Origin of the sequence: Mycobacterium sp. Root135, assembly GCF_001426545.1 — a bacterium.
In the GTDB taxonomy this organism is placed as follows: domain Bacteria; phylum Actinomycetota; class Actinomycetes; order Mycobacteriales; family Mycobacteriaceae; genus Mycobacterium.
In genome coordinates this window covers 57,672-115,342 of record NZ_LMEZ01000011.1, presented here as the reverse complement: position 1 = coordinate 115,342, position 57,671 = coordinate 57,672, and the positions used below count along the sequence as shown (strand labels likewise).

General features: G+C 65.2%; 46 protein-coding genes and 3 pseudogenes (2 of these 49 cut by a window edge). 21 read left to right on the top strand and 28 right to left on the bottom strand.

What is annotated here, in order from left to right:
* From eccD to ASD37_RS30615, 13 genes and pseudogenes are all read right to left on the bottom strand, one after another.
* Positions 1 to 97: the 5' portion of a type VII secretion integral membrane protein EccD gene (eccD, locus tag ASD37_RS30670; protein ID WP_056561094.1), read on the bottom strand. 1,313 nt of this gene lie to the left of the window's left edge; 97 of the gene's 1,410 nt are visible here — the first part of the coding sequence; the start codon lies at positions 95 to 97; its stop codon lies beyond the left edge, outside the window.
* Positions 79 to 966, bottom strand: coding sequence for an ESX secretion-associated protein EspG (locus ASD37_RS30665; protein ID WP_056561089.1), 888 nt, complete (start codon positions 964 to 966; stop codon positions 79 to 81). The genes eccD and ASD37_RS30665 overlap by 19 nt, the downstream gene beginning before the upstream one ends.
* Positions 967 to 1,254, bottom strand: a complete 288-nt coding sequence (locus ASD37_RS30660; protein ID WP_056561086.1) for a WXG100 family type VII secretion target — start codon at positions 1,252 to 1,254, stop codon at positions 967 to 969. It lies immediately after the preceding gene.
* A gap of 26 nt (positions 1,255 to 1,280) precedes the next feature.
* Positions 1,281 to 1,574 (bottom strand): hypothetical protein, encoded by a 294-nt coding sequence (locus ASD37_RS30655; protein ID WP_056561084.1) that lies wholly within the window; start codon positions 1,572 to 1,574, stop codon positions 1,281 to 1,283.
* Between the two features lie 61 nt (positions 1,575 to 1,635).
* Positions 1,636 to 3,183, bottom strand: a complete 1,548-nt coding sequence (locus tag ASD37_RS30650) for a PPE family protein (RefSeq protein WP_056561082.1) — start codon at positions 3,181 to 3,183, stop codon at positions 1,636 to 1,638.
* 1 nt (position 3,184) lies between these two features.
* A complete protein-coding gene (locus ASD37_RS30645) occupies positions 3,185 to 3,496 on the bottom strand; it encodes a PE family protein (RefSeq protein ID WP_056561080.1) in 312 nt (103 codons plus the stop codon).
* Positions 3,496 to 7,491 carry a type VII secretion protein EccCa gene (gene eccCa / locus ASD37_RS30640; protein ID WP_056561076.1) on the bottom strand — a complete coding sequence of 1,332 codons (3,996 nt, stop codon included), beginning with the start codon at positions 7,489 to 7,491 and terminating at the stop codon, positions 3,496 to 3,498. The genes ASD37_RS30645 and eccCa overlap by 1 nt, the downstream gene beginning before the upstream one ends.
* On the bottom strand, positions 7,488 to 9,038 hold the full coding sequence (gene eccB, locus ASD37_RS30635; protein WP_056561073.1) for a type VII secretion protein EccB: 1,551 nt from the start codon (positions 9,036 to 9,038) through the stop codon (positions 7,488 to 7,490). Before eccB ends, eccCa begins: the two co-directional genes overlap by 4 nt.
* On the bottom strand, positions 9,035 to 10,873 hold the full coding sequence (eccA, locus tag ASD37_RS30630) for a type VII secretion AAA-ATPase EccA (protein WP_056561070.1): 1,839 nt from the start codon (positions 10,871 to 10,873) through the stop codon (positions 9,035 to 9,037). The genes eccB and eccA overlap by 4 nt, the downstream gene beginning before the upstream one ends.
* Before the next feature lie 976 nt (positions 10,874 to 11,849).
* Positions 11,850 to 12,947 (bottom strand): annotated as a pseudogene (locus ASD37_RS30625) (acetyl-CoA C-acetyltransferase); the annotation flags it as partial.
* Between the two features lies 1 nt (position 12,948).
* A pseudogene (locus ASD37_RS32480) lies at positions 12,949 to 13,137 on the bottom strand (acetyl-CoA C-acyltransferase); the annotation flags it as partial.
* Positions 13,137 to 13,793 (bottom strand): 3-oxoacid CoA-transferase subunit B, encoded by a 657-nt coding sequence (locus tag ASD37_RS30620; protein WP_056561163.1) that lies wholly within the window; start codon positions 13,791 to 13,793, stop codon positions 13,137 to 13,139. The gene ASD37_RS30620 and the pseudogene ASD37_RS32480, both read right to left, overlap by 1 nt.
* Entirely contained in the window at positions 13,793 to 14,557 is a 765-nt protein-coding gene (locus ASD37_RS30615; RefSeq protein WP_056561067.1) for a CoA transferase subunit A, read from the bottom strand. The genes ASD37_RS30620 and ASD37_RS30615 overlap by 1 nt, the downstream gene beginning before the upstream one ends.
* A gap of 143 nt (positions 14,558 to 14,700) precedes the next feature.
* Between ASD37_RS30615 and ASD37_RS30610 the strand changes: the two genes are divergently transcribed.
* Complete coding sequence (locus tag ASD37_RS30610; protein WP_370073108.1) at positions 14,701 to 15,468, top strand: IclR family transcriptional regulator; 768 nt, start codon at positions 14,701 to 14,703, stop codon at positions 15,466 to 15,468.
* 81 nt (positions 15,469 to 15,549) lie between these two features.
* Here ASD37_RS30610 and ASD37_RS30605 read toward each other — a convergent pair whose 3' ends face one another.
* Positions 15,550 to 16,053 (bottom strand): Lrp/AsnC family transcriptional regulator, encoded by a 504-nt coding sequence (locus ASD37_RS30605; protein ID WP_056561064.1) that lies wholly within the window; start codon positions 16,051 to 16,053, stop codon positions 15,550 to 15,552.
* Positions 16,054 to 16,202: 149 nt separating this feature from the next.
* Here ASD37_RS30605 and ASD37_RS30600 point away from each other — a divergent pair, with 149 nt between their 5' ends.
* A complete protein-coding gene (locus ASD37_RS30600) occupies positions 16,203 to 19,676 on the top strand; it encodes an indolepyruvate ferredoxin oxidoreductase family protein (RefSeq protein ID WP_082570506.1) in 3,474 nt (1,157 codons plus the stop codon).
* Positions 19,677 to 19,868: 192 nt separating this feature from the next.
* Entirely contained in the window at positions 19,869 to 20,258 is a 390-nt protein-coding gene (locus ASD37_RS30595) for a limonene-1,2-epoxide hydrolase family protein (RefSeq protein ID WP_056561058.1), read from the top strand.
* A 527-nt stretch (positions 20,259 to 20,785) separates the two neighbouring features.
* Here the strand turns inward: ASD37_RS30595 and ASD37_RS30590 are convergent.
* From ASD37_RS30590 to ASD37_RS30575, 4 genes are read right to left on the bottom strand one after another with little or no spacing between them, the layout of a single operon-like run.
* Positions 20,786 to 21,460, bottom strand: coding sequence for a TetR/AcrR family transcriptional regulator (locus ASD37_RS30590; protein WP_056561055.1), 675 nt, complete (start codon positions 21,458 to 21,460; stop codon positions 20,786 to 20,788).
* A gap of 10 nt (positions 21,461 to 21,470) precedes the next feature.
* Complete coding sequence (locus ASD37_RS30585) at positions 21,471 to 23,330, bottom strand: NAD(P)/FAD-dependent oxidoreductase (RefSeq protein WP_056561052.1); 1,860 nt, start codon at positions 23,328 to 23,330, stop codon at positions 21,471 to 21,473.
* 47 nt (positions 23,331 to 23,377) lie between these two features.
* Positions 23,378 to 24,343, bottom strand: coding sequence for a zinc-binding dehydrogenase (locus ASD37_RS30580; RefSeq protein WP_056561048.1), 966 nt, complete (start codon positions 24,341 to 24,343; stop codon positions 23,378 to 23,380).
* A gap of 51 nt (positions 24,344 to 24,394) precedes the next feature.
* Positions 24,395 to 26,056 (bottom strand): AMP-binding protein, encoded by a 1,662-nt coding sequence (locus ASD37_RS30575; RefSeq protein ID WP_200960041.1) that lies wholly within the window; start codon positions 26,054 to 26,056, stop codon positions 24,395 to 24,397.
* 403 nt (positions 26,057 to 26,459) lie between these two features.
* Here ASD37_RS30575 and ASD37_RS30570 point away from each other — a divergent pair, with 403 nt between their 5' ends.
* Positions 26,460 to 27,449 (top strand): helix-turn-helix transcriptional regulator, encoded by a 990-nt coding sequence (locus ASD37_RS30570; protein ID WP_082570505.1) that lies wholly within the window; start codon positions 26,460 to 26,462, stop codon positions 27,447 to 27,449.
* Here the strand turns inward: ASD37_RS30570 and ASD37_RS30565 are convergent.
* Genes ASD37_RS30565 through ASD37_RS30555 form a run of 3 tightly spaced genes read right to left on the bottom strand, consistent with a single transcriptional unit; the run spans position 27,434 to position 31,584 of the window.
* Positions 27,434 to 29,749: a N,N-dimethylformamidase beta subunit family domain-containing protein gene (locus tag ASD37_RS30565; protein WP_056561044.1), complete on the bottom strand. Its 2,316-nt coding sequence runs from the start codon at positions 29,747 to 29,749 to the stop codon at positions 27,434 to 27,436. The two genes, ASD37_RS30570 and ASD37_RS30565, sit on opposite strands and share 16 nt — an antisense overlap.
* A gap of 16 nt (positions 29,750 to 29,765) precedes the next feature.
* Positions 29,766 to 30,131 (bottom strand): hypothetical protein, encoded by a 366-nt coding sequence (locus ASD37_RS30560; RefSeq protein WP_056561040.1) that lies wholly within the window; start codon positions 30,129 to 30,131, stop codon positions 29,766 to 29,768.
* Position 30,132: 1 nt separating this feature from the next.
* A complete protein-coding gene (locus ASD37_RS30555; protein WP_235568604.1) occupies positions 30,133 to 31,584 on the bottom strand; it encodes an APC family permease in 1,452 nt (483 codons plus the stop codon).
* A gap of 551 nt (positions 31,585 to 32,135) precedes the next feature.
* Between ASD37_RS30555 and ASD37_RS30550 the strand changes: the two genes are divergently transcribed.
* Complete coding sequence (locus tag ASD37_RS30550; protein ID WP_056561037.1) at positions 32,136 to 33,329, top strand: acyl-CoA dehydrogenase family protein; 1,194 nt, start codon at positions 32,136 to 32,138, stop codon at positions 33,327 to 33,329.
* A gap of 59 nt (positions 33,330 to 33,388) precedes the next feature.
* Positions 33,389 to 34,507 (top strand): CaiB/BaiF CoA-transferase family protein, encoded by a 1,119-nt coding sequence (locus tag ASD37_RS30545; RefSeq protein WP_056561034.1) that lies wholly within the window; start codon positions 33,389 to 33,391, stop codon positions 34,505 to 34,507.
* 803 nt (positions 34,508 to 35,310) lie between these two features.
* Here the strand turns inward: ASD37_RS30545 and ASD37_RS30540 are convergent.
* The 4 genes from ASD37_RS30540 to ASD37_RS30525 are packed head-to-tail and all read right to left on the bottom strand — an operon-like array spanning position 35,311 to position 40,865.
* Positions 35,311 to 37,281, bottom strand: coding sequence for an acetoacetate--CoA ligase (locus ASD37_RS30540; protein WP_056561031.1), 1,971 nt, complete (start codon positions 37,279 to 37,281; stop codon positions 35,311 to 35,313).
* Positions 37,271 to 38,194: a VOC family protein gene (locus tag ASD37_RS30535; RefSeq protein ID WP_056561028.1), complete on the bottom strand. Its 924-nt coding sequence runs from the start codon at positions 38,192 to 38,194 to the stop codon at positions 37,271 to 37,273. Before ASD37_RS30535 ends, ASD37_RS30540 begins: the two co-directional genes overlap by 11 nt.
* An 11-nt stretch (positions 38,195 to 38,205) precedes the next feature.
* A complete protein-coding gene (locus ASD37_RS30530; RefSeq protein ID WP_056561025.1) occupies positions 38,206 to 39,072 on the bottom strand; it encodes a fumarylacetoacetate hydrolase family protein in 867 nt (288 codons plus the stop codon).
* Positions 39,069 to 40,865 carry an FAD-dependent monooxygenase gene (locus tag ASD37_RS30525; protein WP_056561022.1) on the bottom strand — a complete coding sequence of 599 codons (1,797 nt, stop codon included), beginning with the start codon at positions 40,863 to 40,865 and terminating at the stop codon, positions 39,069 to 39,071. The genes ASD37_RS30530 and ASD37_RS30525 overlap by 4 nt, the downstream gene beginning before the upstream one ends.
* A gap of 155 nt (positions 40,866 to 41,020) precedes the next feature.
* Here ASD37_RS30525 and ASD37_RS30520 point away from each other — a divergent pair, with 155 nt between their 5' ends.
* The 3 genes from ASD37_RS30520 (at position 41,021) to ASD37_RS30510 (ending at position 44,025) form a co-directional block, all read left to right on the top strand.
* Positions 41,021 to 41,692 (top strand): GntR family transcriptional regulator, encoded by a 672-nt coding sequence (locus ASD37_RS30520; protein ID WP_056561154.1) that lies wholly within the window; start codon positions 41,021 to 41,023, stop codon positions 41,690 to 41,692.
* Positions 41,693 to 42,105: 413 nt separating this feature from the next.
* On the top strand, positions 42,106 to 43,269 hold the full coding sequence (locus ASD37_RS30515) for an FAD-dependent monooxygenase (RefSeq protein ID WP_056561020.1): 1,164 nt from the start codon (positions 42,106 to 42,108) through the stop codon (positions 43,267 to 43,269).
* Between the two features lie 33 nt (positions 43,270 to 43,302).
* A complete protein-coding gene (locus tag ASD37_RS30510) occupies positions 43,303 to 44,025 on the top strand; it encodes an alpha/beta fold hydrolase (RefSeq protein WP_056561017.1) in 723 nt (240 codons plus the stop codon).
* A gap of 305 nt (positions 44,026 to 44,330) precedes the next feature.
* Here the strand turns inward: ASD37_RS30510 and ASD37_RS31780 are convergent, their stop codons facing one another.
* On the bottom strand, positions 44,331 to 44,483 hold the full coding sequence (locus ASD37_RS31780) for a hypothetical protein (RefSeq protein WP_156721186.1): 153 nt from the start codon (positions 44,481 to 44,483) through the stop codon (positions 44,331 to 44,333).
* Between the two features lie 204 nt (positions 44,484 to 44,687).
* Here ASD37_RS31780 and ASD37_RS30505 point away from each other — a divergent pair, with 204 nt between their 5' ends.
* A complete protein-coding gene (locus ASD37_RS30505) occupies positions 44,688 to 45,362 on the top strand; it encodes a TetR/AcrR family transcriptional regulator (RefSeq protein ID WP_056561014.1) in 675 nt (224 codons plus the stop codon).
* A gap of 71 nt (positions 45,363 to 45,433) precedes the next feature.
* Here ASD37_RS30505 and ASD37_RS30500 read toward each other — a convergent pair whose 3' ends face one another.
* On the bottom strand, positions 45,434 to 46,153 hold the full coding sequence (locus tag ASD37_RS30500) for an alpha/beta hydrolase (RefSeq protein WP_056561011.1): 720 nt from the start codon (positions 46,151 to 46,153) through the stop codon (positions 45,434 to 45,436).
* 326 nt (positions 46,154 to 46,479) lie between these two features.
* Between ASD37_RS30500 and ASD37_RS30495 the strand changes: the two genes are divergently transcribed.
* The 11 genes and pseudogenes from ASD37_RS30495 (at position 46,480) to ASD37_RS32590 (ending at position 56,765) form a co-directional block, all read left to right on the top strand.
* Complete coding sequence (locus tag ASD37_RS30495) at positions 46,480 to 48,072, top strand: long-chain fatty acid--CoA ligase (RefSeq protein ID WP_235568603.1); 1,593 nt, start codon at positions 46,480 to 46,482, stop codon at positions 48,070 to 48,072.
* The gene (locus ASD37_RS30490; RefSeq protein ID WP_162253336.1) at positions 48,069 to 49,820 is read left to right on the top strand and encodes an FAD-dependent monooxygenase; all 1,752 of its coding nucleotides are present in this window, start codon (positions 48,069 to 48,071) and stop codon (positions 49,818 to 49,820) included. The genes ASD37_RS30495 and ASD37_RS30490 overlap by 4 nt, the downstream gene beginning before the upstream one ends.
* A gap of 39 nt (positions 49,821 to 49,859) precedes the next feature.
* Positions 49,860 to 50,996 (top strand): VOC family protein, encoded by a 1,137-nt coding sequence (locus ASD37_RS30485; RefSeq protein ID WP_056561005.1) that lies wholly within the window; start codon positions 49,860 to 49,862, stop codon positions 50,994 to 50,996.
* Positions 50,993 to 51,193, top strand: coding sequence for a hypothetical protein (locus tag ASD37_RS30480; protein ID WP_056561001.1), 201 nt, complete (start codon positions 50,993 to 50,995; stop codon positions 51,191 to 51,193). The genes ASD37_RS30485 and ASD37_RS30480 overlap by 4 nt, the downstream gene beginning before the upstream one ends.
* Complete coding sequence (locus tag ASD37_RS30475) at positions 51,190 to 52,368, top strand: FAD-dependent monooxygenase (RefSeq protein WP_056560998.1); 1,179 nt, start codon at positions 51,190 to 51,192, stop codon at positions 52,366 to 52,368. The genes ASD37_RS30480 and ASD37_RS30475 overlap by 4 nt, the downstream gene beginning before the upstream one ends.
* A gap of 112 nt (positions 52,369 to 52,480) precedes the next feature.
* Positions 52,481 to 52,615, top strand: a pseudogene (locus tag ASD37_RS32815) (IS3 family transposase); the annotation flags it as partial.
* Between the two features lie 84 nt (positions 52,616 to 52,699).
* Entirely contained in the window at positions 52,700 to 53,341 is a 642-nt protein-coding gene (locus tag ASD37_RS30470) for a TetR family transcriptional regulator (RefSeq protein ID WP_056560995.1), read from the top strand.
* Between the two features lie 92 nt (positions 53,342 to 53,433).
* The gene (locus ASD37_RS30465; RefSeq protein WP_056560992.1) at positions 53,434 to 53,934 is read left to right on the top strand and encodes a nuclear transport factor 2 family protein; all 501 of its coding nucleotides are present in this window, start codon (positions 53,434 to 53,436) and stop codon (positions 53,932 to 53,934) included.
* 339 nt (positions 53,935 to 54,273) lie between these two features.
* A complete protein-coding gene (locus ASD37_RS30455) occupies positions 54,274 to 55,197 on the top strand; it encodes an alpha/beta fold hydrolase (protein WP_056560986.1) in 924 nt (307 codons plus the stop codon).
* Between the two features lie 98 nt (positions 55,198 to 55,295).
* A complete protein-coding gene (locus tag ASD37_RS30450) occupies positions 55,296 to 56,273 on the top strand; it encodes a nitronate monooxygenase family protein (protein ID WP_235568602.1) in 978 nt (325 codons plus the stop codon).
* A 363-nt stretch (positions 56,274 to 56,636) separates the two neighbouring features.
* Positions 56,637 to 56,765, top strand: coding sequence for a hypothetical protein (locus tag ASD37_RS32590; RefSeq protein WP_255354959.1), 129 nt, complete (start codon positions 56,637 to 56,639; stop codon positions 56,763 to 56,765).
* Between the two features lie 101 nt (positions 56,766 to 56,866).
* Here ASD37_RS32590 and ASD37_RS30445 read toward each other — a convergent pair whose 3' ends face one another.
* Positions 56,867 to 57,671, bottom strand: the 3' portion of a protein-coding gene (locus ASD37_RS30445) for a prolyl oligopeptidase family serine peptidase (RefSeq protein ID WP_235568608.1). The gene runs 116 nt beyond the window's last position; 805 of the gene's 921 nt are visible here — the last part of the coding sequence; the start codon falls outside the window, past its right edge — the gene reads right to left on this strand; it ends in the stop codon at positions 56,867 to 56,869.

Below are 57,671 nucleotides of genomic sequence, written 5' to 3'. Positions count from 1 at the left end.
GCAGCGCCATCTCGGTGAGCCGCCCGGCGCCGTCGGAGTGGCCCACGGCGGCCAGCACGGCCACCCGCACGATCGGCATCAGAGTCTTGTCGGGCATCGATCTTCCGTTCTCTGGTCGAAATCTAGGTTGTGGTGCAATGAGGATTTCTTGCTCTTCGCCCCCGCAGTGGTAAACCACGATCCGTGCGGCAGTGTTGCGACAAGCCTGTCGAGCGCGGCGACAATCGCGGCCGTGGTTCCTGGTGCGAACGTCGACACCCATTCACCGTCAAAGGCTTTCGAGGGGCTTACCAGGATGCGGCCGGCCTCGGAGTCGACAACGCTGACGCCTACCTCGGTACTGATCCGGTGACCGTCTCGGTGTTCGCCGGCGACGATCTCCACGTAGCTTCGCCTGCCCGTGAAGACCGCCTCCACCACTGTTCGCGCAGAAGCCGGAATACCCAGGTATTCAAGCACTTCGGTCAGGTCAGCCCCGTCACGCAACCTCTCGTCGGCGCGAGCTCCAGCTCGCAGGGGTACGGCGAAATCGTCGAAAATCGCTGCCCGCCGCCCGTCCAGACCGGCCACCAGCACCGGCACCAGGTCGTCGAGATGCAGCAGACCCATCGCGGTGAAGGTCACCAGTCCCCCGCTGCGCAGCGCGACCACCGAGGTCTCGTCGTGTCGCGCGACGAGCCCACGGAGCATGTCGCCGTGCGCTCCCACAATCCGCAACTCGAGCCACTGACGCGCCCGGCAAATCTGCTGAACCCATTGGGTGACAGCGGAGTTGATGACTCCACTGTCGGACATCACGCCCAGCCCGGTCAGCTCGGCGGCCCGATCGGCCGCGAACTGTCCGGCGGCTAACTGGTCGCTGTAGGGCGGTGTGATCGCCAGCACCCACGGGAACGAGCCGCAGCCGGTCTCCTCGGCAACGAACCAGGCCTGCTCGACGGTCAGCTCGACTGCATTAGCAGCCATCTATCCCCATTTGGCACCTTCTGCCTGGTCCCGGGCATTCATCGACATGGTGTTGGTCTCGTGAGTGCTCGCCATCGCATGGTAAGCACGCACCAATTCGGCCATGCTGGCGTTCCACTGAGCCTGCCAAGCCTGGTAGGTCATTCCGGTGTCGCCCTGCCAGGCCCCCGACAGCGCGGCCTGCTCGGCGGCGATATCGGCGCCGACAGTATTGAGCGCGCCCGCGAAACCGTTCATCTCGGCTGACAGCGCGAGCATGGCCGGGTAGTTGTACATGATCTGCGACATTTCAGTCTCCCAGTCGGCTTGCGTTGTCAGATCGAGGTGTAGCTACTTGCAGCCGCCGCGTCCTGCGCGACGTAGGTGCCTGCGGCGTCGGCCAGGTTCGCCTGGGCGATGTCGAGCAGCGTGTTCACTCGGGCCGAGACCTCGATGAACCGGGCGTGCGCGGCCTGGAAGGCCGCCGAGGACTCGCCCATGTGGAAGGCCTGCGACGCCTGGGCGGCCTGCTCGGCCTGGGCGATGGTGCTGCGCATCAGCGCGGCCTTGGTGCCGAACGCCGACTCGGAGGCGACCAGCTGAGGGATGTGCGCGTCGAGCATGCTCATGGCATTTCCTTTCGAGTGAATCTTTGGTCAATCGCTGTGATCTGGAAATTCCGGGATGCGCTCATTTCCCTCCCTGTGCCGACGGATCGTGGGGACTCCAGGAACCCGGCAGCATGGGATTGACGGGCCCGGTTCTGAAGGAGTCCCCCGTCAGCTCGGTCATCCCCGCGGCGTCGCCACCGCGCTTGCTGACGGCTCCGGTGAACCCCATTGGGCCGGCCCCCTTTTCGGATGCAGTGACCCTCGGCTCTGACCGCGGGTCGGGCTGCGCCGGATCGTCGTCGTAATCCATGTATTCGTCGGCGTAGGCGCGGTCCGTGATCTCACCGCACTTCTTGCGCCGACGTTTTCGACGTTCGGCCGCCGACAGTGCCGCCGCCGATGCGACGTTCGCCGAGAAGCCCGACGCGGGCACCTTGGCCGAGGCGCTGTCCCGCACGGTAGGGCTGAAACCGCCCCCCGGGTGCCCGCCGTAGACCGCGTAGGCCATCGCCGGCGCGGCCGCCGCCGGTGCCGCCGCAGGTGCGCTCGCGGGCACTGACGTGGGGGTGCCTGCGGCAGCAGACGATGGGGCCGGCGTGCCTGCCGGGGCGACGCTCGTCACCGGCAACGTGGGTTCGCGTTGAGCGGCGGCCGGAGGTTCACCGAGATCCAGCATCGGCAGATCGGTGACCTTCGGCAGCAGCTTGTCGATGATGAGAATGAGGCCGACGATGCCGAGGGTCGCCATCGCAGGCAGCAGGAACGGCGCCGCGAACACCATTGCCCAGGTTGGCCAGCCGACCAGGTTGAAGAACACCTGATAGGCCACCGCGAAGAGGAACGGGCCCCATGTCGTCAGTGCGGCAGCGGGATTGGTAAGGAAGTCGGTGAGCAGCGCCTGCAGGTTGCCGATCGGGTTCTGGATGAACTCGATGATGAGCTGTCCGCCCGGCACGTTGTTGAGATACTGCTCGAGAAGGTGCAGGATGAAGTTCGAATCATTCAGCGCAGCGGCTGAATTGACAGCCTGAGCCCGCGCAAGCAGCTGCGTGGATGCCGCACCGGTGGCGCCCGCCTCGCCGACGCCCGGAGTCAACAGCATCGGCGCCGGTTGCAGGGCCGGGGTCGCGGCGATGGTGGCCGCAGACACCGCCTGATAGGTGCTCATCGTGCTGGCTGCCTGGACCCACATTCGGATGTAGTCGGCCTCGGTGAGCGAAATAGGAATGGTGTTGACACCAAGGAAGTTCGTCGCCAACAGCGCGCCGCGCAGGGCATGGTTGGCGGCCAGTTCGACGAGGCTGGGCATGGTGACCAGGGCGGTGGAATAGGCGGCTGCCGCGGTTTCGTGCTGAGCCGCGGCGACCGCGCTCTTGGCGCCGGCCTGTGCCAGCCAGGCCAGGTAGGGCTGGTGGGCGGCGGCGTACTGCTCTGAGCTCGGCCCCTCCCAGGCGCCGGCGGCCGCCGCACCCAGCGTGGTTACCAATTCAGCTGCCACAGATGCATATTCGCCACTCAGCGATTGCCAGGCTCCCGCGGCGGCCAAGAGCGGCCCGGGGCCTGGGCCGCTGTTGAGCAGCGCCGAATGAACCTCGGGTGGGAATGCCATCCAGACGGGAGCGGTCATATCAGCCGCCGCGGGCGATCAGGTAGGTCGACGCGGCCAGTGCGTCACCGGCGGCGTAGCTGGCACCGGACTGGGTCACACCCATCCCGGCACGGCCCAGCTCCTCCACGGCCAGCGCGGCGACCGCACTGTGCTCGTTGCCGGCGGCACTAAAGCTGGCGGCCGTTTGCAGCGACACCGGGTCAGCGGCCGGCGGCACCACGACGTTCACCAGCGGCGCCGCCGCGGCGTGCGCGGCAGCGAGCCGCGCGGTCAGTGCTTCGACCGCCGCACCGGCGGCGGCCAATCCTTCGGGAACCACGCGCAGAGTCATCAGCTGAATTCCTTTCCGTTCGTACTGGCAGGCGAAACTCCCTCAGACACGAGGGGGTTCACCAATTGGACATAGGTCGCCTCTTCGCCGTCGCCGAGCAGCATGGCCCGGCCGGCAGGCAGCCTGCCGAAGCGCGCGCCGCGCAATTTGCCACCGTCGGCCGGGCTGCCCGACAACATCACGGCAGTCGCCTGGAGATCGTTGAGTCGGCGCAACAACGGCGCGGTCATCACCGCGTGGGCCGACCCGCTGGCCCTGGCGGTGACGATGACCCGCAGGCCGAGGTCGCCCGCCTCGGCTAGCAGTCCCAGCACCGGGCTCCACGGCCGCTGGCCTGCATACGGACCGCTCACCGCGGGTCCATCCGGGATCTGGTCGACGTCATCGATGATGAGGTAGTGGGTCTGGCCTTCCCTATCGGCACGGTAGCTCCAGCCCTTCAGCTGATCCGACGACAGACCGGCCGGCGGGCGGCGCTTCTCGATGAGCGCAGACAGGCCCAACATCGCCGGGGTGATCCGGTCCATGTTCGGCGTGTACTCGTTATCGGGGAACAGCGGTTCCTCGACAAGATGCAGCCGTCGATCGATGACTGTGAAGGCGACCTGGTCTTCGGTCGAGTTGTCCCGGATGCTGCGGATCAGGTGCCGCAGCAGCGTCGTCTTACCGGATCTGCTGTCGCCGAACACCATCATCAGCGGATTGCGCGCGAAGTCGATCGCCACCGGGCGCAGGTCCTCCTCGCGCTGCCCGATGACCACCTGCTCCGGACCGACGTAGACCCGGCCGACCGCGGCCGGCGTGAGCTGGGTCGGCAGCAGCCGTATCGCCGGGGCGTACACGCCGGGATGACGGGCGTTGACGACCGCGATGTCGCGTACGTCCGGGGCTGCGAACAGGAAGTGTTCGGCAGCCATGGTCAGGCCGCGTCCCGGCTGATCGGTAGGCACCCCGTCGGCGGGCCGACGTAGGGCACTGGGGCCGGCGGCCCCGTTGAGCGCGCCGACGACCCGGACATTGCTGTCGTGGGAGTCGTTGAGCTTCAGCTCCAGACGCAGCCCGAGGCCGTCCCGCATGGCCAGCGGCACCTCGAGCCAGTTCGGGGTGGTGATCACGACGTGGATGCCATAGGACAGCCCGGCGTTGACCAGCTCGGTGACCCGGGACAGCAGCGGGTTACGAGTGTTGAAGGTGTCGACGTTGTCGCGGCTGAACGCGTACAGGTTGTCGATCATCAGGAAGACCTCGCCGTAGCCGTCCTGGTAGCCACCCGAGCCGGACCGTGCCCCGGTCTCCTGGCGGGTACGCAGCAGCTGCTCCAGCTCGGCGAAGGTGCGCCGGATGAGTTCGGGTTCCAGCGGCGTCGCGACCGCACCGACGTGGGCAAGCTCGGCGACCGCGCGCAGCTGACCGCCGCCGTAGTCCAGGCAGTAGAAGCTCACCTCACCGGGTGCGTGCAGCGCGGCGGCCGACAGCATGAACGTCTGCAGCGCCGTGGACTTGCCCGATTTCGGCCCGCCGTGGATCAGCAGGTTGCCCGCCGCGGTGCCGGCGTCGAACACCAGCGCATCGCGGCGCATCTCGAAGGGCTTGTCGATCTCGCCGAGCGGCCAGCGCCATTGACGTTCCCCGATCTCGGTGCGCGCCAGCAGGTCGACGAGCGGGATGGCCTCCTCCAGCGGGGGCAGCCACAGCTGCGGTGCCCGCGGCCCGTAGTTGGCCAGCTGGTCGCCGATGGTGGCGATCAGCTTGCGCGGCGGCGGGACGTCCTCGACCTCACCGGTGACGATGACGGTGTCCGGTGCCGGTTCCACCCAGCCCGCGGTGAACAGCTGCGGCTCAGGCACGGAGTGCACGATCACGGAGTGGCCACTGCGTGGCGGGTCGTAGATGCCGTCGACGTAGGTGCTGCGGAACTTGATCGGGTTCGCGCCGGGTGCGGGCACCAGGAAACCCTCGCCCTTGTGCTCGCGGCCCGATTCGATGTGGAAGGCATCCTCGGTCCCGATGATCTGACGGCTGATCGACGGGCTGGCCACCTTCAGGCCGATGCGGTACGAGGTGTTCTTGTCGATGTCCTTGATGCGGCCCACATCCAGCGTCTGGGACGCGAAGAGGATGTGGATGCGGAACGAGCGCCCCTTGCGGGCCACGTAGTCGAACAGCTCCGCGTACTCGGGATGCTCGGCCAGCATCAGGGTGAACTCGTCGGCCACGACGAACAGCGTCGGGATGGGCGCGAGGTCATGGCCTGCGGCGATCGCGGCTTCGTATTCGGTGACCGAGTTGAAGGCGCTGCCCTGCACGATCCGGCCGGCCGCTTTGAGCAGCTGCTCACGACGGGCCACCTCACCGCGCAGGGTGTCCGCGAAACGGTCTGCCAGCGAACGCTTCTCAGCCATATTCGAGATGACGGCCACAACCTGCGGGAAGTGTCGGAAGATGTCGGCGCCGGCCTCACCCTTGAAATCCGCGTAGATGACGATGAGTCGTTCCGCGGAATGCGTGGTGAGCAGCGACAGCAGGATCGACATCAGGGTCTGGGACTTGCCGGAGCCGGTCATACCAATCATCAAGCCGTGCGGGCCCATGCCGCCTTCGGCCTCGTCCTTGAGATCGAAGATGAGCGGTTCGCCGGTCGCGGTGATCCCGATGGGCACCCGCAATTCCTCGTCTCGGTGCCGCGGCACCCACAACGCTGCCACATCGAGCGCAGAAGCATCTGGGATACCGAACAGCGTGGTGAACGTCGAGACTCCCGTCCCAGCCGTCCTCGATTGCTCAGGATTGGTGTCCCAGCGGGCCAGTCGGCGGGCAAGGTGCGCAGCCTGTGCGCTAGAGAACGTGTCCGCTGTATCGACGTAGTGCTGCCAGCCCCCGCTCTGCCACCGCTCGACGCCGCCGTTGCTGATCTTCAGGATCGGACGCTCGGGATCCGAATACTGCTCGCGGTGCGGTTCTTTGGTGGACCGGTGAATAAGCGTGGCACCCGCAGCGCCGGCGCGCGCGACCACCGCGTCGGGGTCGGCGTCGGGATCGTCCAGCAGCACCAGCAAATGCTTGCCCGAGGCCAATGCAGCGCCATTGAAGGCGTCGCGCTCGTCCAGCACCGGGGCCAGCAAGCCGTGCAGACCGTCGGCAGTGGCCGACAGGTAGCGGGCGGGGCCCACACCGTCCGCCGTGCCGGGGACGTCGGTGTGCGGCAGCCACTTCAGCCAGGACCAGTCCGCGGACTCCAGGTCCGGGGCGGCCAGCGCCACCCCGAGCACGGCCGGGTCATGCCAAGTCACGGCCTGGGCGACCCAGGCGCGCAGGGCATCGCGGACCTCGTCGGGCTCACCAAGCACGGTGATGCGGGAGACCTTTGCCAAATCGATGCCGGCTGGCGCGTTGCGTACCGTGCGGTGCACATCGAGCAGTCCGCGAAGGGTGGTGTGCGCCACCGGTTCCAGGTCGATCTCGTCGGCGGCGTCCTTGACCCGCAACGCGGTGTTGAGCGGGACATCGGTCAGACCGGTCCGCACCACCAGGAAGTCACTGTCACGGGGGTCGCGCTCCCATTGCCTGCGGGTGCCGGGCACCGCGGCGAGCAGATCGGGGTCCGGGTGCGACCACTCCAGTGCCGCACGCTGGTCGGCGGCCTGTGCACGGACGTTGTCCCGGACCACCGACAGGTAGCGCAGGTAGTCGGCGCGTTCGGCGTCGACTTCCTCAGTGCGTAGCTTGTTGTCGGATCCGCCGTAAAGCGCGGTCGCGGCGAGCAGCAGCACGAACGGGAAGAACAGCATCGTCGGGGAAATCATCCGCATACCGGTAGCGAACAGTGCAACGATCATGCCCACGATCAGGATCACGATCAAGTAGGGCAACACCCGGCGCAGGAGCGAAGGCGGCACTAGGCGAGGCAGCGACGGGGGCGCCTCGATGGTGATGGTGCCTTTACGTGCCTCCGGGGCGGGCAGACGGCGGCGCGCCTCGAAGATCAAGCGGCTCATCGGTTCTCCCCCTCGCGGCCGGACGCGACCGCGGACGACACGGCATCGTGCGCGACGAGTGCATCCGCCCTGGAAAGAGTGGGCCCGGCCGCAAACTGGGTGAGCACCGACCACGGTGCTGCCAACGGTGGCGGCGTCAGACCCAGCGCGGCCACCGTTTTGGCGTTACCGGAGGCGTCCACGCCATACCGCACGCCGGTGTCGCTGACCCAGAACGCCGAACCTTCCGGTGGCGCGCTGGCACCGGATCCGGCTGCCTGGACGAAATAACCGCTACCGGGTGTGAGCGCCACCCGGTTCGCGGTCGACCCGCCGCCGGCACCCACCAGGTCCACGGTCCGCAATCCGTCGGGCAGCGGCAGCGCGGCGCCGGAAAGCAGTCTTAGCGTGCTCTCGGCCGCATCAGCGGGCTTGGACCAGTACGCGCAGGTGACCGGTGCCGAGCCGGGTTCGGCGAGGCTGACCTCATCGGTCGGGAATGCGTCGTTGTCGATGCCCCCGGCGACCGGCAGCTTCGCCACGTCGTCGGCTCCCAGGCGGGGAGGCTGCTGCAAGCCATAGGAATTGGAGTTCCGCAGAATCGCGGCCAATACCGGTGACACCTGCTGCAGACCGTCGGCGTGGACCGCGAAGTAGCGGATGCGGTCGTCGGCCTCGTAGGCGGTAACGACGGCACCGACCGGGGCCGGGACGGGCAGCGTGAATCGTGGTGGCTCACCGGCGCCAGGCAGCGCCGGGGCGACCAGCGGCGCGGACTCCGGAATGGCATTGAAGAGACCGGGCGCGATCACCCGCGGGGCGGGGATGTCGGTTCCCAACCCGAGGGCGTCGGTGACGGCCCGGTTGCCGAGATCGATGGGACTGCGCTTACCGTTCCACAGCAGCCAGGTACCGGAGTGCACACCGCCGACGTTCTGCACGAGCACCGCCCGGTCTGCCGGCAGCGTGGCAGCCCGCTCACCCCGCTGGTCCGGCGTGCCGGCGATCACGGTGACCCCGGTGGCACGGCCGGAAACGCCATCGCACACCGTCCAGTTCGCGTCACGGGAGGTGTTCTGCACCATGCGTTCCGGCGCACCGGGGATACCGATCAGGTTGCCGCGGGCGAATTTGTCGATCTCGCTGCTCTTGACCGTGGTGGGGTTGTCGGGCTGACCGGCGATGAGCCGGGCCGAGGTGAGGTTGAGCGCCGGGTGCACAACATCACCGATCCGCACGTACAACGCCGAGGTGTCGCGGTCGGCGAGGATGGTCGAGCTGCCCGCATCACCGCCGGGGCGGATCAGGGAGAACACGAAACAACCCGCGACCACGGTGACCGACACCAGTGCGCCGACGAGGACCGCCCGGTTCTGGCTGCGCAACGGGTCGACAAGCATCCGGGTATCGTGCAGCGCGACCCCGGATGCGATGCGGCGCATCACGAATCGCCAGCCCGAGACCTGGTGCCGGGTGACGAAGCCGCGGCGATAGTCCATGCGTTTCGGGTTTTCGTTGACCGGTGTGCGCGAGGTGAACTCGTGCCGTTCTTCATTATTGTCGCTCATCGGTCGAGCGTCGCCAGTCCGAGCCCACGCAGCAGCGGGGCGGCCGATCGGTGGACGTCATCGGCGATGATGGTCATCAACTCTTCGTCGGTAAAATCGTCGGAATCTGAATGGTCCAATCGGTATTCGCGTTCCTCTTCGGAACGCTCGACGAGGTTCCTGACAAATCGGCCGTTACCGGCGATGTCGAGGCTGCGTCGCGGAGTACCGGCGGCATCCGGGGTGGAGCTGGCGGCCAGGTGGGCGAACAGTCGCTCCATCTCGTCGTGGGCCATCTCCTCGAAGACACTGTCGCGCTTCTCGGCCATCCGGCTGGCCATCTCGACGAGTTCCGGTGCGCTGTAGGACGGGAAGTCGATGGTGCGGGTGAAGCGGGATCGTAGACCTTCGTTGGTGTCCAGGAAGCGGTCCAGGTCGGCGCGGTAGCCGGCAACGATCACGACCAGCCGGTTGCGGTCGTTCTCCATCCTGGCCAGCAAGGTGTCGATGGCGACCAGGCCGAAATCGTTCTTGGCGCCGGTGGAGACCAGAGCGTATGCCTCGTCGAGGAACAGCACGCCGTCGAGCGCGCTGTCGATGATGGCGTTGGTCTTGGCCTCGGTTTCACCAATGTGCTGGCCGATGAGGTCGGCGCGGTGCACTTCTCGGACCGTCTCCTTCTTCAGCAGGCCGAGCCCGCAGTAGATCTTGGCGACCACCCGGGCGATGGTGGTCTTGCCGGTTCCCGGCGGACCGGCGAAGACCAGGTGGTTGGCCCGCTGGGCCACGGCCAGTCCGCGCTCCTGTCGCCGAATCGACATCGTCACAGAGCTTTTCAGGCGGGCCACCTGATACTTGACCTCGTCCAGGCCGATGAAGTCCGCGAGTTCGGCCTCGGCCTCTACGAGAAGGTGCGCCTTGCGCTCCTTCGCGCCCGGATCGACGAAGTCGGACTCTCCCGGTTCGGTCGCGGGGTCCCACGGGTCGCTACGCGCCTCGATGCGCGCAGCGGTGGTGGTGCCGAGGCCGAACGACCGGTCCAACAACGCCTCTTCCACCCCGGGATGCTCGGGATTGGCGGCGTACAGCTCGGCCAGCACATCGGCCGCGTCGTCGTCTTCCCCTTGGGCTCGCAGACAGAGGCCCTTCACCAGACCGCCGTCGACGGCGGCGACGGCGACGGGCCCCTCGGGATTCTCCAAATGAGACAATGCGGGAGCGAACATTCCCAGGTTTGCCAGCGCGATGGCTAGCGTCACCCTTGCCGCATGCGCATAGCGCTCGTCGAGGTTGGCGGCGTTGACCACCGGGGTGAGCGTGCGCACCACATCCGACCAGCGCTGGCTGCGGCGATAGAGGGCGACCCGCACCCAGCGTGCCTGCAACCAGGTGGGACGACGTGAGATCAGCTCCCCGACAAGCTGATCCGCGGCAGCGAACTCGCCGGCCTCGCCGAGCGTGGCCGCATACGCCAGCGCGATATCGTCGCGGCTCGTCGCCCTGAACTTCAGGTACAGGCCCGTGTCGTAGCTGAATCCGAGATCCTGTGCGCCGAGGGTGATTTCGTGGGTCAGCGCACCGAACGTACCGAGAGTCTGCCAAATGGTGGCGATGACACGGCCGGAGTTCTCGCCCGTGTCGGCGGCCGCAAGCCCGATCCAGGCGTCGCATTGTTCGCGGGCAATTCGGGTCAACTCAGTGAAACCTGACCGCGCGGCGGCCAGGTCCGCGGGCCGCTGCCGGTCGTTTACCAACAAGCCAAGCGACCGACAACAGGTCGCAAACCTGTTCACCACGTCACGGTCGACGCGCGTCCAACTTGCGTTCGGCGTGAGCGAGCTACTGACCGTGTCCATTTGTCATTCGCAGAGAAGCGCACGCCCCCTGCCGTCTCCTTAGGCTAGGCTAACTTTCGGAAGGCTAACACCGCGGCGACAGTCCTGTCGAGGCGTCCCGTGGCGTTGCCGTCAGTGATTGTGATCACCCGCAAGCAAAGTCCACCGAAGAGCTGACGCAATTCGGATACCGCCGACCACCACTCGGTACTTCAAAGCTGCCACGCATGCTGAGAAGCTGCCAGCCCCGCACTGGCCACCGATGGGCACGCCCGTGGAGGCGGTCAGCCATCAATTCCAGCAAATGTGTGCAATGCACCCTGCTGAGCCCGTGGGCGACCGAAGCGGATACTCCAATCCAGAGCCCTCGAGCAACACGTGAAGGGAATCGACACGCGATCGGGAGGCCGATGTTCGCTCCGCCACACGATGCGAGCGGTCAATCGTTGGCGGCCAGCCTCCGTCGGTAGGTTAGGCAGCCTTCGGCGTCGTTCGGTTGACACGAGGGGGCAGAAGAGAGTTCCACCTGGACAGCAGCTCACGCATTTGCGCTACATGGGGAGCTGTTGCCGAGCGCAGTTTGGCGCTCGCTTCGTCCCGCGTGAAATCTTGGATGCTCGACCGTCGGAAAGTCCGCGCACGGCTGGGTATTCGTGGGTGCAATCGTCCACCGTTGATGTTCTTGACCAGAGCTACCGCTTCCGCCGCGGAGCTGCGCCGGCGGGAATCGCTGGCGCTGGTCGACTGCAGGATTGCTGCACAATCCCATAGCGAAATCATCTGATATGCCTGCACGTTCCAAGAGCTGACCGAATGGGTGATAGACGCCGTCTCTCTGGCGCTGCCAAGCCCGCCACACCTATGAACCGCATGACCGGATACGAACCCTCGAAGCACGCGAAACAGAAGAGCGAATACCCCTGCAATGCAGGGTTTCTGGGTTCCAGTGCCATAGGCGTGGCGCCCGACGAAGTGACCCCCCTTGGCCCGAGATGCCTCAGCGGCGCAGTATGAGCGCGTCACCCTGTCCACCGGCACCGCAGAGGGCGGCGACCGCGTAACCCGATCCGCGGCGGGCCAATTCGAGGGCCGCATGCAGCGTGATCCGCGCCCCGGACATTCCGATGGGGTGACCGATCGCGATGGCACCGCCACTGGTGTTGACGCGTTCGCCGTCGATGCCGAGCTCCTTGGCCGAGGCCAGGGCGACCGCCGCGAACGCCTCGTTGATCTCGATGACGTCGAGCTGCTCGACGGTGATGCCCTCCTTGGCGATCGCCTTCTTGATGGCGTTCGCCGGCTGGCTCTGCAGCGTCGAATCGGGCCCGGCGACCACGCCGTGTGCCCCGATCTCACACAGCCACGTCAAGCCCAGTTCCTCGGCCTTGGCCTTGTTCATCACCACCACCGCGCAGGCGCCGTCGGAGATCTGCGACGCCGAACCGGCGGTGATGGTGCCGTCCTTGCCGAAGGCGGGCTTCAACCCGGCCAACGACTCGGCCGTCGTGTTGGCCCGGATGCCTTCGTCGGTGGTGAACTCGATCGGGTCGCCCTTGCGCTGCGGGATCGTCACCGGCACGACCTCCTCGGCGTAGACGCCGTCCTTCCACGCCGCGGCGGCGAGCTGGTGCGACCGCGCCGCCAACTCGTCCTGCTGGGCCCTGGTGAACGCGTCGACGTCGTTGCGCTGCTCGGTCAGGGCACCCATGGGCTGATCGGTGAAGACGTCGTGCAGACCGTCATAGGCCATGCTGTCGAGCACCGTCACGTCGCCGTACTTGTACCCGGACCGGCTGTCCATCAGCAGATGGGGCGCCTTGGTCATCGACTCCTGGCCGCCGGCCACGACGACGTCGAATTCACCGGCGCGGATCAACTGGTCGGCCAACGCGATCGCGTCGATGCCCGACAGGCACATCTTGTTGATCGTCAACGACGGCACGTCCCAGCCGACGCCGCCGGCGACCGAGGCCTGCCGGGCGGGCATCTGCCCAGCCCCGGCAGTCAGCACCTGACCCATGATCACGTACTCGACCAACGACGCGTCGACGCCGGCCTTCTCCAAGGCCCCGGCGATGGCAATACCGCCAAGATCNGCCGGCAGTCAGCACCTGACCCATGATCACGTACTCGACCAACGACGCGTCGACGCCGGCCTTCTCCAAGGCCCCGGCGATGGCAATACCGCCAAGATCACTGCCCGAGAAGTCCTTCAGCGAACCCATCAGCTTGCCAACCGGCGTACGCGCACCACTGACGATCACCGATGTCGGGTTCTGTGCCATCACAGTGCCTCCGTCAGGTCGGCTTCGGTCGCGGCGATCACATCGGCGACCGTCACACCCGGCGCGGTTTCACGTAGCAGCAGTATCCCGTCCCCCGCAACGTCGATGACCCCCAGATTGGTGATGATGCGGTCGACGACGCCTTGGCCTGTCAACGGAAGTGTGCACTGCGGCAGAATCTTTGACGCTCCACCGCGGTCGGTGTGCTCCATTAACACGATCACCCGCCCGGCGCCGTGGACCAAGTCCATGGCGCCGCCCATGCCCTTGACCATCTTTCCCGGCACCATCCAGTTGGCCAGGTCCCCGTAACGCGACACCTGCATGCCACCCAGCACGGCGGCGTCGATGTGACCGCCGCGGATCATCCCGAAGGAAATCGCAGAGTCGAAGAACGCGGCACCCGGGTTGACGGTCACCGTCTCCTTGCCCGCGTTGATGAGATCGGCGTCCACGTCGGCGTCGGTCGGATACGGGCCCGTGCCGAGGATCCCGTTCTCCGAGTGCAGGATTACCCGCACCCCAGTGTTGAGGTAGTCCGGGATCAGGGTCGGCAGGCCGATGCCGAGGTTGACGTACTGTCCGTCGGATAGTTCGGCGGCGGCTCGGGCGGCCATCTCGTGGCGGGTCCAGCCCGTGGTCAGTGTCTCGGTCATCACTTTGCTCCTTGGGTGCTACGCACGGTCCGCTTCTCGATGCGCTTGTCCTGTGCACCGGTGTGCACGATGCGTTGGACGAACACTCCGGGCAGATGTACCGCGGCCGGGTCGATGGCGCCCGGTTCGACGAGTTCCTCGACTTGCGCGATCGTGGTGCGACCCGACATGGCGGCCAGCGGGTTGAAGTTCATTGCCGTCTTGTCGAATACGAGGTTGCCGTCGGTGTCACCGACAAGAGCGTGCACCAGCGCGAAATCGGCCACGATGGCCTCTTCCAGGACGTAGCGCTTGTCACCGAACACGCGGGTTTCCTTGGGCGGCGAAGCGATGGCCACCGCTCCGTCGGAGTCGTAGCGCCACGGTATGCCACCGTCGGCGACGGGGCTTCCGACACCGGCCGGGGTGAAGAAGGCGGGTATTCCAGCACCACCGGCACGCATCCGCTCGGCCAGCGTGCCTTGCGGGGTGAGTTCCACTTCCAGTTCACCGGCGAGGTACTGGCGGGCGAATTCCTTGTTCTCGCCGACATACGACGCCGTCACCCGCCGAATCCTCCTGTTGGACAGAAGAATTCCCAACCCATGGTCGTCTACTCCGCAGTTGTTGGAAAAGACTTCGAGATCGGTGGCGTTGGAGTCGGCGATCGCTTGGATCAGGACGTCGGGGATGCCGCACAATCCGAATCCGCCAACCGCGAGCGTGGCCCCGGTAGGGATGTCGGCAACCGCGGTGGCGGCTCCGTCGTAGACCTTGGATGACATGACTACCTCTCCGTCCGCCTGCCGGACACCTCATGAAGTTCCCCAATAGTCCATTGAGGTGCGAAGAGGCGGCAAGGTGTCGCGGCGATCTGCTCGCACGGTGGGCACCTTCGAGCTATGCGTTCATCCAGTGAACGGTTAGGGTGTCGCAGGTGCGCGAATCCGGTAATCAGGTCCTCTCACGAGCGGCGGCCTTGCTGCGCGCGCTAGCCGGTGGCGCGTCAAGCGGCTTGTCGACCACCGAGGCGGCGACGGCCGCTGGGTTGCCTCGACCCACGGCCCACCGTCTCCTCACCGCCCTCCACGGCGAAGGAATGGTCGACCGAAATGCACATACCGGCCGCTGGTCTCTTGGCCCCGAGCTGTATCTGCTTGGCGCCAGCGCATCGAGTCGCTACGACATCTCCGGCGAGGCGCGTGACGTAGTCGACGTGCTCGCGCATCAGACCGGCGAAAGCGTGTTCCTCTCGGCACGCCGAGGAGACGAAACGGTGTGCGTGTCCAGCCGAGAGGGCAGCTTCCCGCTGCGGTCACACGTCTTGTACGACGGGATACGATTTCCGCTAGGTGTCGCATCAGCCGGGCTGGCCATCCTCGCACACCTGCCAGCTCGCGACATCGACGACTACTTTGCCCGCAACGACCTGCTATCCGCTTGGGGCACAAATCATTCCGAGATTTTGGTACGCGAACGCATCGCGACGACGCGCTCCACTGGGTACGCGGTCAATCCGGGCCTGATCGTCGAGGGCAGCTGGGGTATCGGTGCAGCCGTGTTCGATCGAAACGGCCAACCAGCCTGGGCGCTCAGCCTGACCGGAGTGGAGACGCGCTTTCGCTCGCCACGCATCGCCGAGATGGGGTCACTGCTCTTAGAGCAGGCGCACGAACTGTCCGTGCGATTGCGTTGACGCGCTCCACCAAGCGCTCACCAGTGGGCAACGGCAGCAGTTACAACCGGCCGACCCCACGCCTAAGAAAGCGACGCCCCGTCATCGAGGCGAAGGGGTCGAGCGTCCCCATCCTTGTTGCTGACCAAGATGTTCCAGGAGGGGTTGAACCCGGTAGCGCAGGGGCGTGGTCAAGGCGAGGATGGTGTTCGAGTGCGACACGCCACGCATGGACACCACATCTTGGATCAGGTTTTGAAGGTCGGCCTGCGTAGCCGTGGCCACCCGAACCAACAGGTCTTCGCGCCCCGTGGTGGCGTGCACCTCCAAGATCTGCGGCATCGCCGTGAGCCGATCGACGACTGACTGCAGCTGTCCCTGTTCCAGTTCCAGCGCCATGAACGCCTCGACTGCGATGCCGACCTGAGCAAGGTCAAGATCTGGGCGAAACCCGGCCAGGATCTGGTCGGCGACCATACGCCCCAGGCGAGCCTGCACGGTGTTGCGCGTGACACCCAAGGTGGACGCCAATTCCATGATGCCTGCGCGGGCGTTCTGCGCCAGCGCACCGAGCAACTCGACGTCGAGACGATCGATTCTGAGCATTTCTTGCACCTCTCGACGTGAGGGTCGCCACTGATTCAACCAAATGATTAGTTGCGGGCCGCGCTATTTCACCATATGACGTTGTGGTGCAACCTTAGGTCACCGCTTTGCTTAGTTCCGCACCACGCAGGTCACCCGACTGGAGACTCATGACCCAGGTGAACGACACTAGAGCCCCCCGCGCCGTCGACCTCAAGGACCGCTACCGCAGCGACTCGGGACCGGTTCTCATGACGGGCGTCCAAGCGATAGCGCGCCAGCTGGTCGAACAGCACGAACGTGACCGTAGAGCGGGACGGAGCATCGCCACGTTCGTCTCCGGTTACCAGGGCAGCCCGTTGGCCGGGCTCGACCGACTGCTGGCCGGCATCCCGGAATTGAGGGACGACCACGACGTCCGTCTGGTGCCAGGAATGAACGAAGAGCTCGCCGCCACATCGGTGTGGGGCAGCCAGATGGAGCTGCCCAAGGGGGAACGTACTCATGACGGGATCGTCGGCGTCTGGTACGGAAAGGGTCCCGGTCTCGACCGAGCCAGCGACGCGCTTCGCCACGGCACGATGTACGGCGCCCACCCTTCGGGGGGTGCGCTGATTCTGGTTGGCGACGACCCAGCAGCCAAGTCTTCAAGCGTGCCCGCAGCGAGCGAGAAGTCACTGGCTGCGCTGGGTATGCCGATCTTCTTCCCCCGAAACGCCGAAGAAATAATCGCTTTTGGCCTGCTCGGCGTCGAATTGTCACGGCTGTCCGGATGCTGGTCGTCGATGAAGCTGGTTGCCGATGTCGCCGACGGCATCTGGACGATGCGCCGCGACTTCGCCGACTTCACCATCGTGAGCCCGACGATCGAATGGGAGGGTAGGCCATGGACCTACCGTCAGCGCATCCTCGCTGCCCCGCCAGACAGCCTGCTGGCCGAGGCCGACATGTACGGGCCGCGCTGGGAAATGGTGCGCCGCTTCAACGATGCCAACGACATCGACCGCATCGAGGTGAACCCGCCGAGGGCGACGTTGGGCATCCTCGCCGTTGGGTCGGCGTACGACAGCGTCCGTCAAGCACTCGACGAACTGGGCTTGGGAACTGAGCGTCTGTTCGAGCTTGGGATCCGCGTCATGCGCATCGGCATGCCGTTTCCGCTCGGGGAGAACAAGGTTCGTCAGTTTGCCGAGGGTGTGGACACGGTGCTCGTAGTTGAGGACAAGACATCGTTCGTCGAGTCCCAGGTCAAGGAAGCCCTCTACGGATCGGCGAGCGCTCCGCATGTCATCGGCAAACGAGACGCCGACCGCAAGGCTCTGGTGCCCGCGGACGGGGAACTTACCGCGGCACGGCTGATCAGACCTCTGCGCCGCGCCCTGAAGGACTACGCGGATCTGCCGAAACCGCCGCCACCGGTGTTGAACTTGGCGGTCTCCTCCGCAAAACGGACGCCGTACTTCTGCTCGGGCTGCCCACACAACCGCTCCACCGCGGTGCCGGAGGGATCGCTGGCGGGCGGCGGAATCGGTTGCCACACACTCGTCACCATGTCGTCACGTACCGATTCTCAAGTAACCGGCCTGACCCAGATGGGTGGTGAGGGCGCACAGTGGATCGGCCAGGCGGCTTTTACCGACGTCAACCACATCTTTCAAAATGTCGGCGACGGAACATATTTCCACTCCGGTCAGCTCGCCGTGCAGGCTTGCATCGCCGCCGGGGTCAACATCACCTACAAGATCCTCTACAACTCTGCTGTCGCCATGACCGGAGCCCAAGACGCCGAAGCGGGACTCACCGTTCCCGAACTGACGCACAAGCTCGCCGCGGAAGGCGTCCGCAAGATCATCATCTGCGCCGACGAACCCGATAGACATCGCGGCGCGTCCTTCGCGACCGGAACCACGTTGTGGGAACGCGAACGTCTCGACGAGGCGCAGCGCATCCTGCGCGACACACCCGGTGTCACCGTGTTGATCTATGACCAGCAATGTGCAGCCGAGGCGCGACGTAAACGCAAGCGCGGCAACCTCCCCGCGAGGCGAACACGAGTAATCATCAACGAAGCCGTCTGCGAGGGCTGCGGCGACTGCGGCGTGAAGAGCAACTGCCTCTCCGTTCAACCCGTCGACACCGAGTTCGGCCGCAAGACCACCATCGACCAGACCTCTTGCAACACCGACTACTCGTGTCTTGAAGGGGACTGTCCATCGTTCGTAACGGTGGAGATCCCTGAAGATGCAAGGCCGTCCCGCAGAGTGATCGCCGAACCACCGACGCCGCCGGAACCGCACCGCCGAGCGATCAGAGGCGTGCACAACATCTTCCTCGCCGGCATCGGCGGAACCGGAATCGTCACCGTCAACCAGATACTCGGCATGGCGGCACTGCGGTCGGGCATGCACGTCGAGGGACTCGACCAGACTGGCCTGAGCCAGAAAGCCGGCCCTGTCACCTCACATCTGCGACTGGCGACGCACAGCAGCGAATCCTCCAATCGCATCAGCCCGTCCTCGGCCGACTGCGTGCTCGCATTCGACCTCCTGACCGCAGCCGAGGCGAAGAACGCTGGATACGCGAGCGCAGAACGCACCATTACGGTCGCCTCCACCAGCCATACCGCAACGGGCGACATGGTGTACGACGCGTCCGTAAGGTACCCGGCCGACGACGCCCTGGTACAAGCGCTCGCCGAACGATCCCGAGAGGTCTACACCTTCGACGCCCTCGCCGCAGCGGAGATGCTCTTCGGCAACACCGCCGCCGCGAACCTCCTCCTCGTTGGAACTGCCTACCAAGCTGGCGCACTACCCGTTCCAGCCGCCGCGATCGAGGAAGCGATCGAAATCAACGGCGTTGCCGTGTCGGCGAACATCGCCGCCTTCCGGTGGGGCCGGACACACGTCGCGGACCCGCAGGCCTTTGCCGATGCGGTGGCCTCCAATACCGCAGCCGCGCGCAGCGACAACGAAGTCCCCGCGCGGCTGCTCGCCGGCCTGACGATCGAAGGGGACACCCTGGAACTAGTCAGCCGGCGCGCGGCACAACTGATGTCCTACCAGGGCGCTGCCATCACGCGGCGTTATGTGTCCACCCTGCAGACGGTGTGGGACGCAGAACGGGCCATGGGTTCGAGCACGGCCTTCACCGACGCGGTCGCACACGGTCTGCACAAACTGATGGCCTACAAGGACGAATACGAGGTCGCCCGGATGTTGACCGACCCCGCGTTCGTCGCCTCGGTGGCGACGGAAGTTCCTGGCGGACAAAAGCTGACGTACAAATTGCATCCACCGGTGCTGAAGGCTCTCGGTCGCAAGAAGAAGATCGGTCTAGGCCCGAAGAGTCACCTTGCACTCACGGTTCTTGCGCGTGGTCGGTTCCTTCGTGGAACGCGGCTTGATCCCTTCGGATACGCGAAGGTCCGTCGAATCGAGCGCGCACTCCTGGCTCACTACGAGGCGACCGTGCACGACCTGGCCTCACGGCTGTCATCCGAAAACCACTCCACCGCGGTCGAATTAGCCCAGGCCGCAGACATCATCCGCGGATACGAGGAGGTGAAACTGCGCAACGTGGCGAATTACCTAGCCGCGTTGAAGCGACTAGGCATCGACGGTCCTGCCATCGACCTGAAATGACACCGCGGTCAGGCCCGGCCAGGTCGCACCCGCCTAAGTGCAGTCTCCCAGCGAGTGTCGTATCGCCTCCGTCGACTCGTGGTGCGGCCACCCGATCGCTGGCAGCCGAAGGCCGACATGCTTGACTCGAAACCGCGCGGGGCTGGCCACACCACCCGCGCCCGTCACATCCGCCGAATGAGGAGAGACACCATGTCCGACAGTCTGATCACCGTCGCTGAAACGTTCGTCGCCCACTGGAATGCCAACCGTGTCGAGGACGCCCTCGCGATGCTGTCCGAGGACGTTCTGTACGACAACGTGCCCTACCCGAATATCATCGGCCGCGAGGGCGTTCGCAAGTTCTACCTCGATTCCGGGGTGGGCAAGACACTGCGTACGGATTGGAAGATCATCAACATCGCCGTGTCCGGCAATGTGGTGCTCAACGAGCGAGTCGACGACTTTCATCACCTGAGTGGCGCCGTCGTCTCACTGCCCGTCATGGGTACCCTGACCATCGACGATGGCCAAATCACGGTCTGGCGGGACTACTTCGACGCTGCGTCGATGGAGCAACAACTCAGCGACCTCGAGGCGTAGTCCTACGCTGGCTGAGGCACGCGGTGCGCCGATGACGACAAATCACGGCCGCCGTCGTGCTCATTCGTTGCCGCACAGGCACTCCCGTGACTCACCTGTCATGCGCTCAGACCCGAACGAAACGATAGACTTATCGCGGCTGCGCACTCCACCAGAGGTGAATCCTCGATGCCAGGTCCAACCGAGCATCAGTTCAATGCTGCGCGACAACGGATTCCGCCCAACTGAGTCACCTAAGACCCCTTTGGCAGCTATCAACATAGCGGCTACGGTTGCGAAGAACACGTCGACCGAATTTGCCGCGGTCACTAAATCAATTGCGCCACAATTGGATCGGATCACATTTCGGTCGTAGCCGGAAGTTGTGGACGTCGCGGGCGAGGCCCGACTGCTCAACGCAGAGAATCAGAGTGTCACTCGATGTCGGGAGTTCGGCCTGCAATGGTTGCCGCCGCGCTCTTAGGTCCAGGACGCCATCATTCATCACGGTGACGAACTAAATCGTGGCACTGAACCGCCATGAAGCCTCACGATTTCATAGTCGCCGGCGACCGACCCCACACGGAGGCCAGCCAGATGGCCCGCACTGCAGACATCGATCGTCCGGTCTGTTCCGGCGGGCACTTCGCGAGCCGGTCTTGGTACAGCATGTGCATCGTCATCTCAAGCAGGGCAGCCACGAGTCCCGGTACGTCTGGTGAGGCGGGAGACGCCAGGCCTTGCTCGCGGTCCTTCAGAACCTGTGCCGTCAGCACGTCGGCCAAGTGCTGATTGCGAGCGCGCCACATTGCGGCCAGCTGCTCGTCTTCGGGGATGGCCTGGACCGAGGCGATCAGGACGGCCGAGTGGGTGCGCCATTCTTCGGCGGTAGCCGCCTGTACGCGGTCGAGGTACTGCTCGACGGTCTCGGTGTCGAAACGGACGAAGGACATGGCGCGTTCCTCGAACTCCGACCAGATGTCGGCTGCCAATACCGCCAGCGGGGCGAACTTCGAATCGAAGTAGAAGTAGTAACCCGACCGGAGAACACCTGCTGCCGAGGCGATCTCGTTGACGGTGAGCTCGCCGACAGGGCGTGCCTCGAGTAGCTCGGCCAGTGTCGTCAAGATGACCTGACGTTGCCGCTCGCCCTTGCTCGGGGCGCGGCGGTCACCGGCGACCGCGGCGGCCCCTTTGCCGGCCCGGCCCGGCTTACTTGACATGGCGCAAATTCTAGCCGGTGAGCGGTCCCGCTACGGGACGTGGTTCATTTGCCCGGTCGGTCAGCGTCAATCCCTCGAATGTATTCTCGTGCCACCAGTTTTCGATCATGTCCCAGAAGTCGTTCTCGCTGCCCGTGTAGACGTCGTTGAAGAAGGCCTTTCCGATGTCCCCCTGGCCGTTGTAGTAGCCCGGCGTACAGCCCGCGAGATAGAACTGCCGTACCAACCCGGAGTTGTGAGTGGCTTCGACCCACCGGTCTTGGGCCGCTTGCGTGGGCTCGATGGCTCCGACGTCGTGCCGGGCGGCGTGGGCGATCAAGCGTGCGGCGTGGCGGGCCTTTCGATCGAGCATGTAGGTGAAGTTCACGACGTAGGCGTTCTGGCTCAACCCCAGTTCTACGAAGTTGGGGAATCCGCGGGTAAAGAAGCCGTGCAGGGTCTTGGCTCCGTCGACGAAGTGCTCGCGCAGCGACAGTCCGTCGCGTCCCACGATGTCGTACCCGTATCGATCCGACGACACGCTTCCGGTTTCGAAGCCGGTGGCGAAGATGATGCAATCGAGCTCGTAGTGCGTGCCGTTGGCGATCAGCCCGGTCGGGGTGATGGCGTCGACGCCGCCGGGTGCGGACACCAACGTCACCGACGGACTGTTGAACGCTTCGAGGTAGCCGTCGTTGCAACATGGCCTCTTGCAGACGAATCCGTACCAGGGTTTGAGTGCCTCGGCAGTGGCTGGGTCGGACACGACCGAGTCGATACGCCGGTGGATCTCCTGCATCATCGTCATGTCGGCGGCCTCGGTGAGCACGATCTGGTCGTGAAGTTCCAGCGTGTCCACCGGCGCCTCGACGAGGTGTTGGCCGGGCATGTCGACGAACACGCGGGTCCAGACGTCGTCGACGAGATTCTGCTCGGCGCGTTCTCCGTTGCAGTGCGCCAAGAAGTTGCGGTGGCGTTCCTCTTGCCAGCCGGGCTTCAGACTCGACGCCCACTCGGGGTCGGTCGGCCTGTTGCCCCGCACGCCGACGTTGCTGGGGGTGCGTTGAATCACGAAGAGCTGCTTGGCATCTGCAGCAACGAATGGGACGGCCTGGACCGCGGTGGCGCCGGTGCCGACGATGGCGACCCGCTTGTCCCGGAGCCCTTCGAGGTTTCCGTCGGGCCCACCGCCGGTGTAGTCGTAGTCCCACCGGCTGGTGTGGAAGATGGTGCCCTGAAAGTCGCCGATTCCGTTGACCTTTGGCAGCTGCGGCTTGTTCAACGGACCATTGGCACGGACGACGAAACGGGCGCTCAGGGTGTCGCCGCGGTCGGTTTGCACCTCCCACCGCTCGAGATCCTGCCGCCAACTGACGGCGGTGACCGCAGTGTGGAACAGCGCTGCGCGGTACAGGTCGAAGTGCCTGCCGATACGCCGGGCATGCTCGAAGATCTCTGCCCCGTCTGCATAACGCTTGGTGGGGATGAATCCCGTCTCCTCCAGAAGTGGCATGTAGATGTATGACTCGACGTCGCACTGCACCCCGGGATAGCGATTCCAGTACCAGGTTCCACCGAAGTCACCGCCCTGTTCGACGATGCGGAAGTCGGTGACGCCCTCCCGAGTCAGGTGTGCCCCGGCCAGCAGACCGCCGAAACCGCCGCCGAGTACGGCCACCTCGACGTCGACGGTCAGCGGCTCCCGAGCCGTGACGTCGGTGTACGGGTCGGCGGGACCGTCGAGTTCACGGACGTCGGACAATCCTTGGAATTGGGCCAGCGTCTCCTCGCGCATCCGCTTGGCACGTTCCTCCGCGTAGCGCTCACGAATCTGCGCGGGGTCGAAGTCGACGTCGACGGGTATTCCGGACACGGGCAAGGTGAAGGTCATTGGTGTTCTTTCATCCGGGGGCAGTAGGTGATTGGGGCGGGCAGGGGTCAGCGGTGCGGGTTGGCAACCAACCGGCCGGTGACTTCCCCGCGGTGCAGTCGGTCCAGCGCGGCGGGGACGTCGTCGAAGGCGACCTCCTCGATGGCAGGATCCAGGTCTCCGGAGGAGATGAGGTCGTAGACCTCGACGAGGTCTTGCTTACTGGCCCCCAGGGAGCCATGCAGCTGGACCGACATCAACACCATGTGCGTGATGTTGATCTCGGCGGCCCCGGCCTCTAGGCCGATCACGACCACGCGTCCACCGGCCCGGACCGCCTCGACGGCAGCTGCGGTGGTGGAGCCGGCGCCTGCGAAGTCGATGATGACGTCGGGCTGAAGAGCCTGCAGATCGGCGATCGAGGAGAAGCATTCCTTCGCCCCAATCTGCTTTGCGGTGGAGAATGTCGCGGGGTTGACGTCTACTCCGTAGACCGTGGCGCCTTGAAGATGGGCGACTCGAACGCCATTCAGGCCAAGTCCGCCCAACCCGATGATGCCCACCGTCTGGCCCCTCTGCACGCCCGCACTGGTGCGGACGGCGTGATAGGAGGTCGCGACGGAGTCGGTGGCAATCGCGGCTTGGGCGAAGGACACGTTGCCGGGAATTGGGACGAGTGTCGAGGCGTGGGCGAGCGTCCGCTCGGCGTACCCCCCGTCGACGGCGAGGCCCGGCGCGTAGGCCAGTCCGGCTTCGAGTGGATGGGCGATGCAGGCGATTCCGACGCGATCGCCGATCTCGAACCCTGTCACACCTTCACCAAGTGCCGCCACGGTGCCGGCGACCTCGTGGCCGAGGACGATCGGCTGCTTCGCCACCCAATCCGCCCCGGGGCCATGCAGGATGTGCAGATCCGAGTGACAGAGCCCGGCGGCGTGCACCTCGACGACGACCCAGCCCGGGCCCGGGGTTGGCTCCGGGAGGTCGACCGGAGTCAGTGGCTTGCCGGATCCGATGAACTGCAGTGCCTTCATGTGGTGGTGTTCCCTTTCGTGGCGGCGGGTGGTCGAAGCAGTGCGTTGGACTTATTCAGATGTTCTCTTGGCCAATATGATTCGTGACTGTTCACGCATCTCCACCTTGCGTATCTTCCCGGTGACGGTCATGGGAAACTCCTCAACGATGCGGACGTAACGCGGAATCTTGTAGTGGGCCAGCGCTCCGGTGCAGTACGTGCGTATGTCGTGCTCCGACAGCGCTGCGACTCCGGCACGGAGGCGAACCCAGGCCATGAGTTCCTCGCCGTAGCGCTCGTCGGGAACTCCGATCACCTGGGCATCGAGGATGTCGGGGTGGGTGTACAGGAATTCCTCGATCTCACGCGGGTACACGTTCTCCCCACCTCGAATTACCATGTCCTTGATACGGCCGGTGATCGCCACGTACCCGTCGGCGTCCATCACACCGATGTCTCCTGTGTGCATCCAGCCGTCGGAGTCGATTACCTCGGCGGTCTCATCGGGCTGGTTCCAGTACCCGACCATCACGGAATAGCCACGCGTGCAAAGCTCCCCGTTGACACCGCGGGGCACCGTCGCCCCCGTGTCGGGATCGACGACCTTGACCTCGAGGTGGGGGCCGACCGGTCCGACGGTGGTTGTGCGCTGGGTCAGCGAATCGTCGGCGCGGGTTTGGGTAGACACCGGCGAGGTCTCGGTCATGCCGTAGCAGATCGCGATCTCGCTCATGTGCATCCGTTCGATCACCTGACGCATGACCGCGGCGGGGCAAGGAGATCCGGCCATGATGCCGGTGCGCAGGCTGCCCAGGTCGACCTCGTCGAAGGTGGCTGCGGCGAGTTCGGCGATGAACATCGTCGGCACTCCGTACAGCGACGTGCAGCGTTGCGTGGCAATGGAGTTGAGTACTGCGTCCGCATCGAATCCGGGGCTGGGAATGACCATCGTCGCGCCATGACTGGTGGCCGCGAGGTTGCCCATCACCATGCCGAAGCAGTGATAGAAGGGCACCGGTATGCAAATGCGATCGGCACCGGTGTAGCCGAGGAGTTCACCGACCAGGTATCCGTTGTTGAGGATGTTCCGGTGAGTCAGGCTGGCTCCCTTGGGCGCTCCCGTCGTTCCCGAGGTGTACTGGATGTTGATCGGGTCGGTGTTCGACAGCCCTGCTGCGGCAGCGTCCAGGGCCACGTCGTCGATCGTGCTGGCGGCCAAAACGTTCCATCGTGCTCCACCGATGACGACGACCTCTTCGAGGTGTGCGCACCGAGGCTGCACCTCGTCGAGCATGGCGACGTAGTCCGAGGTCTTGAAGCTGCTCGCGGTGATCACCATGCGCACACTGGCCTGATTGAGAACGTGTTCGAGTTCGTGAACCCGATAGGCCGGGTTGACGGTGACCAGGATGGCGCCGATTTCGGCGGTCGCGTACTGCGTGATGATCCACTCGGGAATGTTGGGGGCCCATATGCCGACTCGATCGCCAGTGCGGATTCCCGCGGCTAGCAGACCGGTAGCCACCCGGAGAACGGCGTCACGAAATTCGGCGTAAGTCCATCGCCGGCCGGAGGCGACGTCGACCAGCGCGTCGTTGCCGCCGTACGCAGCCGTAGTTGCCGCGAGATTGGCGCCGATCGTCGACTCCAGCAGTGGCGGTGACTGTGCGCCGCGCTCGTATGACGGCAAGGGCCCGGCGGTTGCCGGTCGTGGCGGGTGCTGCTCGGTCACGAGTGTTTCGCTTCCTGACGAGGTAGCTCTGTGGGCGATCCGCTCGGGGCGGGCCGCAATGGGCCGATTGGTCGGTACTCCGACCTTATTTGACGGACGGTACCCAATAATTGACAGTCCGTCAATGGAGACCGGAAGCGCGGCGCCCCGACGGCCCGGACCACCGCACCGTGCTGATCAACTGCCACTACCCCGTCGACGCCAACTGCCGGAGGAGTAAGCCATCCAAAACCGCCGTCGCCCAGGGGCATTTCGTCAAGATGGGCTTCGAGCAGGACGTCGAGAACCTGGCGGAGCAAGGCAGCCTGGTACAACATCGCGCGACGGTCTCGTGGGCTAGCGCGCGACACGATCGCCGATCTAGTGCTTGGATAGCGTGACGGACCTTAGTTCCAGGAGCGCCATGGTCGATCTGTATACGCGGGTGCTCGTCGACGTGTCCTATGCGGCTGGCTGTGCCGGATACGCAGGAGTCGGCGATGAGGTCCTGACGCTTCTGCAGCAGGGCACGCACCACGAGGCGGCGGCACTGCTGGCGTGGGATCGATCGCAGATGAGACATCGGCCGATCGTCAGTGCGGGCTACGGCGCGGAGACCGTCGAACAACTGGGCGACCGATACGTGGGCTCGGAAGAAAACCGCGTTGTGGAGACGGCGTCCAGGCCCCTGCGGATCGACGACCTGCCGCAGTACCGGGAAAGCCCTACGTTTCGCGAGGTGTTGGCTCCGGCGGGATTCCAGGACGGGATGACGAGCCGTCTGTATCGCGACGACGGATCGTATGCAGGAATGCTGCATGTGTCGGCGGCGCATCCCGGCACCTTCGACCGCCGAGCGCAAGACCTCGTCGCCGCGCTGGCCAAAGTGATGTCGCGGTTGACCGTCGTCCAGCGCCCACCCGCGTTGCTGCCCCCAGCTCCCGACGGCGCCTTGGTTGGCGTCGTCGACGGGTTCGGAGAAGTCACGCCGGTCGACGGCTTTCAGCTTCCCCTTGCGCTGGCGGACCAGCGCTTTCACGCGGTTGTTGCCCGCTTCTCCCGGTCGTCGAGCCCGGCCGTGGTCGGCATGTGGCCGACAGGTCACCACTGGGCGTCGGTGACGCTGACCCGTGTCGTCGATCGCGGCCTGCACGCGGCCACCCTGGTACAGGAAACACCAGTTGACCAGATGCCCTACGGACTGTCGAACAGGGAACTCGACATCCTGGCCGGAATGGTTGCCGGACACACCAACCGGCAGATCGCGGTGTCCCGGTCCATTTCGGTGCGGACGGTGACATCGCACGTGGAGAGCATCCTGAGGAAGATGGACGCTGGCTCCCGGGCGACCGCCGTCGTCGCCGCTACACGGGAAGGGCTGCTTCGCCTGGACTGCGCTCAGGTGATGATCTGATCCAGAGCATCCTTCATCGTGAATCGCTTCAAGACGTTTTGGGTAATCTTCGCGACGTTGTTGTCGTATCCGTTGTGGGACAAGGCAGCTGTCCACGCGATCGATCCGACGGAGAAGAACCCCCCACCACCGTCGAGTGCGCCGAGGACGATGTCGGACCGAACGTAGGGATGTTCGCTGCCGCCCAGCCCGGGCAGGTTCTCGTAGACCTCCTCCGCGGCAACCAAGTACGCATCGGTGAATTCTCCGGAGGTAGCGAGAAGTAGGGTCCCAGGTGGTGAACCGAGCGCTGGGTCGTAACAATCGATTTCAGCTCCGGCCGCGCCACCGCCCATGATGCCGAAGTCACCGATGACTTCATCGGGTTCGAGTCCGTCGAACACGAACGCTGCCCGAGGATCGCGACTGTCTTCGAGACGTACGTAATGGGTGGACCGGTCGAAGCCCTGGGCGGCGAAGCCGACGCCGGTGAGCCGCTGCGGGGCCCTTCCCTTGTTTCGCCAGAGCCCAGCCATCTCACCTGAGGTGGCGTGCCGTCGTTCACCGTAGGCGGTTTGGTGGGGCCGGGTGCCCGCTGCGGATCGGCGAAGCTCCATCAAGTACGGCTGGTCCGGCACGAACGAGGCGGTCGCGAAGAATCCGTTGCCGCCCAGGTACATCAGGCGTCCCCCGTGCGCGGTGTACCGGTCGAGGGCGTCTATTTCGCGGCGCGTGACGTATTCGGGGTGTGCACCGGTGATGACCACTTTGTAGTCCGCGAGCACTTCGTAGCCACCCATGTCGAGCGCTTCGTCGGTGATGACGTCGAATTCACACTCGAGGGTGTCGAGCCAATGGACGATGCACAGGTCTGCGGGCAGACCCCAGACGCCGTTGCTTTGGAACCACGCGCGGTGTTTGGGCTGCAGAGTGATGATCGGCTTGCGGACGCTACCGAACACGACCCCGCTGCCGTCATTGTGAATCTCGTAGCAGGATCGGCCGAATTCGGGGTGATCCTGCAGGTCGATATCTTCTTGCCCGAGGATCGGGGTGTGGCTGACGATGACCTCTGCGCCGTCGGCTTCGAACGCGATCCGGTCGTTGGCATAGGCGAGGTAGGTGGCGGTGGACAGCAGCAGAGCCACGTCGTTCTTGCGGCTCCCCGGCCCGATGAGGAAGGGGATGTACTGCTCGGTCTCGCCAGCGATCAGGCGAGCCGCGTAGACGCCGCTGGGAAGGTCTTCAGGGACGTCGAAGGTGAACGCGACGGGCCATTCGGCATCGGTGATGTCGTCGTCGTGGAAGTGGATCGCATCGAATTCGTCGGGGACGGAACGGAAGTCCTCCGATAGCCCTGCGTAGCGCGGACCGGTCACCGCTCGCATCGGTGCGTTGAAGCACCGGCCGTGCAACTGGTTGTCCGACAGATCGACGACATCCCACAGCAAAAGGGCGTCCTCACGGGTGGAGTGACCGAAGTGCCAGCGAGCGAGCAGTTCTGCGCCCTCACCGTTGAGCGGGTCTCCCCCGCGGGTGATGCTCAGCGCCCCGACCTTTCCGTTGAATGGGGCTGCGGCCAGCAATCTCTCGCCGTCGCGGCGGGCCAGCGCCCCGATTCTAAACGGATGAGAGCTGCGGGCGAGGTTTCGCGCACCCGCAGATGCGTCGTCGACCTCGACGTGCGCGGCTTGGGTGGAGAACCTGTTCATACAGTTCTCGATGGGGGTTTGCGTCACCTGGACGTCTCCGTCGGCACCCGGGAAACGCACGTCGATGCGGTACCAGTGGTTGGCCAGTACGGCACTCGTGGTCGACAGCGACCTCGGCTGTCCGTCCTCACCCCACAGCACTGTGGGGATGCCCTCGTCGAGTACTAGCGCGTAGCCTGTCGCGGTGTCTTCATCCCACGTGCCACAGATGGTTTGACGCAGATTGGTCAGGCCGATGGAGTTCTGCGTGACGTGATAGGCGCCAATGCTCTCATTGCGTTCGCTCAGCGGAAGCGTGGCGTAGACGTACACGCTGATCGCCATGTCCGACGGCTCAGCCAACACCGAGTCAGGGTCGTCGACTTCCACGAAGGAGCCAGGCTGACAGACGTGGCGTTGGCCGGCGTAGCTTCCGGCGAAGCCGGCGTCTGGCACCTCGTACTCGACGAATCCCGGCCCGGCAGACCCGGTGAAGCCGTGACTCAACCGCACCAGCGACGCGTCGTACGTCGGCGGTCCCTCGCTGCTGACGTGGAAGGTCAGAGCTTCACCGGGGCGGGCGAAGAGGCGGTCGGTGTAGCCAAATATCTTGTTGGAGTGCGGTTCCATGGTTCAACCTGTCTGTTCAACCGTTGTTGACGAATTGTGCTTGGCGCCGGCGCAATACAGTGCGAGCAGCGGCGGAGTAGTCGTCGAAGGGCTCACCCTCGACGAGCATGTTTCCTGCTGCACCGATGACGATCCGGCCGATCGCCCATGGCCCGTCGTCGCCGAGTGCCAGGAGGACGTCCTTGCCGGCGATGGGCAGGCTGCGAAGGTATCGAAGTACCCGTGCCGTGCGGTCGGTGTGCGGCCCGAACGGGTTCGTATCTAGCTCCTCGGCAACCGATTCCGTGTATAGAGCTGCGATTCGTCGATGAGTTCGCCTGGCGTGGAGGTGCGCCAATTCGTCGGTGCGATCTGAACTCGTGCGGGTCGTCGCCGAACTCATCTCAACGCTCCTTCTCGGTGCTGGTCGCGGGCGCGCTGCGGGGTTCACCGGTCATCGCGTCGACCGGGTTGTCGTCGAGGTCGGATTGCGCCAATGACCGGCCGGTCACCCGGAAGTACACGGCGATCAGGACTCCGATCGCCAGCCAGACAAGCCCAACGACTTTGGCGTTGTCGCTGGCACTCCACAGCGCGTAGATCAACACGGCTGCGCCGAGGATCGGTGAAACCCAGTGCACGAAGATCTTTCGGCTCTTCATGCGCGCTCCGAAGTGCACCAGCACACTGACGTGAAGCAGGATGTAGGCGGTCAGCGCGCCGAAGGTCACGAGGCTCGTAAGCAACGCAGGGTTCTCGACTCCGAAGATGCCGACGATGAGCGACAGCACGGTGACGAAGATCATCGCGTTGGCGGGTGCCTTGGTCTTCGAGTTCACCTTCGCCAAGATCTTTGGGAGCTGGCGGTCGCGAGCCATGCTGAACACCAGGCGTGACGACGTAGCGTTAGACGCCACGATGTTGGCGAACAACGCGATGAGCGCCGTAGTAAGGGTGACGACGACCTGGAACCAGTGCGCCATGACCTGACCGGTCAGGTTGTAGAAGGCGTTGTTCGTGTCGTCGCCGTCGGCGAATACCGTACCGGCGGGAACGAAGATCGCGGCGATGTACACCTGAATGACGAAGAGCGCCGTCACGGCCCACAGCACGATCATGGTGGCCTTCGAGACTGTCTTTCCGCCTCCCTTGGCTTCCTCGTTGAGCGTCGAGATGGCGTCGAAGCCGATGAAGCTCAGGGCTGCGATGGGGATGGCGCCGAAGACGAGTGACCAGGAGAACGTTTCGGCGCGAAACAGCGGATCGAGGGAGAAGTGGCCCCTGCCTTGCGCAACGGCTACCAGTGCCCACCCGACGAACACACCCAGGACCACGAGTTGAATAACCAGGAAGATCTTGTTCATCGCAGCGGTAAAGGTGATGCCACGCAAGTTGATCGCAGCGGTGATGACGACGAAGACCACGATCCAGACCCATGCCGGCAAGCCGGGGACCAGGGATGTCATTGCCGACGCTGCGAAGACCGCCAGCAGAGCGGGTAGGAGTAGGTAGTCGAGCAGGATCGCCCAGCCCGACAAGAATCCGATGAACTGATTGATTCCGTACCGGACGTAGGAGTAGACCGAGCCTGCTATCGGGAAGCTCAACGCCATCTCCCGGTAGCTCAGCGCGCTGAACACCATGGCGATTGCGGCGACGATGTAGACCAACGCCACCGCGCCCGACGAGAAGTTGTACACGATGCCGAAGACGGCGATGGGCGCGATCGGGACCATGTAGATGAGTCCGTAGATCACCACGTCGGCCAAACTCATGGACCGCTTCAACTCGTGCTTGTACCCAAATTTTTCCAGCTCGGCGTTTGCCGAATCAGTGTTGTCGTCGACCGCGTTCATGGGTCGGACCTTCCGGTGAGTGAGGCGATTTCCATAGCGTGCGGCTTTCGGAAATCGGGCCAGGCGAATAGAGCAGGCAGATCATCTGTTCCGCGGGCCGGCGGCTGTGTCGACTCAGGACTAGGCGGTGAAGACAAGGTAACCAGCACGTGACGTGCCAACAATCCGCACTTTTACCGATGCGCTGCTGCTGCCGCCGCGGGGAGAGTCTTCACCTCTACTTCCGCGACGGTTAAGCCCGCGGCGGCCCCCACCTCGGTTGATTCATGCCACGAGGGATTACCAACCGCCGCAGCCAGCACCATGATCGCCGCCGAACTGGTCGCGCCGGGGGCACTTACTTCGGCCCGCGACCAGTGACCGAGGCGACTCGGTATTGTCTAGACAACGGCGTTGTTTACCTCACGGCCGGAACGCCAGGCAACGTCTGGCGTTTCCTTCCGTCTCTACCGATCTCTACGAGCTACTGCTCCAAGCCCTCGGGGTGGTTGGTGACGCCGTCGCCTCCGCTTAGTTTGAGTACAACTACTTCGTCCCTCGAGGAGCCCGCAATGACCGCGACCGCATCACGTCCCGCCGCCAAGACCTACGCGCCGCTGGAGCTGTTCGACGTCAACCGGCTGCTCGACGAAGACGAACGCGACATAGCTGCCACGGTGCGCCAGTTCGTCGACACCAGGCTCAAGCCCAATGTGGAGAATTGGTTCGAATCAGCCACGCTGCCCAGGGAGCTCGCCAAGGAGTTCGGCAACCTCGGCGTGCTCGGCATGCATCTGGACGGCTACGGCTGCGCCGGCACCAACGCGGTCAGCTACGGCTTGGCCTGCCTGGAACTGGAAGCCGGCGACAGCGGCTTCCGCAGCTTCGTCTCCGTGCAAGGTTCGCTGTCGATGTTCTCCATCCACCGCTTCGGCTCCGAGGAGCAGAAGCAAGAGTGGCTGCCCCGCCTGGCCACCGGCGACGCCATCGGCTGCTTCGGACTGACCGAGGCCGACTTCGGCTCCAACCCCGCCGGCATGCGCACCCGCGCACGTCGCGACGGCGGCGACTGGGTGCTCAACGGCACCAAGATGTGGATCACCAACGGCAACCTCGCCGACGTAGCCACCGTGTGGGCTCAAACCGACGACGGCATCCGGGGGTTCCTGGTTCCCACCGACACCCCCGGCTTCACGGCCAACGAGATCCACAAGAAACTCTCGTTGCGCGCGTCGGTGACCTCGGAGCTCGTCCTGGACAACGTGCGACTGCCCGCGTCGGCACAGTTGCCCCTCGCCGAAGGGCTCAGCGGCCCGCTGTCGTGCCTCAACGAGGCCCGCTTCGGCATCGTGTTCGGCGCGCTGGGTGCGGCGCGCGACAGCTTGGAGACCGCCATCGCCTACACCCAGAGCCGCGACGTGTTCGACCGGCCGCTGTCGAGTTTCCAGCTCACCCAGGAAAAGTTGGCCAACATGACCCTTGAACTGGGCAAGGGCGTGCTCCTGGCGCTGCACCTGGGCCGCATCAAGGACGCCGAAGGGCTTCGCCCCGAACAGGTGTCGCTGGGCAAGCTCAACAACGTCCGCGAAGCGATCGCCATCGCGCGGGAGTGCCGAACCCTACTCGGTGGAAGCGGCATCACCCTGGAGTACTCGCCGCTGCGCCACGCGAACAACCTCGAATCGGTGCTGACCTACGAGGGCACCTCCGAGATGCACATGCTGTCCATCGGCAAGGCGCTGACCGGGCACGGCGCTTTCAAGTAACGCCCGCGAATTCGTCACCACACCACGACCGCGTATCCACGCGGAGGGGAGCCTCGCACATGACCCACCCCGCTCTCGACGGCGTGACCGTCGTCGACTTCAGTCGCGTGCTCGCCGGGCCATACGCCACGATGCTGCTCGGCGACTTCGGCGCCGACATCATCAAGATCGAGCGACCTGGCGTGGGCGACGACACCCGAGAATGGGGCCCTCCCTATGACTCCGACGGCGTCGCGACCTACTTCAACGCGATCAACCGCAACAAGCGATCGATCACCCTGGACCTCGGCGACCCCAATGACGTGTCCCGCGCCCGCGACCTCGTCGCCGGCGCCGACGTCGTCGTGGAGAACTTCCGCCCGGGCACCATGGAAAAACTCGGGTTGGGCTACGACGCTCTCAAGGAGTTGCGCCCAGACCTGATCTACTGCTCCATCACCGGGTTCGGCCGCGACGGCGGCGCCGCAATGCCGGGATACGACCTCCTCGTCCAAGCCGTCGGCGGAATGATGAGCATCACCGGGCCAGCACCAGGTGAACCCACCAAGGTCGGGGTGGCCGTCGTCGACGTCCTCGCCGGACTCCATGCCACGGTGGGGATCCTGTTGGCGCTCACACACCGCAATCAGACGGGCGAAGGGCAACGCGTCGACACCAACCTGCTGTCGACGCTGTTGTCCTCAATGGTCAATCAGGTCTCCGGCTACCTCGGGGCCGGCAACGTCCCCGTCATGATGGGCAACCGCCACCCCAGCATCGCCCCCTATGAAACCTTCGCCACCAAGGACCGGCCCATCGCGGTCGCCGTCGGCAACGACAAACAATTCCGGCTCTTCGCCATGGCACTGAACCTCGACGGTCTCGCTGCCGACGACCGCTTCGCCACCAACGCCCTGCGCGTCGAGCATCGAGAAGCGTTGTGCGGCATCGTGGCACCAGTGCTGGAAACCTGCGGAGCTGATCACTGGTACGCCGCGCTGACCGCTGTGGGTGTTCCGGCGGGACCCATCAACGACATTGCGGAAGCCTTCGCCTTCGCCGAGAGCCTGGGTCTGCCAACACGTGTGGCCGTTCCCGGCAGCTCCACACCACAGGTCGCCAACCCCATCACGATGTCTCTGACACCGTCCACGTATCGCAGTGCTCCCCCTCGGCTGGGCCAGCACCACCCACGATGAACTCGGCCGCTCGGGACACTCACTGAAACCCGCGAAGCCCCACAACGACAAAACCCGCTCTGACACTGGTCAGAGCGGGTTTTCTGCGTCGGGCTGACAGGATTTGAACCTGCGACCACTTGACCCCCAGGGAAGCAGTTGGGGTGAACGGGTGTCTCGATACTTCTCATTCATGCAGGTAGAACTGCCTTTGATGTCTCACCTATTCGCGTCCGTCCCGCCAGTTCAGAAGCATCTTGGGACACTGGTGGGACACTGGGTGTGAGCCACGTGAATTGCACCGGCCGAGACCATCGCCGTCGGAACGCATTTGACCGCCCCCCACGAGAGACGATTGCCGAGTCAATGATCTCGTTTGCTGTATCCGCGCGAGATCCTCACGGAACCATCGCCCCCACATGGCAAGTGACCCAAGTCCGGGTAGCGACGGGCTAGTGGTCGAGCATCGAGGAAACGGGCCAACCTACGCGCTGATCATGGTCCGTCGGTCAAGGTTTCCAATGTGACGAGGGATCACCCGAGGCGTCGCGACCACCCACCACCATGACTGAGGATCCATGACCGCGCCCCCTGCAGAGCCCCGCGCATTGATGTGAGCACGGCACACGACGACGTTCGATGGGTGGCGGGAATGGGGGCTCAGCCGGGGAAGACGCGAGTAGTCCTTGCTGGGCCGATCCGGCCTGCGCGTCAGCCCGGTGTCGTTGGGCACGATGAACTTCGGCACCGACAGCCACCACGCCGCCTACGGCCGGAGCCGATCTCACCCTGGTCCGTAACTCGTCGCCCCCTGTGTCATCGGTCTACAAGCTGGCTCGGGCGGATTCGAGTTCCATTGCAATGCGCGCGAATTGGGCCAAGGCCGCGGGGTCGTCGACGGACTCCAGGTTGACGACGTCGGCCGGGTCGGCGCCCTGCAGGATCCGTTTGACGGGAACTTCGAGTTTCTTACCGGTCCTGGTGTGGGGCAGGTCCCCGACGACGACGATGTCGTCGGGGACGTGCCGCGGGCTGACACCGATGCGGATGGCGTCGCGGATCTGGGCGACGAACGCTGCGGTATCGGCCGGGGGTCGGCTAGGTATCACGAACAGAGGCATCCAGTAACCGCCGTCCGGACGTTCGACACCGACGACCAGCGCTTCGCGTACACCGACGAGCTGCTCGACCACCTCATAGATCTCGCCGCTGCCGATCCGCACACCGTGGCGATTCATGGTGGCGTCGGAACGGCCATGCACCACCACGCCTCCGCGGTGAGTGATCATGATCCAGTCGCCGTGGCGCCACACGCCCGGGAAGCGATCGAAGTACGCCTCGGTGTATTTCGCGAAATCAGGGTCGTTCCAGAAACTGACGGGCATCGACGGCATCGGGCGAGTGACCACCATCTCCCCCGTCATCTCGACCACGGGCTGCCAGTCATCGTCCCACGCTTCCAGCGCGACGCCGAGCATGGGACCTTGGATTTCGTCGGCGAACACCGGCTCGGTGGGGATCCCGCCGGCGAACGCCGAACAGATGTCGGTGCCTCCGCTGGCCGAGGCCAACCACACCTCCGGCAAGACCTGCTGCACCCAGAGCGCGGTACTGGGCGGCAAGGGCGAACCGGTGCTGCCGATCGTCTCGAGCCGGAGGACCGGCGGGAGAGCCCCAGACTTCTGAACGGCGATCAAGCTCGCCGCACTCGTCCCGAGGAAGTCCAACTCGAGTCGTGCGGCGATCTGCCACAACCGGCCCGGATCCGGATACGCGGGGCTGCCATCGTAAGTGGAGATCACTGCACCGCAGAGCAACCCAGAAATCTGGACGTTCCACACCATCCAGCTTGGGGTTGCCAGCCAGAGGAACCGCGCGCCGGCTTTGAGGTTGGCGTGCAAACCGAGGAACTTGGCGTGCTCGAGCAGAATGCCGCCGTGGCTGTGGACGATGCCCTTGGGCGGCCCCGTCGTGCCCGATGAGAACAGCACCCACAGCGGATGGCTGAACGGCACCCGGGTGAACTCGGGTTCGATTCCCTCTGCGGCAATCTCGTCGAACCGGTGTGCCGACTCGTCGGCTTGCAGCGATCCCACATTGTCGATCCAGAGGACCGCTTCCACCGACGGGAGACCTGCGGTGAGCGCCTCGACCTGAGCGCGTCGATCGTGCTGCTTTCCGCCGTAGTGGTAGCCGTCGGCAGCGATGAGGATCTTGGGTTCGAGTTGCGCGAAGCGGTCACGGGCGCCGTCGGCGGAGTACTCCTGCGCACAGGACGCCCAGATTGCACCGACCGCACTTGCGGCCAGCATGCAGACGACGGCCGCGGCGACGTTGGGCACGTAGGCGACGATCCGGGCTCCAGGCTCGACGCCGCGCTGTCGAAACCACTGCGCCACCGCGCCGACCTGCAGGCGCAGCTGTTCGCCAGTCAGGGTGGTCAGCACGTCGGCCTCGTTGAGCGAGGTGACGGCAATGCCGTTGCTCGCCTTGGCGAGTGCGTTGGCGGCGTAGTTGGTGGTGGCGCCGCGGAACCACTCGACCCGCGGCATGCCCGCCTCCTCGTCGAGGACCGTCTGCGGGTCGCTGATGTCGAGGGAGAAGAAGGCGCGGATGGACATCCAGAACGCGGCGAGGTCAGCGGTCGACCACTCCCAGAGCTGCCGATAGCTCTCGAAGGTGAGGCCGTGTTCGGTGGCGAGGTACTCGAGGTAGGCCGTCAGATTGGATTCGCCGACGAAATCGGCGGGGGGTTCCCAGATCGCTCCACCGCGGTCCGCCAGATCAGCCCGCACTGTGCGACCCCGTCATGTGCGCGGCGAGATCCTCGGGCATCACGAAGGACGGTGGTGGCGGCGGTCCCCAGTTGTACAAGCTTGCCGCCCCCTCCCACTCCCCCGGTTGCCAGAGGGCGTCGTCGACGATGCAGTCGATGTCGGAGTAGTACTCGGAGAAAGTCCCGGCCGGGTCCTTCAGGTACCAGAAGAAGTTCGATCCGACGTGGTGGCGCCCCAAGCCCCACACATGCCGATCCGGGTCGTTCTGCAGCATCGCCGTCGCGCCACGGCCGATTTCGTCGACGTCTTCGACCTGCCAGGATGTGTGGTGCAGGAAGTTCACCGGCGCCTGCTGGACGAGGATGTTGTGGTGATCGGTCGAGCACCGCATGAACGCGGCGATCGACGGGATGACGTCACTGATCTTCAGACCCAGGCCCTCGGTGAAGAACCGTTGCGTGGCAACCTGATCGGTAGAACCGATCACGACGTGTCCGAGCTTGCGAGGACGCACGGCTCCGGTACGGAGGATGCCCGGCGCCCTGGTGTTGGCTCGTTCGATGCGCCCCGGGCCGTTGTAGGGCGTGGCAGGAAAGGCCGTCTGAACCAGGCGGGGCATGATCTCGACGACCGCTTTGAATCCGGCGATCGGTTCCATCGCTTCGACGTGGCTGTCTCCGAGCACTGTTGCCACACCCAGCTGTCGCAGTTGCCGGTCGATTCGCGCGACGTCGTCGTAGTCCTGGGCTCCGAAGGTTATTTCGACCAACTGACGGAGAGGTGAGTGCACCAGCCGGAGCTGTTCACCGCCGTCGACGGTGGTGAAGCTGTTCCCGTCCTGCGGGGTGAGACCGAATTCCTGATAGTAGCCAGCGGTTTGGGTGACGTTGGGAACGCCGATGGTGACGCGTCCGAGCCGGTGCAATGCCATGGTGGCCTCCTCTAGGATTCGCGTGGTGTGGGATACGGGACACCGGCGCGGCAGATGGACGTGATGGTGCCGACCCCGTCGACCCAGGTTCGCAGAATGTCTCCGTCCCGCAAGAAGATCGGGGGTTTGCGGGCACCGCCGACACCGGCCGGGGTCCCCGTGAAGATGAGATCACCGGGCAGCAGCGGCAGGATGTCCGACAACTTCGCGACTAGCTGCGGTACCGAAAAGATCAGGTCGCGCGTGCGTCCGTCCTGCATGGTCTGGCCGTTGACCGAGCAGCCGATCCCGATGTCGTCGCGGTCGTCGAACTCGTCGGTGGTGGTCAGCCAGGGGCCGGTCGGGGAGAATCCCGGAAACGACTTGCCCACGCTGAATTGCGCGGCGGGGCCGATCAACTGCCTGGTGCGCTCCGAAATATCTTGTCCAACAGTGAGTCCCGCGACATGTTCCCAGGCTGCATCCTCGGCGACCCGAAAGGCGCGCCGTCCGATGACTGCGACCAGTTCGGCCTCCCAGTCCACGGTCGCGGTGGGCAAATCGACGACGGTATCCGGTCCGGTCACCGAGGTGGGGAACTTGGTGAACACTGCTGGCTCGGAGGGCAGTGAGAGCCCGGCTTCGGCGGTGTGGTCGGCGTAGTTCAAGCCGATGGCGAAGACCTGACGCGGTTGCGGCGACGGTGCCCGGAGTCGACTTCTGAAAACGGTGAAGCCGTAGTCGAGTTCGACGGTGCGCGCCCATGGCAGGAATTCGTCCCACACCGCCAAGACCCCGGCAGGGTCGTCGTCGAACTTGCCGTTGCTGGCGTCGGCGACGTAGACCGCGTGGCGGCCGTCGGTGATGACGGCACGTCCGTCGTAGTTGGCGAATTTCATTGCGACACTCCCAATTCAGTGGTGGAAAGGATCTGCTTGAGCGCCTCGGTGAGCGCACCTCGGGGATCGTCGACGGCGCCGACTGACCTGAATCCGATGAATCGGTCGGGGCGGACCAGAACCGCCCCGGTGCGCGAGATCTCCCGTTTGCGCAACCATGCGAAGCGGGTGTCGGCCAGATCGGCGTCATCGCTCCCGACCCTCCACGCCACCAGGGGAACACCGGTGCTCTCGGCGATCTCGCGGGCCGCTTCGACCCACGGCACCCCGTCTTCGCCCGCGATCAGCGCGAACCTTCCACCGTGGGTGAGATTCTGCAGCGGGAACGTCTCTCCGCGGCGCGAGACCAGCGCGTGCGGCAGCGGGTGGCCGGGTTTGGTGCTGGGTTCGTAAAGCCGAATCGGGTCGATCGGCACGTATTCGGGACTCCCGTCGTCGACGACTGCCGCCGAGGAGTAGGTGTACCCGAACTCCAGATTGTGGTGGCGAAATTCCCGTGTCTGCGCGGCGAGCGCGTTGTTGATGATGTCGCGGCGTTCCTCGTGCTCGGGATGCGCCTCGTCCCATAACTTCTCGATTTCGCGCCAATTCTCCGCGCCGGATTTCTCCGGCGACAGTCCCAGCGCCTCGTCGAGCCGGAACCGCGCCATCGCGCAACCGACCGAGTTCTCGACGTTGCGCGCGTCCACCGGCCGCCGCTCGGCGCCGTAGGTGTCGAGCAGTCCATCCCCGGCACGGCCGGCGAGCACCTGCACGAGCTTCCAGCACAGATTGTGTGCGTCGTGGATCGCGGAATTCAGTCCCAACCCGCCCGTTGGTGGATGCTTGTGGGCGGCGTCCCCGACTACGAACACCCGCCCGACCCGGAAGTGGTTGGCGAGCAAACCCTCCATCGTCCAGATCGAGATCGCATGGATCTTCGGATCGAACTCGGGCAGCCCCAACACCGCTCGCATGCGGGCGATCACCTTCTCGCGATCGCCGGCGTCGGGGTCACCGTGGGGGTAGCCCAGGTGGAACACCCATTCTTCGGATCTGGTCCCCCAGTGCTCGGGGCCCATCGGGCACAGGATGCCGCCGGTGAAGGTACCGCCGTATTCGGGATTGACCAACCAGCGCAGGAACACCGAGTCATCGTCGAGAAGGTCCGCCAGATCGGCACTCAGGTGCACGGACACCATGTCGAGGACGTTGCGCTGACCGTCCAGCTCGATACCGACCAGCTTGCCCACGGTGCGGCCGCCATCGGCGGCAATCACGTACTGCGAGTGCACCTCATATTCCTCGCCGGTGGCCCTGTCTCGAATCGTGCTCCGCACGCCCGTCTCGTCCTGAACGAGGGCCACCAACTCGTGATTGAACCTGACACCATCGGGGTTGAGCAGCTCGGCATGCGACTTGAGCACCGGTTCGAGTCGGATCTGGGGCAAGTTGGCGGTACGGCACGGACTCGCGTCGACGTACTCCGGATCGCGGTCACCGGCGCCCCACAGCTCCAGCTTTCCGATCTCGCGTCCGTAGTTGGGGTTGTCCCCCGCCAGTCCGGCATAGAAACCGGTCGCGACGAAGTTGACTGCAGGAGTCGACCTTTCATAGATGGCGTCAGCGATGCCGACCTCGGTGAAGATCTCCATCGAACGTTGGTTCAGGACGTGCGCCTTGGGCAGAATCGACGTCGTCGGGAGTGCGCTGACGAGCAAGGACTCCACTCCCTGCGAAGACAAGATGGTGGAAGCGGCCAAGCCCGCACCCCCGCCGCCGACGATCAGGACGGGGATTTGCGATGCGCTCATGGCGATCCACCTCTCGGACGCAACTCTGCGTCGGCGTTGGCACGTGACGGACAGCACCAGTTCTACTCGCGTTATTTCAGAAGAGCAACATAATTTCGTAATTTAGCCCCTTATCCGTCATTTGGCGCAGCCAGAGGTATGATCGCGCCGTGAAGATGAGTGGCTCGCCCACCCGAGTTGGAGCGGTGTACGACGCGATCCGCGACGAAGTCCTCACCGGCGGCATTCCCCCCGGAACCAAGATGAAGCTCGCCGACTACAGCGAGCGCTTCGACGTGAGCCTGTCGGTCGTGCGTGAAGCCATGAGCCGCCTCGCCGAACAGAATCTCTTGCAAGCCAATCCACAGCGCGGATTCAGCACGCTTTCGCTATCGGTCGACGACCTCCACGAACTCACTCGCGCCAGGATCATCATCGAGACCGCCACCCTCCGGGAGTCCATCGCCCGCGGAAGCCTGGAGTGGGAAGCGTTCCTCGTCGGAGTCCACCATCAGCTCGCCGCCACCCCGATGTATCTCGACGGAGCCATCAACCCACGGTTCGGCCCGGCGCATCGCGACTTCCACGCAGCGCTTCTGGCCGGTAGCGACAACACCCACCTGCAATCGATCGCCGCCTCGCTACGTGACCGCTCGGAGTTGTACATGTTCTGGTCGCGCACACTCGGTGAGCCCGCCGACCGAGACGTCGCCTGCGAGCACCGCGAACTCGCTGACCTCACCATCGCCCGGCAGCCCGACGACGCCGCCAGTGCGCTGGCCCGCCACATCCAGCGCACCACCGACATCCTCGTCGACTACGCCCGAACCCATCACGCGGACCACTGATCTTCGATCGATTCCCGCCACCCGACCGTTAGCGCATCCGGGACGGCCACCGGGTTTACGCGAAACTTGGCTGACGCGCGTCTTTTATTGCAGCCCAACCGCTTCCGGTCCGTAGCGGCTACCTGGGCCACACGTCAACTCGAGTCACGGGTGCGTCCACTGACGAATACGCGACGGAGCCCAGCGACCACCGCAGTGGAGTTGCTCGACGAGGCGGAGCGAATGTCGCGTAGGCGACTCCATGACCACGACGATTCCCTACACGATTTCGAGGCGTCGCATCGACGACGGCGAACACCTTCGTCGTACAGAAATTTCGCAACTTCGAGGTAATTGCAAAATTAGGCAGCCCGGTGTTACCGTGCCCGGGAATCGATTGTGATCTGGGTTACGAAACGGAAGGAAGGTGCGCCATGGTGCGCGTGGTCATCGTTGGAGCCGGAATTGGCGGGTTGACCGCGGCTATCGCATTGCAGCGCAGCGGGTTCGATGTCCGGGTGGTCGAGCGGGCGCCCGCCTTCGGCGAGGTGGGCGCCGGTGTCCAACTGGGGCCCAATGCCACGCGGGTGCTCATTCGTCTGGGGATGGGCGAGGACCTCCATCGTTACGGCGTGGTGCCGTCACAGCTGAACTTCCTGCGCTGGGAGGACGGTCGCGTATTGGGTGGCGCACCGGTTCAGTCGGCGGTGGAACTCTTCGGGGCTCCGTACTACACGATGTACCGGCCACAGCTGATCGACATCCTCGCGGCCAACCTTGCCACCGGCACGGTCCGCTTCGGGGCGTCGGCCGAATCGGTCAGAGAGGTCGAGGGAAGGCCCGTCGTAAAATTCTCCGACGGAAGTTCCGAAACCGGCGACATCGTAATCGGAGCGGACGGCGTGCACTCCACGATCCGCTCGCACACCGTGGGCGACGCGTCACCACGATTCTCCGGCATGTGCGCCTACCGGGCACTCGTACCCCGTGAGCTGCTGGACTTCGACGACGTCGTCCGTAACTGGACGGGCCCGGATCGTCACGTCGTGGCCTATCCCGTCGGCGTCGGCGCTGCCTACCTCAATGTCGTCGCAGTGGTCCCCGAACCACAGCGAGCCTCAGAATCCTGGACCACCCTGGGTCTGGCTGCTGAGTTGCGCAGCCAGTTCGCGGGGTGGTGTCCCGGCGTCGTTCGCATCCTCGAAGCGGTAACCGACCCCGTATATCGCTGGTCGCTCTATGACCGTGATCCATTGCCGCAGTGGTCAACTGGGTCGACGTCGCTGCTCGGAGACGCCTGCCATCCGATGCTACCGTTCCTTGCCCAGGGTGCCGCCCAAGCCATCGGCGACGCGGCGGCTCTCAGCGAGGCGTTGCTGTCATCAGCAAGCGATCTCCCCGCCGGGCTGCGTCGTTACGAAGCGGCCCGCCGCGACCACACTGCGGAAGTGCAGCGCCAGTCCTGGACCAACAACGTCATCTACCACCTCGCCGACGGTGAGGGTCAACAGCAGCGTGATCGACAACTAGCCACGTCGTCGTCGTTCGACACCTTCGGGTGGATCTACGGCAACGATCCATTCACAGTGCCGGTCTAACAGCGCTTGCCCGTCCCTTGCAAGGAGTCGTCGATGTCCTGCACGAATCACTACAGCTTCCCCACCCTGCTCTTCGTTCACGGCGCGTGGCACGGCTCCTGGTGCTGGGGGCCGCTCCGCACGATCCTGGAGCACCGGGGATTTCGAACCGCCGCCGTCGATTTGCCCACCACGACGAATCATTCGACGCTCAGCACAGGTGTCTTCGACGACGCCGACTGTGTCCGACGCGCGGTCCAGGACATTGGTGGTCCCGTAGTCGTCGTGGCCCACTCCTACGGTGGCGTTCCTGTGACGCAAGGGCTGGTTGGTTCTACCGACGAGGTTCGGCACATCGTCTACGTGGCCGCGTTCGTTCTCGACGTCGGGACGTCGCTCCTCGGCGCCTTTGATGGCAACGTCCCGCCGTGGTGGGTCGACGGAGGCGACACGATAACGCCAGCGTCGCCAGAAACCGTCTTCTACTCCGACATCCCGGCCGCCCAGGCCGCTGACCTGGTAGCCCAGCTGAGACCCCACAGCAAACGCGCGTACGAGGACGCGCTCACGCAGGCGGCATATCACACGATCCCGTCCACCTACGTGGTGTGCGACCTGGACAACGCACTGCCGAGCATCGCTCAGGAGGGCATGGCCGCCAACTGCGGATCCACACGTCGCATACAGAGCGGCCATTCACCGTTTCTGTCGCAAACAGGTGCGTTCGCTGATCTGCTGGAGTCGATTCTGGGGCAGGCCTCAACCTCTGGAACCTGACGGGACGACTTTCTTCGAGGTTGTGACTCCTCAGCGTGTCGAACGCCAACGGTGACACGTACGGTCGCCGCCGGTAATCGGCGTGGAAGCGCAGGTTCTCGAGCGGGACGGATGGCCGTTCGCTTGCCTTGAAGAGCGGAACCCGTGGCACTGCAAGACCACGCGAATACGACGGCTGCGTCGGAGGCAGCTTCCCGCTCTCGCGCCTTCTACCGGCGGAACCTCCTCGAAGCCGCAAGGAAACTGGTGACTCCGACCGCTCACCCCAAAAGCGTTACAGCCCAGTCCGTGCGCCGCGCACGCTCCTAGAACGTCAGTTGCAGGTTCGTCGTCTTCCATTGCCGTGCATGCTGAATGCCGTTGTACGCGGGCTCGTTTTCGAGCTCGATCCGCTTGCAACGCTCCGTCACCGCAGTCACGATCGTGTCCGCAGATTGACGCGCCAAGATCTGCCCCACGCACGAATGCAGCCCGGCAGCAAAGGCGAGGTGCTGGTGTCACTCGGTTGAGCGGTCGTAAACGAAGCGGTCTAGATCTGCGATGGTCCGGTCGCTCTCGCTGCGGCTGACGGGTCGGGAGGTGACTCGAGACCTTGGGGCGCTCCGCCAGCCAAATGGACGCTGAGCAATATAAAAATTGTCAGTGTGGTACATAATGAGCACGTGACCACCGCGAGCGACGAGATACACAACCGCCGACGCGGCCGACCCAAGGCCTCCGCCGCCGTCCCTGAAGACACGATTCTAGCCGTGGCCCTCAAGCAGTTCGCCCTGCTCGGCTATGACGGCGCGTCCCTGCGGACCATCAACCGCGAGTTGGGCGTCAGTCACAACCTCTTGTATCAGCGCTTCGGCACCAAGGAAGGGCTTTGGCGGGCGGCGGTCGACTTTGGGTTCGGCGGCCTGGTCGCCTACATGCAAGGCATCTTCGACCCTACGATCGCCGAACCGCTGGAACAGTTACGCCTGGCGGTGCGCCAGTTCCTCATCTACTCCCACGATCGTCCCGAATTGCTGGCCCTGATGAATTCCGAAGGGCGGCAATCCACTGAACGACTTGACTACATCGTCACGCGCTACATCGCACCCTCGCAGAGCCAGATCGCCCGCCTGCTAGCCCACCTGGCCGACGACGGAACCATTCGGCGTGTCCCGCATGCCACGTTCTTCTTCCTTGCCACTGCCGGTGGAGCGGCGCCGTTCACCCTCGCCGCACTCGCCAAGTCACTGGGCTCGCCAGCGGCAGCCGACGACGTCAGCATCGCAGAACACGCCGAGCTCGTCTCCACGATGCTCATAGAGGGTTTGCGTCTACCGCCGACCGAGGGCCGCCGCTGAAACCTCTGACACACCGCCGATTCATCGGCGTCACCGGACTCGTCATCACTCGCGGCCGTCCCGGACGTTGGTCAGGAGTCGACGATGAGGGTTTCTGCGAAGTCGGCTACATCCGCGCGGATCAGCGCGGCGAGTTCAGCGGGCTGGGACAGGAACGGCGAGTGCCCGGTCGCGAGGTGGTGCACGCGCCCGGTCCGCTGCGCCATTTCGTCTTGCGCCGCGGGCGGCGTGGTGGCGTCGAACTCGCATATGACGTAGCTCGTCGGAACGTACTCCCAGACCGCGTCGGTCAGGGGGGCGGCGCCGGAGGCGAGGCTCTGGTGAGTCAGTTGCGCGGCATAGTTGGCGGCGTCGGCGGCGGGGAGGTCACCGAAGAAGACCTCTTCTCCCCGCAACGCATCCGCATACCCCTCGTCGAAGTGCAGGTCCCACCACTCCGGAACGCCCCCGCCGGCCGCCACCGCCGCTGCGGGCTGGCCGACGTCCAAGACGAACGCGGCAATGTAGATCACGCCGGCGACGTTCTCTAGGCCACAAGCAGCCTCGGTTACGGGCGCTCCTCCGTAGGAGTGGGCGACCACGACCGCGGGACCATCTACGGCTGAGACGGCCGCGCGAATCGCGGCGACATCGTCGGAGAAGTCGCCCAGTGCGCTCGGATCGGGCCCGGAGGACGGAAGCGACACCGCGGTCGAGGTGAACTCGCCGAGCTCCGCGCGGAGCCGGTCCCAGCACCAGGGCCCGTGCCATGCGCCGTGGACGAAGACAAGGGTGGGCCGTTGTGCGGTCATACGGGAGTCCGTTCGTTGGAGGGAATTGCTCGATGCGGGACGGCGAGTTCGGTGCCGTGCGGCGACCTGCGCGGTCGACGAAAATCGTTGTGGCACAGGGCTATGACCGCCAGGGTTCTCGACGCCCAACAAGTTCTTTCGTCCCATCGGCCACCGTCGTCACCTCCTCGCCCACCCGGTTCCCGACCGTAAGCGACTAAATTGCCTGTTGTCAATTAACATATTGACATGCAACACGGGTCACCTTTACGGTTGGCATCTGTGGCCGATTCGCCACGACACTTTCCGCAGTCTTGAAAGCCAGGAGGCCGGCCATGGATGCCGCGTTGAGCACTGAGACCACGACGCTGGCGCAGGCCTTCCTCGACACCGCGCGTCGCCGCGGTGATGCACCGGCCATCCTGACCGCCGACATGGCGGTAACCCTGACCTGGAGCCAGTACTCGCAGGACGCGAGCCGGGTCGCGGGAGGGTTGGGCGCGGCAGGATTACGCCGTGGGCAAACGCTGGGTCTGTTACTGAGCAACCGGCCGGAATTTCATCTCGCCGATGCAGCAGCGCTGCTGCTGGGTGCGATCCCGTTCTCGATGTACAACACCTCCGCGCCCGAGCAGTTTGCGCACGTGATCGGCGACGCCGGGTGTCGGATCGTGATCACCGAACCCGCGCTGCTCGCACGGTTGCAGGCCGGCTTGGAGCAGACCGCATCTGGAGTGGATCACGTCATCGTCGTCGGTACCCCGTCGTGGCACGACCTGCTCGAGCACGATCCGATCGAGCATCCTGAGCCAGTCGATGGCGACGATGTGGCCACTTTGATCTACACCTCGGGCACCACCGGCCCTCCCAAGGGGGTGGAGCTGACCCACGCCAACATCCTGACCATGGCCCGCGAGGTGACCACGCTGATCGAGGCGTGTCCCGAGGACCGCGCCATCTCCGCCCTGCCGATGGCCCACATCGCCGAACGGGCCAGCACGCACTACATTCCGATGACCGTCGGCTCATCGGTGGTGTGTTGTCCTGACTACTCGACGATCATGGATTTGATCCCCCGGGTGCGGCCCACCGTGTTCTTCTCCCCGCCCCGGTTGTGGGAGAAGCTGCGATCGGCGATCGCCGGCGCCGTCGACGGCGGCGGGACCGATCCTGGTGCGTTACGGCAGATGCTGGGCTTCGACCGGCTGCGCACCGCGCTGACCGGTGCCGCGCCCTGCCCGCCCGCGGTGATCGACTTCTTCACCGCGATCGGCGTTCCGCTCCACCAGCTCTACGGCATGTCCGAGACCACCGGCATCGTCTCGATCCCCACCGGCCATGGCGGCGCCGCCGACGCCGTCGGACCGCCGCTACCGTGCACCGAGATCGGTTTCACCGACGACGGTGAACTACTGGTGCGCGGACCGATGGTCATGGCCGGCTACCGCAACCAACCCGACGCCACCGCCGAGACGATCGACGCGCAGGGCTGGCTACACACCGGCGACATCGCCACCCTCGGGCAGGACGGGGCGCTGCGCATCGTCGACCGCAAGAAGGAACTGATCATCAATGCCGCGGGAAAGAACATGTCGCCCAGCAACATCGAGGCGCGGCTCAAGGAGAGCAGCCCACTCATCGGTCAGGCCTGCGTCATCGGCGACGGGCGCCCGTTCAACGTCGCCCTCATCGTGGCCGACACCGCCGCCGCGGCCGCGCTGCCCAGGGGCGACGACCTATCAATGCACATCGCCGACGCGGTGGCACGCGCGAACGGCCGACTGTCGCGGGTGGAGCAGATCAAGCGCTACGACGTCCTCACCGACGAATGGCTTCCCGACTCCGACGAGCTGACGCCGACGATGAAGCTCAAACGCAAGCCCATCGCCCAGAAGTACGCCAACCGCATCACTGCCCTCTACGACGGGGTCACCTCGTGAGCGCGGAGGCCAGTGCCGAGGCGACCGGCCACCCTGGCCCCGACGCGGCCGAGCACGTCCCGGTGCTCATCGCCGGCGCCGGACCCGTCGGCTTGATACTGGCCTTGGAATTGGAACGACACGGCGTCAAAGCGCTTCTGGTGGAACGCAACACCACCACCACCCGCCACCCCAAGATGGACATCACCAACGGACGCAGCATGGAGCTGTTCCGCCGCCTGGGCATCGCCGATCACCTCCGCAAGATCGCAGTACCCGCCGATCACCCGATGGTGGTCAGCTGGGTCACGCGTCTGGACCGCTGGGAGCTGACCCGGTTCACCTACCCCAGCGTCGAGGACACCGCCGCACTCATCCGGTCCCGCAACGACGGCACCCTACCGCTGGAACCGAGCATGCGGGTGTCCCAGATCCTGCTCGAACCAGCACTCAGGGAGTTGCACGAAACGCTCGACGAACACGTCACCGTCCAATATGGCTGGCAAGTCGACACTTTCACCCACGATGACTCCGGCGTAAGCGCCACACTGCGCTCTAAGGACAGCGGCCAGACCCGCCGCGTCACGGCCGACTACCTGGTCGGTTGTGACGGCGCCGCCAGCACCGTCCGCAAGGCCTTGTGCATCGACGTCGATTCCACCGACCTGCGGCGGCTGACGATCGAGCACCTCGGTCTGCGCCGAGTGGCCTCGATGCTCGGCCACGCCTGGGCGGCCAACCGCGAACGGCCCGCCGACGGGCGCTTCTTCATGGTGCACTTCACCAGCACCGACCAAGACCTGCGCCAACGTTTCGCCAGAATTTGGCACGCCCAATCCCCGCAGGGGTGGACGTTGATCTCCCAGAACGACCTCGACTCGTGGACCTTCCACTGCCCGCTGGGCGTCGGTGAGGACGCCGCCGCCATCGACCCGAAGGAATTCCTCTACCGCCACCTTGGCCGACGCTTCGACTGCACCATCCTGGTGGCCAACGAGTGGACGCCCCGACTAGCCCTGGCCCGCCGATACGGCATCGGGCGGGTGTGGCTTGCCGGTGACGCCGTACACCAAGTCCCCCCGACCGGCGGGTACGGCATGAACACCGGCGTCGGCGACGCGGTCGGGCTGGGCTGGGCGCTGGCTGCCCTCATCCACGGCTGGGGCGGTCCAAAACTGTTGCAGGCCTACGAAACCGAACGGCGTACGGTGGCACAGCGCAACAAGGCCGCCGCCGAACGCCACAGCTTGGTCCGGTTGGCCATCAAGGCCGCCTTCCGCAAGACCATCCACAGCGAAGGATGGAACGGCGAACGCGCCCGCCGCCGCCTTGGCCGCGAGATCGCCGATCTGGGCAACCTGGAGAACGAAGCCCTGGGCATCGAGCTGGGCTACCGCTACGACCACTCCCCCATCGTGGCCACAGAACCCGGATACCCGCCCCCACAAACCCGCGACGCCTACACCCCGACCACCTGGCCCGGATCGCGCCCACCGAGTGTCTACCTCGCCGATGGCCGCGCCCTGTTTGACCTGTTCGGCTGCGGTTTCACACTGCTGCGCTTCACCGACACCGACACCACCGCGCTGACCGACGCGGCACACCAGCGTGGCGTCCCACTGACCGTCGTCGACGTGCGTGACGAGCACGCCCACCGACTCTATGAACGCGACCTCGTCCTGATCCGCCCCGACCAGCACGTCGCCTGGCGTGCCGACAAGGCACCACAGGATCCGCTGCGCCTCATCGACACCGTCCGCGGCGCCTAACACCGTCGCGCCCCCGAGAGCCCCACAGGAGACGACTGCATGAAAGACCACGCCGTGAAAGACGCCCATCAGGACCTGCACAGCGAGCAGGGCGCCCGCAAGGGTGAACACCCCGGCCGCTGCACGAACCCCATCATCAAGGTCTACGACATCGCCTGGCTGGAATTCGAGAAGCCCGACCTCGACAGAGCCGAACTGTTCGCCCACGCCTTCGGATTTGCGACCACGCTGCGCACCCCCGACGAGCTGCACCTGCGCGGTGCCGATCCCGGCGCGCCCTGCGTCATCCTGCGTCGCGGACCCCACACCCGCTTCACTGCAGTAGCTTTCGCCGCTCAGGACGATGCCGACGTGCTGCGCCTGGCGCGGGCCACCGGCCGCACCGCAAGGGCGCTGCCCGACACCCTCGGCGGCCTCGCCGTCGAGCTGACCGACCCCAGCGGGGTACGGGTCCGGGTGGTCGCCGGCCTGCAGCCACTGGACAAGCTCCCCCAACAAAGCCCCCAGGTGTTCAACTGGGACCACCAACTGCAGCGGGTCAACACCACCCAACGCCCACCGCGCGAACCCACCACCGTCCAGCGCCTCGGGCACGTCGTCCTGCAAACCACCACCTACCTCACGACGCTCAACTGGTACCTCGACCACCTCGGCCTCATCGTCAGCGACTTTCAGTACTACCCCGACCAACGGGACCGCGGCCCGGTGATGAGCTTCATCCGCTGCGACCGCGGCACCACCCCCACCGATCACCACACCCTGGCCCTAGCCCTAGGACCCGTCAACCGCTACGTCCACTCCGCGTACCAGGTGTGCGACCTCGATGCCCTGGCCGCCGGCGGCGAATACCTCAAGGACAACGGCTATCACCGTTCCTGGGGCATCGGACGCCACGTGCAAGGCAGCCAGATCTTCGACTACTGGCGCGACCCCGACGGCTTCATGGTCGAACACTTCGCCGACGGCGACATGTTCGACAACACCCTGGATCCCGGATGGGCCGAGTTCACCGCCTCCGGCCTCGCTCAATGGGGCCCACCGGCGACCGCGGACTTCCTGGGCACCAACCCGCGCTCACTGCGAGACGAACTGCGCTACATCGCCCAAGCACTCTGCGAGGACAACGAATTCACCGTGCGGCGGCTGCGCGGGCTGATGAAAGCAGGCCGATCATGACCATCACGATCTTGCGGACCGCCGACGGGGTGATGGGACCAAAGCGGCAACGGCGCCGCGCCCGTCGACACCAGCGGCTGCGGCTGCGAGTCAACGGCGACATGATCAGACCCGGAGACGTCGTCACCGCCGAAGTCACCACGGACGACCGCGGCATCGATCTGGGCAGCCAGCGCACGATGATCACCGCGTCATGAGCACCGCCCGCGGCAAGACTGCGATCATCGCCGGCGGCGGCATCGGCGGCCTCACCGCCGCGCGCGGCCTGGCGGCGCGCGGCTGGCAGGTCACCGTCCTGGAACGCGCCAGTCAGATCGGAGAGGTCGGCGCCGGCATCCAGCTCGCCCCCAACAGCGTCAAGGTCCTCCGCGCGCTCGGCCTCTACGACGACCTGGCCGAGACTGCCTTCCGCCCCGAGGCACTGGAGATGCGCTACGGGCGCACCGGAAAACGCATCTTCCGCGTCGACCTTCAAGATGCCGCCGAAACACGCTGGGGCGCACCGTACTTGCACATCGTGCGCTACGACCTCATCGCCGCACTGGCGCGACCGGTACCCGGTGTCACCGTCCGTACCAGCTCACATGTGGAGTCCTACCGGCAGGACGAGCGCACCGTCACGGTGACCCTCGGCGACGGAGAAGAGCTCACCGCCGAGGTGTTAATCGGGGCCGACGGCATCCACTCCGCAGTACGCACCCAGATGCTCGGTCAGGAAGCACCCCGCTTCACCGGCAACGTGGCCTGGCGGGTCCTGGTACCCATCGACCGGCTCGGCGATCTGGCACCGCCACCCACGGCGTGCGTGTGGGTGGGCGACAAACGCCACGCAGTGACCTATCGCGTACGCTCCGGCACCTACGCCAACCTGGTCGGCGTCGTGGAACACACCAAGTGGGCCGACGAATCCTGGACCCAGCAAGGGACCCGCGAGGAAGCGCTCGCCGACTTCCGCGGATGGCACCCCACCATCACCACCCTCGTCGACCGCGCCGACGCCCACTACCGCTGGGCACTGTTCGACCGGGCACCTCTGCCACGATGGAGCGACGGACGCGTCGCACTGCTCGGCGACGCCTGCCACCCCATGCTGCCCTTCCAAGCCCAGGGCGCATCCATGGCCATCGAAGACGGCTGGGTACTGGCCGAGCAGCTCGATCGTCACGACGACCCAGCCGAGGCCCTCGCCGATTACACCCGACGACGGCTACCGCGCACCAGCAAGGTCCAAGCCGAAAGCCGTCGCAACGCCACCCGATTCCACCACGGCAGCACCCTGCACTACCGGCCGCTGCAACTCGCCGCCAAACTACGGCCTCACATGCTCACTGAGCGATTCGACTGGCTCTACCAGGCAGACGTCACCCGATGAACACCATCGCCTCGACTCAGAACCACCACGCAGGCGACACGGCGGCAAGCTGATGGCGGCCGTTCAGCTGTTGGTCTAGGGCAAGGACACCGCGGCGGTGTAGGCCAAGGACGCCGAACGTCTCAAGGACCTCGAACGTGAAAACGCCACCCCCAGGCGCCTTCTGGCCGATGCCGGTTTGGAGAAAGTCGCGCTCAAGGAGGATCGCCCGTTCGTCACCTCCGGCGACCTCCGCGCGCCAGAACGTACATGCACCCAGTGCAATTTTGCACTAAGTGCAAATTGCGGCTAGTGTGGGGCTCACGCCCCAGCGCACCGAAGGGAAAGCTCATTGGACGCCGTCGCCACGCCGGCCTTGCGTGAACGCAAGAAGGCAGCCACCTACGCGACGCTAAGAGAAGCCGCCGTGACGCTGTGCGCCGACGACGGCCTCGATGCGCTCACCATCGACGCAATCTGCCTGCGAGCCAACGTCTCTCGTCGCACGTTCTTCAACTACTTCCCCGAACGCGATGATGCGATCATCAGCTGGAGCCCGCAGGATCACACAGAGCTCGTCGAGATGATCCTGGGTCGACCACGGACGGAAGACCCCTTGACCGCCGTAGAGGCAGCCCTCGTGGACTTCGTGGACACCGCCACGACCACACCGCTGTGGCGCGCACGGATCGAATTGCTGAGGCGCCACCCGCGGCTACGAGAACGCTTCTCCTCCATGTCACGGCGAATGGAAACCTCCGTGGCCGACGCCGTCGCACAGCGGACCGGCCATAGTCAGAGCGATGTCGTCGTGACGATGCTCGCGGCCGCCGCGTTGGCAGCGGTGCGCACCACCTTGACACTGTGGTTCAGCAACCCAACAGCGGACGTCCGCGAACTCCTGCACGACCATCTGGAGGTCCTCCGGACCGGTTTCGCGGCGTCGTCCTTCGCCACGGGTGCTAACGCCGGTGGCCGACATCGGCCAGCTTGACAACAGCTTTGGGCGCCACCGCGCCCAGAAAGAGTTCACGCGTGGTCCCGCCGGCAAGGTGAGACCACTGATCGAATCGAAAGGACGACCTCGTGACCATCCTCGACCCCAAGAAACTGACCGCAGCCTCGGTCACCCGAACCCCGCTCGACACGGTGATGGCATACATCGCTGCCTACAACGAGGCCGACGACCAAGGCATGTGGGAATTGATGGCACCGGACTTCACCCGCGCCGGCGCATCGTCGAACTGGCAACGGATGGGTCGCGACATGTACCAGGACATGGTCCAACGCTGGAACAAGGGATTCGACGACACCAACTGGGAGCTCATCGACATCGCCGTCGACGGGGCGACCGTCGTATGCGAGTTCTACGAGACCGGAACCCTCAATCGGCCCTGGCCCATCACCGATGACCGCGTCGTCCAACCCAACGGCAAGACCTACCGCGCGCGAGCCACCGTGTGGTTCACCGTCAACCACGCCGGGCTCATCAACACCTACCGCTACTACACCGACAACGGATTCGAACAGGCCTACCGCGACGAGATCAAGGCAAGTGGCGTAGGCGATCTCAAGACGCCGGTCTAGACGTATGCGTCACAGGCCACTGGTGACCGGCACAGGCGGGAGACGTCGTTTCGCCGCCGTGCGCGGGGGCCCGGACTCAGATCCCGATCGGCAAGCACGCGACGGATCGATCGAGCGATTGCGCCACAGCGACTATCTGACAACCGAGTTGGACCATGAAACCGAGGTGCAGGTCATGCAGGTCTCCGCACCAGTCTTCGATGCCTACGGTGCGGTGACGGCCTCGCTGATGATGGCCCGCGACCTGCGCCTGTGTGACCCGGCCCGCTGCGATGTCGTGTCCCTTCGCCGCGCCACGTCAACTTCTACCGGGAGCGGCCACGGATGGGGAGGTCGTAGATGAGCCGACGTCTGTCGCTGCGCGCGCTGCGCCTGGATGCCGTTCAGACCCGCAAGCAGCGCCTGCTTGTAGCCGCGACTCGCCACGACATTGCCGCGGAAGGCCTGGTGTTGCCCGCCGACGGCATGGTGCCCAACGGCGACGCACCCGCGATTCACTACTTGGAGTGGCCGGGCCCGGTGCACACCCCCGAGATACTGATGTTGCACGGCGGAGGGCTACATGCTCACACCTTCGACCTGGTGGGCAACCTGCTTCGCCCATACGCGCGATGCATCGCGATGGATCTTCGAGGCCACGGCGACAGCGAATGGGCCGAGCGCGGCCAATACAGTGCCCAGGCCATCGCCGATGACGTCGACGCTGTCGTCGACGCGCTCAACTTGGAACGCGTCGTGGTCGTCGGTCACTCCTTGGGCGGAATCGGCGCGATGGCGTGGGCGGCGAGAAACCGGCCCGCAGCGGCCGGTCTGGCCGTGCTGGACGTCGCGCCCGCGGTCAACCGGACGGGTACGGGCTCGGTACACGCCTTGATCACGGCCAACCCGACGTTCGCCGATATGGACGAGGTCGACGATTTCCTCGCTCAGCGCTCACCGTCGAGGGTCGCCGGTGGCGACACCACCGCAGCCAACCTGCGCTGGAATGACCACGGGCGCTTGACCTTCAAATACGACACCGCGCAGTTCACGGAGATCGAGGTCCCGCTGGGTGACGACCTACGCGCCCTCGCCAGCCGGATTCGGTGCCCCACCACCGTGCTGCGCGGTGAGCGCAGCCCAATCCTGGGGATCGACGGTGCGATCGAGCTGGCCAGCCTCATCCCCGGTGCCACCTGGGCGCAAGTTCCCGACGCCGGGCACACGATTCAGTCCAGTAACCCCGCGGGCCTAGCCGCCGAGATCCTGCGCCTCCTCCGATGACCGGCATCGACCATTTCCGGGCAGCCCGCAGGCTGTCGCGGGGCCCTGGCTGCCATGACGTCGTACCTACGGCCCCGCGATGCAGTCGGTGTTGATCGGTGAGTGAACCCGACCGCCGCGAACGGTTCTCAGCGATGGCCGATGCCCTGGTCCTTCCCTTGATCGTCGCGCCGATGACCGGGGTGTCCAGCCTCGATCTGGTCTTGGCCGCATCGGCCTCAGGAGTGGCGGTGTCGTTCCCGACCCACAACTGCGGGTCGACCAACGAGCTGGATCGTTGGCTAACCGAATGCGGCGATGCCGCCGCGCGGGCGAGCATGCCCGCCGGCCCGGTGATGCCGAATCTCATCGTGCACACGACCAACGCCCGCCGCACCGAGGATCTGAATGTGCTTATTCGCCATCGTGTTCCGGCGGTGATTACCAGTGTCGGCTCACCGGCCGCAGTCGTGACACCGCTGCACGATGCGGGCATCCTGGTGCTTTCCGACGTGTCCTCGCTGCGCCATGTCCAACGTGCCATCGACGCGGGTGTCGACGGCCTAATCCTGCTAGCCGCCGGCGCAGGAGGCCAGACTGGCTGGGCCAATCCACTGGCGTTCATCCGGGCAACGCGCGCAGTCTGGGACGGCCCCCTGATCCTGGCCGGCGGCGTCGTCGACGGCGCATCGCTACTGGCGGCCAGAACCGCCGGCTGCGACCTCGGATACATGGGCACCAGGTTCATCGCGACGCACGAGAGCGCGGCATCGCCGCAATACCGTCGCGCCGTCGTCGAGGCAACCCTCGACGACATCGAACTGACCACCGCGCACACCGGCCTGTGGACCAACATGATCAAGGCACCCAAGAGAACACCCGCCCACGACGTCGTCGACGCATTCGGTGCCACTGTGTTACCCGACCTCGATGGCACCTCGGACAACACTGGCTTCTTTAGTGCCGGACACAGCGTTTCGGCGACCACCGCGACCAGTTCGACCCCGGAACTCGTGGAGCAGATCCGTCACGAATACGCCGAAGCCATAGCCACCACCCGAAAAGCACTCGGCGCCGCACGGTCGATCACCCGGTGAAAACCGCACAGCATGAGCTCCGGTGCCATGCCGGTCGAATCCACGAGTTGGGCAGGCACCACTCGCGCATTCTTCATACAAGAGAACCCATGCCGGTCCTACAGAAGGATGAAACCGTCCAGATCGACGATGCGCGAAACTGCATGTGCGAATCGTCGTATTGGGCCGACGGGCGTGCTGAACATTTGGCGAGGGTCAAAGGGGCGCAGTCCGTCGACGAGCACCGCCGTGATCACCTGGGCCAAGTGTCCGCTTCGATGGCGCCGTCGGGGCGTGGCGGGTGCCCAACCCGATGCTCTCCCATGATGAACCGGCCCGTAGTACTCGAGCGAGCAATCCACCCCCGCCAGCAACGTCAAGTTCGTGAACCTTTACCCGTCCAACGACATCGAGACGATCTCGCCCCGCCCGATACTGTTCGTCACCGGCGAACAGGCACATTCCCGCGAGTTCAGCGAAGACGCCTACCCCGTTCTTTCCGTGGGAGTCTGATCGAATCGTGGCGACCGGTTGTCCCACAGGGCATTTCGCTGGGCGGAGGGTCTGGGACTTCCCATCACCGCTGAAACCCTGGAGTACACCTGGGCAACTGATCAAGCACGCAGGTGGGCGTTCACGAAGTCGACGAGCACCGACCACCCGTCTCCGATCACCGGGGTGATCACCGGCGGTTCGCCGTTGCGGGAGTGCGCTCGCGTGGCGCTTTGGGCGGCGCCGAGATTCCACGGTGGAATGGCGTCCAGATGGTTCCCGCCGGACAACGTCACGAAGGTGACGTCTCGGCCTGCTGCCTGAAGCGCGGTGTACAGCGTAGTGCCCTGCGCGAACGGAACGTATTCGTCCTCGGTGCCGTGGACGATGAGAAACGGCGGCCCGTCAGGGGTGACGTGCAGAGCCGGGCTTGCCGCCGCCGCCCTGCCGGGGTGGGCACTGACCCGCCCGCCGATTAGCCGCCCTTCGGGGGACTCTGCAGCCTCGTGGCGCCCGTCGAACGAGTTCAGGCCCGCCCCACCGTCGGGACCGCGCACCGCCAACCGGTGCGCGGCGTCCGGCAGCGCCTGCCGGTCCATGTTCCCGATGTCGGTGGGTGACGACAGCGCAATGGCTGCCTGGACGGCACTGTCGCCGGAACCCTGGGTGCCGGCAACCGCCGCACTCCAGCCGCCCGAGGAATGGCCGACGTAGGCGAAGCGTCCGGCGTCGAGCCCATAGGTTGCGGCGTTGCGCCGTAGGAAGGACACCGCGTCGAGGGTGTCGTCCTGCTGGGCCGGAAACTGCGCCTGACCGCTTCCACGCACCGCCACCGCCGCCACCGCGTAGCCGTGCGGTCCGAACTGCCGGGCGAAAATGTCGCCTGCGATTCTGCCCGCCGGGGCGGTGAATCCGCTGCCCATCGTC

Excerpts from the sequence above, each read along its gene's own strand:
- ASD37_RS30665 (WP_056561089.1), bottom strand. The coding sequence starts at position 966 with ATGGCTGCTAATGCAGTCGAGCTGACCGTCGAGCAGGCCTGGTTCGTT.
- ASD37_RS30660 (WP_056561086.1), bottom strand. The coding sequence starts at position 1,254 with ATGTCGCAGATCATGTACAACTACCCGGCCATGCTCGCGCTGTCAGCC.
- ASD37_RS30655 (WP_056561084.1), bottom strand. The coding sequence starts at position 1,574 with ATGAGCATGCTCGACGCGCACATCCCTCAGCTGGTCGCCTCCGAGTCG.
- ASD37_RS30650 (WP_056561082.1), bottom strand. The coding sequence starts at position 3,183 with ATGACCGCTCCCGTCTGGATGGCATTCCCACCCGAGGTTCATTCGGCG.
- ASD37_RS30645 (WP_056561080.1), bottom strand. The coding sequence starts at position 3,496 with ATGACTCTGCGCGTGGTTCCCGAAGGATTGGCCGCCGCCGGTGCGGCG.
- eccCa (WP_056561076.1), bottom strand. The coding sequence starts at position 7,491 with ATGAGCCGCTTGATCTTCGAGGCGCGCCGCCGTCTGCCCGCCCCGGAG.
- eccB (WP_056561073.1), bottom strand. The coding sequence starts at position 9,038 with ATGAGCGACAATAATGAAGAACGGCACGAGTTCACCTCGCGCACACCG.
- eccA (WP_056561070.1), bottom strand. The coding sequence starts at position 10,873 with ATGGACACGGTCAGTAGCTCGCTCACGCCGAACGCAAGTTGGACGCGC.
- ASD37_RS30620 (WP_056561163.1), bottom strand. The coding sequence starts at position 13,793 with ATGACCGAGACACTGACCACGGGCTGGACCCGCCACGAGATGGCCGCC.
- ASD37_RS30615 (WP_056561067.1), bottom strand. The coding sequence starts at position 14,557 with ATGTCATCCAAGGTCTACGACGGAGCCGCCACCGCGGTTGCCGACATC.
- ASD37_RS30605 (WP_056561064.1), bottom strand. The coding sequence starts at position 16,053 with ATGCTCAGAATCGATCGTCTCGACGTCGAGTTGCTCGGTGCGCTGGCG.
- ASD37_RS30600 (WP_082570506.1), top strand. The coding sequence starts at position 16,203 with ATGACCCAGGTGAACGACACTAGAGCCCCCCGCGCCGTCGACCTCAAG.
- ASD37_RS30595 (WP_056561058.1), top strand. The coding sequence starts at position 19,869 with ATGTCCGACAGTCTGATCACCGTCGCTGAAACGTTCGTCGCCCACTGG.
- ASD37_RS30590 (WP_056561055.1), bottom strand. The coding sequence starts at position 21,460 with ATGTCAAGTAAGCCGGGCCGGGCCGGCAAAGGGGCCGCCGCGGTCGCC.
- ASD37_RS30585 (WP_056561052.1), bottom strand. The coding sequence starts at position 23,330 with ATGACCTTCACCTTGCCCGTGTCCGGAATACCCGTCGACGTCGACTTC.
- ASD37_RS30580 (WP_056561048.1), bottom strand. The coding sequence starts at position 24,343 with ATGAAGGCACTGCAGTTCATCGGATCCGGCAAGCCACTGACTCCGGTC.
- ASD37_RS30570 (WP_082570505.1), top strand. The coding sequence starts at position 26,460 with ATGGTCGATCTGTATACGCGGGTGCTCGTCGACGTGTCCTATGCGGCT.
- ASD37_RS30565 (WP_056561044.1), bottom strand. The coding sequence starts at position 29,749 with ATGGAACCGCACTCCAACAAGATATTTGGCTACACCGACCGCCTCTTC.
- ASD37_RS30560 (WP_056561040.1), bottom strand. The coding sequence starts at position 30,131 with ATGAGTTCGGCGACGACCCGCACGAGTTCAGATCGCACCGACGAATTG.
- ASD37_RS30555 (WP_235568604.1), bottom strand. The coding sequence starts at position 31,584 with ATGAACGCGGTCGACGACAACACTGATTCGGCAAACGCCGAGCTGGAA.
- ASD37_RS30550 (WP_056561037.1), top strand. The coding sequence starts at position 32,136 with ATGACCGCGACCGCATCACGTCCCGCCGCCAAGACCTACGCGCCGCTG.
- ASD37_RS30545 (WP_056561034.1), top strand. The coding sequence starts at position 33,389 with ATGACCCACCCCGCTCTCGACGGCGTGACCGTCGTCGACTTCAGTCGC.
- ASD37_RS30535 (WP_056561028.1), bottom strand. The coding sequence starts at position 38,194 with ATGGCATTGCACCGGCTCGGACGCGTCACCATCGGCGTTCCCAACGTC.
- ASD37_RS30530 (WP_056561025.1), bottom strand. The coding sequence starts at position 39,072 with ATGAAATTCGCCAACTACGACGGACGTGCCGTCATCACCGACGGCCGC.
- ASD37_RS30525 (WP_056561022.1), bottom strand. The coding sequence starts at position 40,865 with ATGAGCGCATCGCAAATCCCCGTCCTGATCGTCGGCGGCGGGGGTGCG.
- ASD37_RS30520 (WP_056561154.1), top strand. The coding sequence starts at position 41,021 with ATGAGTGGCTCGCCCACCCGAGTTGGAGCGGTGTACGACGCGATCCGC.
- ASD37_RS30515 (WP_056561020.1), top strand. The coding sequence starts at position 42,106 with ATGGTGCGCGTGGTCATCGTTGGAGCCGGAATTGGCGGGTTGACCGCG.
- ASD37_RS30510 (WP_056561017.1), top strand. The coding sequence starts at position 43,303 with ATGTCCTGCACGAATCACTACAGCTTCCCCACCCTGCTCTTCGTTCAC.
- ASD37_RS30500 (WP_056561011.1), bottom strand. The coding sequence starts at position 46,153 with ATGACCGCACAACGGCCCACCCTTGTCTTCGTCCACGGCGCATGGCAC.
- ASD37_RS30485 (WP_056561005.1), top strand. The coding sequence starts at position 49,860 with ATGAAAGACCACGCCGTGAAAGACGCCCATCAGGACCTGCACAGCGAG.
- ASD37_RS30480 (WP_056561001.1), top strand. The coding sequence starts at position 50,993 with ATGACCATCACGATCTTGCGGACCGCCGACGGGGTGATGGGACCAAAG.
- ASD37_RS30475 (WP_056560998.1), top strand. The coding sequence starts at position 51,190 with ATGAGCACCGCCCGCGGCAAGACTGCGATCATCGCCGGCGGCGGCATC.
- ASD37_RS30455 (WP_056560986.1), top strand. The coding sequence starts at position 54,274 with ATGAGCCGACGTCTGTCGCTGCGCGCGCTGCGCCTGGATGCCGTTCAG.